62 protein-coding genes (2 of these 62 cut by a window edge) are annotated in these 54,898 nt (G+C 53.8%); 30 read left to right on the forward strand and 32 right to left on the reverse strand.

All coding sequences use genetic code 11. The annotated features are described in order from the left end of the window. From TLL_RS03905 to TLL_RS03925, 5 genes are all read right to left on the reverse strand, one after another. Window positions 1-192 carry the 5' end (the start) of a CTP synthase gene (locus TLL_RS03905; protein ID WP_011056613.1) on the reverse strand. The gene continues 1,440 nt to the left of window position 1, outside the view, so the window shows 192 of its 1,632 coding nt (coding positions 1-192); it begins with the start codon at window positions 190-192; its stop codon lies off the left edge, out of view. Window positions 193-271: 79 nt separating this feature from the next. Then, a complete protein-coding gene (locus tag TLL_RS03910; protein WP_011056614.1) occupies window positions 272-616 on the reverse strand; it encodes an ArsR/SmtB family transcription factor in 345 nt (114 codons plus the stop codon). A 123-nt stretch (window positions 617-739) separates the two neighbouring features. After that, on the reverse strand, window positions 740-2,425 hold the full coding sequence (locus TLL_RS03915; RefSeq protein WP_011056615.1) for a B12-binding domain-containing radical SAM protein: 1,686 nt from the start codon (window positions 2,423-2,425) through the stop codon (window positions 740-742). A gap of 70 nt (window positions 2,426-2,495) precedes the next feature. Further along, window positions 2,496-3,281, reverse strand: coding sequence for a 3',5'-cyclic-AMP phosphodiesterase (gene cpdA, locus TLL_RS03920; protein WP_011056616.1), 786 nt, complete (start codon window positions 3,279-3,281; stop codon window positions 2,496-2,498). Between the two features lie 43 nt (window positions 3,282-3,324). Then, window positions 3,325-4,266 (reverse strand): DMT family transporter, encoded by a 942-nt coding sequence (locus TLL_RS03925; RefSeq protein ID WP_164921119.1) that lies wholly within the window; start codon window positions 4,264-4,266, stop codon window positions 3,325-3,327. Window positions 4,267-4,510: 244 nt separating this feature from the next. Here TLL_RS03925 and TLL_RS03930 point away from each other — a divergent pair, with 244 nt between their 5' ends. From TLL_RS03930 to TLL_RS03955, 6 genes are all read left to right on the forward strand, one after another. Continuing rightward, the gene (locus tag TLL_RS03930; RefSeq protein ID WP_164920756.1) at window positions 4,511-4,798 is read left to right on the forward strand and encodes a hypothetical protein; all 288 of its coding nucleotides are present in this window, start codon (window positions 4,511-4,513) and stop codon (window positions 4,796-4,798) included. Between the two features lie 41 nt (window positions 4,799-4,839). Beyond that, a protein-coding gene (locus tag TLL_RS13495) for an IS5-like element ISTel4 family transposase (RefSeq protein ID WP_315862510.1) occupies window positions 4,840-5,606 on the forward strand; the annotation gives its coding sequence in 2 pieces (ribosomal slippage) (window positions 4,840-5,191 and window positions 5,191-5,606; 768 coding nt in all). 168 nt (window positions 5,607-5,774) lie between these two features. Further along, the gene (locus TLL_RS03940; protein ID WP_164920757.1) at window positions 5,775-7,274 is read left to right on the forward strand and encodes a hypothetical protein; all 1,500 of its coding nucleotides are present in this window, start codon (window positions 5,775-5,777) and stop codon (window positions 7,272-7,274) included. Between the two features lie 53 nt (window positions 7,275-7,327). Next, window positions 7,328-9,136, forward strand: coding sequence for a proline--tRNA ligase (locus tag TLL_RS03945; RefSeq protein WP_011056620.1), 1,809 nt, complete (start codon window positions 7,328-7,330; stop codon window positions 9,134-9,136). Next, window positions 9,133-9,762 (forward strand): class I SAM-dependent methyltransferase, encoded by a 630-nt coding sequence (locus TLL_RS03950; RefSeq protein ID WP_011056621.1) that lies wholly within the window; start codon window positions 9,133-9,135, stop codon window positions 9,760-9,762. Before TLL_RS03945 ends, TLL_RS03950 begins: the two co-directional genes overlap by 4 nt. Continuing rightward, entirely contained in the window at window positions 9,762-10,334 is a 573-nt protein-coding gene (locus TLL_RS03955) for a hypothetical protein (RefSeq protein WP_011056622.1), read from the forward strand. Before TLL_RS03950 ends, TLL_RS03955 begins: the two co-directional genes overlap by 1 nt. On the opposite strand, the gene murA is transcribed toward TLL_RS03955, so the two are convergent. Then, a complete protein-coding gene (gene murA, locus TLL_RS03960) occupies window positions 10,290-11,609 on the reverse strand; it encodes a UDP-N-acetylglucosamine 1-carboxyvinyltransferase (protein ID WP_011056623.1) in 1,320 nt (439 codons plus the stop codon). The two genes, TLL_RS03955 and murA, sit on opposite strands and share 45 nt — an antisense overlap. 112 nt (window positions 11,610-11,721) lie before the next feature. Here murA and TLL_RS03965 point away from each other — a divergent pair, with 112 nt between their 5' ends. The 4 genes from TLL_RS03965 to aroB all read left to right on the forward strand — a co-directional run bounded on the left by TLL_RS03965 (window position 11,722) and on the right by aroB (window position 17,391). After that, window positions 11,722-12,153, forward strand: coding sequence for a hypothetical protein (locus tag TLL_RS03965; protein WP_011056624.1), 432 nt, complete (start codon window positions 11,722-11,724; stop codon window positions 12,151-12,153). A 163-nt stretch (window positions 12,154-12,316) separates the two neighbouring features. Next, window positions 12,317-14,917, forward strand: a complete 2,601-nt coding sequence (locus tag TLL_RS03970; protein WP_011056625.1) for a glycogen/starch/alpha-glucan phosphorylase — start codon at window positions 12,317-12,319, stop codon at window positions 14,915-14,917. A 55-nt stretch (window positions 14,918-14,972) separates the two neighbouring features. Beyond that, window positions 14,973-16,238 carry an AmpG family muropeptide MFS transporter gene (locus TLL_RS03975; RefSeq protein WP_011056626.1) on the forward strand — a complete coding sequence of 422 codons (1,266 nt, stop codon included), beginning with the start codon at window positions 14,973-14,975 and terminating at the stop codon, window positions 16,236-16,238. 46 nt (window positions 16,239-16,284) lie between these two features. Beyond that, window positions 16,285-17,391: a 3-dehydroquinate synthase gene (aroB, locus tag TLL_RS03980; protein ID WP_011056627.1), complete on the forward strand. Its 1,107-nt coding sequence runs from the start codon at window positions 16,285-16,287 to the stop codon at window positions 17,389-17,391. On the opposite strand, the gene TLL_RS03985 is transcribed toward aroB, so the two are convergent. Continuing rightward, entirely contained in the window at window positions 17,388-17,621 is a 234-nt protein-coding gene (locus TLL_RS03985) for a DUF7219 family protein (RefSeq protein WP_011056628.1), read from the reverse strand. The genes aroB and TLL_RS03985 overlap by 4 nt on opposite strands. 271 nt (window positions 17,622-17,892) lie before the next feature. Here TLL_RS03985 and TLL_RS03990 point away from each other — a divergent pair, with 271 nt between their 5' ends. Next, window positions 17,893-18,327 (forward strand): hypothetical protein, encoded by a 435-nt coding sequence (locus TLL_RS03990; protein WP_011056629.1) that lies wholly within the window; start codon window positions 17,893-17,895, stop codon window positions 18,325-18,327. Here TLL_RS03990 and nusB read toward each other — a convergent pair. The 9 genes from nusB to TLL_RS04035 all read right to left on the reverse strand — a co-directional run bounded on the left by nusB (window position 18,306) and on the right by TLL_RS04035 (window position 26,906). Continuing rightward, window positions 18,306-18,944: a transcription antitermination factor NusB gene (gene nusB, locus TLL_RS03995; RefSeq protein ID WP_011056630.1), complete on the reverse strand. Its 639-nt coding sequence runs from the start codon at window positions 18,942-18,944 to the stop codon at window positions 18,306-18,308. The genes TLL_RS03990 and nusB overlap by 22 nt on opposite strands. Window positions 18,945-18,967: 23 nt before the next feature. After that, window positions 18,968-19,648: a DUF502 domain-containing protein gene (locus TLL_RS04000; RefSeq protein ID WP_011056631.1), complete on the reverse strand. Its 681-nt coding sequence runs from the start codon at window positions 19,646-19,648 to the stop codon at window positions 18,968-18,970. A 33-nt stretch (window positions 19,649-19,681) separates the two neighbouring features. Beyond that, entirely contained in the window at window positions 19,682-20,791 is a 1,110-nt protein-coding gene (locus TLL_RS04005; protein WP_011056632.1) for a tetratricopeptide repeat protein, read from the reverse strand. A 41-nt stretch (window positions 20,792-20,832) separates the two neighbouring features. Further along, window positions 20,833-21,954 (reverse strand): molecular chaperone DnaJ, encoded by a 1,122-nt coding sequence (gene dnaJ, locus TLL_RS04010; protein WP_164920758.1) that lies wholly within the window; start codon window positions 21,952-21,954, stop codon window positions 20,833-20,835. A gap of 17 nt (window positions 21,955-21,971) precedes the next feature. Beyond that, complete coding sequence (gene dnaK, locus TLL_RS04015) at window positions 21,972-23,927, reverse strand: molecular chaperone DnaK (RefSeq protein WP_011056634.1); 1,956 nt, start codon at window positions 23,925-23,927, stop codon at window positions 21,972-21,974. Window positions 23,928-24,090: 163 nt separating this feature from the next. After that, a complete protein-coding gene (locus TLL_RS04020; RefSeq protein WP_011056635.1) occupies window positions 24,091-24,630 on the reverse strand; it encodes a DUF2854 domain-containing protein in 540 nt (179 codons plus the stop codon). A 13-nt stretch (window positions 24,631-24,643) separates the two neighbouring features. Further along, window positions 24,644-25,135: a YajQ family cyclic di-GMP-binding protein gene (locus TLL_RS04025; protein WP_011056636.1), complete on the reverse strand. Its 492-nt coding sequence runs from the start codon at window positions 25,133-25,135 to the stop codon at window positions 24,644-24,646. A gap of 2 nt (window positions 25,136-25,137) precedes the next feature. Beyond that, window positions 25,138-26,424 (reverse strand): ABC transporter substrate-binding protein, encoded by a 1,287-nt coding sequence (locus TLL_RS04030; protein WP_011056637.1) that lies wholly within the window; start codon window positions 26,422-26,424, stop codon window positions 25,138-25,140. Between the two features lie 140 nt (window positions 26,425-26,564). Next, complete coding sequence (locus TLL_RS04035) at window positions 26,565-26,906, reverse strand: hypothetical protein (protein WP_193329016.1); 342 nt, start codon at window positions 26,904-26,906, stop codon at window positions 26,565-26,567. A 302-nt stretch (window positions 26,907-27,208) separates the two neighbouring features. Here TLL_RS04035 and petB point away from each other — a divergent pair, with 302 nt between their 5' ends. After that, entirely contained in the window at window positions 27,209-27,856 is a 648-nt protein-coding gene (gene petB, locus TLL_RS04040) for a cytochrome b6 (protein WP_011056639.1), read from the forward strand. A gap of 105 nt (window positions 27,857-27,961) precedes the next feature. Beyond that, window positions 27,962-28,447, forward strand: coding sequence for a cytochrome b6-f complex subunit IV (petD, locus tag TLL_RS04045; protein WP_011056640.1), 486 nt, complete (start codon window positions 27,962-27,964; stop codon window positions 28,445-28,447). A 55-nt stretch (window positions 28,448-28,502) separates the two neighbouring features. Here the strand turns inward: petD and TLL_RS04050 are convergent, their stop codons facing one another. Both TLL_RS04050 and TLL_RS04055 read right to left on the reverse strand, forming a co-directional pair. Further along, entirely contained in the window at window positions 28,503-29,033 is a 531-nt protein-coding gene (locus tag TLL_RS04050) for an NYN domain-containing protein (RefSeq protein WP_011056641.1), read from the reverse strand. Window positions 29,034-29,421: 388 nt separating this feature from the next. Then, window positions 29,422-29,895 carry a hypothetical protein gene (locus TLL_RS04055; protein ID WP_011056642.1) on the reverse strand — a complete coding sequence of 158 codons (474 nt, stop codon included), beginning with the start codon at window positions 29,893-29,895 and terminating at the stop codon, window positions 29,422-29,424. Window positions 29,896-30,079: 184 nt separating this feature from the next. Between TLL_RS04055 and TLL_RS04060 the strand changes: the two genes are divergently transcribed. From TLL_RS04060 to TLL_RS04090, 7 genes are all read left to right on the forward strand, one after another. Next, window positions 30,080-31,531: a RecQ family ATP-dependent DNA helicase gene (locus TLL_RS04060; RefSeq protein WP_011056643.1), complete on the forward strand. Its 1,452-nt coding sequence runs from the start codon at window positions 30,080-30,082 to the stop codon at window positions 31,529-31,531. A gap of 120 nt (window positions 31,532-31,651) precedes the next feature. Continuing rightward, a complete protein-coding gene (locus TLL_RS04065; protein ID WP_011056644.1) occupies window positions 31,652-32,038 on the forward strand; it encodes a hypothetical protein in 387 nt (128 codons plus the stop codon). 60 nt (window positions 32,039-32,098) lie between these two features. Next, on the forward strand, window positions 32,099-32,350 hold the full coding sequence (locus TLL_RS04070) for an FxLYD domain-containing protein (RefSeq protein WP_164920759.1): 252 nt from the start codon (window positions 32,099-32,101) through the stop codon (window positions 32,348-32,350). A 10-nt stretch (window positions 32,351-32,360) separates the two neighbouring features. After that, window positions 32,361-33,185, forward strand: a complete 825-nt coding sequence (locus tag TLL_RS04075) for an HAD family hydrolase (RefSeq protein WP_011056646.1) — start codon at window positions 32,361-32,363, stop codon at window positions 33,183-33,185. Window positions 33,186-33,247: 62 nt separating this feature from the next. Continuing rightward, the gene (locus tag TLL_RS04080) at window positions 33,248-33,529 is read left to right on the forward strand and encodes a hypothetical protein (RefSeq protein ID WP_011056647.1); all 282 of its coding nucleotides are present in this window, start codon (window positions 33,248-33,250) and stop codon (window positions 33,527-33,529) included. Window positions 33,530-33,679: 150 nt separating this feature from the next. After that, the gene (locus TLL_RS04085; RefSeq protein WP_011056648.1) at window positions 33,680-34,246 is read left to right on the forward strand and encodes a DUF2808 domain-containing protein; all 567 of its coding nucleotides are present in this window, start codon (window positions 33,680-33,682) and stop codon (window positions 34,244-34,246) included. 168 nt (window positions 34,247-34,414) lie between these two features. Continuing rightward, window positions 34,415-35,044: a lysophospholipid acyltransferase family protein gene (locus TLL_RS04090; protein ID WP_231833823.1), complete on the forward strand. Its 630-nt coding sequence runs from the start codon at window positions 34,415-34,417 to the stop codon at window positions 35,042-35,044. Between the two features lie 19 nt (window positions 35,045-35,063). Here TLL_RS04090 and TLL_RS04095 read toward each other — a convergent pair whose 3' ends face one another. Continuing rightward, complete coding sequence (locus tag TLL_RS04095; protein WP_011056650.1) at window positions 35,064-36,437, reverse strand: glycerol acyltransferase; 1,374 nt, start codon at window positions 36,435-36,437, stop codon at window positions 35,064-35,066. 24 nt (window positions 36,438-36,461) lie between these two features. Further along, entirely contained in the window at window positions 36,462-37,361 is a 900-nt protein-coding gene (gene hslO / locus TLL_RS04100) for an Hsp33 family molecular chaperone HslO (protein WP_011056651.1), read from the reverse strand. 212 nt (window positions 37,362-37,573) lie between these two features. Here hslO and mazG point away from each other — a divergent pair, with 212 nt between their 5' ends. Next, window positions 37,574-38,659 carry a nucleoside triphosphate pyrophosphohydrolase gene (mazG, locus tag TLL_RS04105; protein ID WP_011056652.1) on the forward strand — a complete coding sequence of 362 codons (1,086 nt, stop codon included), beginning with the start codon at window positions 37,574-37,576 and terminating at the stop codon, window positions 38,657-38,659. Here mazG and TLL_RS04110 read toward each other — a convergent pair. The 3 genes from TLL_RS04110 to trxA are packed head-to-tail and all read right to left on the reverse strand — an operon-like array spanning window position 38,656 to window position 40,970. After that, window positions 38,656-40,404: an ABC transporter substrate-binding protein gene (locus tag TLL_RS04110; RefSeq protein WP_011056653.1), complete on the reverse strand. Its 1,749-nt coding sequence runs from the start codon at window positions 40,402-40,404 to the stop codon at window positions 38,656-38,658. The two genes, mazG and TLL_RS04110, sit on opposite strands and share 4 nt — an antisense overlap. Next, on the reverse strand, window positions 40,404-40,625 hold the full coding sequence (gene thiS, locus TLL_RS04115; RefSeq protein WP_011056654.1) for a sulfur carrier protein ThiS: 222 nt from the start codon (window positions 40,623-40,625) through the stop codon (window positions 40,404-40,406). Before thiS ends, TLL_RS04110 begins: the two co-directional genes overlap by 1 nt. Before the next feature lie 21 nt (window positions 40,626-40,646). After that, window positions 40,647-40,970, reverse strand: coding sequence for a thioredoxin (gene trxA / locus TLL_RS04120; protein WP_011056655.1), 324 nt, complete (start codon window positions 40,968-40,970; stop codon window positions 40,647-40,649). 215 nt (window positions 40,971-41,185) lie between these two features. Between trxA and psaX the strand changes: the two genes are divergently transcribed. Then, the gene (gene psaX / locus TLL_RS04125; protein ID WP_081711791.1) at window positions 41,186-41,296 is read left to right on the forward strand and encodes a photosystem I protein PsaX; all 111 of its coding nucleotides are present in this window, start codon (window positions 41,186-41,188) and stop codon (window positions 41,294-41,296) included. A gap of 59 nt (window positions 41,297-41,355) precedes the next feature. Here the strand turns inward: psaX and TLL_RS04130 are convergent, their stop codons facing one another. Both TLL_RS04130 and TLL_RS04135 read right to left on the reverse strand, forming a co-directional pair. After that, window positions 41,356-41,724: a YccF domain-containing protein gene (locus TLL_RS04130; RefSeq protein ID WP_011056657.1), complete on the reverse strand. Its 369-nt coding sequence runs from the start codon at window positions 41,722-41,724 to the stop codon at window positions 41,356-41,358. 100 nt (window positions 41,725-41,824) lie between these two features. Next, entirely contained in the window at window positions 41,825-42,208 is a 384-nt protein-coding gene (locus tag TLL_RS04135) for a hypothetical protein (RefSeq protein ID WP_011056658.1), read from the reverse strand. A gap of 68 nt (window positions 42,209-42,276) precedes the next feature. Between TLL_RS04135 and TLL_RS04140 the strand changes: the two genes are divergently transcribed. Next, complete coding sequence (locus TLL_RS04140) at window positions 42,277-44,097, forward strand: HMA2 domain-containing protein (protein WP_011056659.1); 1,821 nt, start codon at window positions 42,277-42,279, stop codon at window positions 44,095-44,097. An 18-nt stretch (window positions 44,098-44,115) separates the two neighbouring features. Here TLL_RS04140 and TLL_RS04145 read toward each other — a convergent pair whose 3' ends face one another. After that, window positions 44,116-44,292 carry a hypothetical protein gene (locus TLL_RS04145; protein WP_011056660.1) on the reverse strand — a complete coding sequence of 59 codons (177 nt, stop codon included), beginning with the start codon at window positions 44,290-44,292 and terminating at the stop codon, window positions 44,116-44,118. 397 nt (window positions 44,293-44,689) lie between these two features. On the opposite strand from TLL_RS04145, the gene TLL_RS04150 reads away from it, so the two are divergent. Continuing rightward, complete coding sequence (locus TLL_RS04150) at window positions 44,690-45,853, forward strand: homospermidine biosynthesis protein (protein WP_164920761.1); 1,164 nt, start codon at window positions 44,690-44,692, stop codon at window positions 45,851-45,853. On the opposite strand, the gene TLL_RS04155 is transcribed toward TLL_RS04150, so the two are convergent. Both TLL_RS04155 and TLL_RS04160 read right to left on the reverse strand, forming a co-directional pair. Next, window positions 45,850-46,596 carry a metal ABC transporter ATP-binding protein gene (locus tag TLL_RS04155; RefSeq protein WP_011056662.1) on the reverse strand — a complete coding sequence of 249 codons (747 nt, stop codon included), beginning with the start codon at window positions 46,594-46,596 and terminating at the stop codon, window positions 45,850-45,852. The two genes, TLL_RS04150 and TLL_RS04155, sit on opposite strands and share 4 nt — an antisense overlap. Continuing rightward, entirely contained in the window at window positions 46,593-47,531 is a 939-nt protein-coding gene (locus TLL_RS04160; RefSeq protein ID WP_164921125.1) for a metal ABC transporter substrate-binding protein, read from the reverse strand. The genes TLL_RS04155 and TLL_RS04160 overlap by 4 nt, the downstream gene beginning before the upstream one ends. Window positions 47,532-47,602: 71 nt before the next feature. On the opposite strand from TLL_RS04160, the gene TLL_RS04165 reads away from it, so the two are divergent. The 4 genes from TLL_RS04165 to TLL_RS04180 are packed head-to-tail and all read left to right on the forward strand — an operon-like array spanning window position 47,603 to window position 50,506. After that, a complete protein-coding gene (locus TLL_RS04165) occupies window positions 47,603-48,781 on the forward strand; it encodes a peptidylprolyl isomerase (RefSeq protein WP_011056664.1) in 1,179 nt (392 codons plus the stop codon). Window positions 48,782-48,819: 38 nt separating this feature from the next. Next, complete coding sequence (locus tag TLL_RS04170) at window positions 48,820-49,281, forward strand: pentapeptide repeat-containing protein (RefSeq protein WP_011056665.1); 462 nt, start codon at window positions 48,820-48,822, stop codon at window positions 49,279-49,281. A gap of 3 nt (window positions 49,282-49,284) precedes the next feature. Next, entirely contained in the window at window positions 49,285-49,437 is a 153-nt protein-coding gene (locus tag TLL_RS04175; RefSeq protein WP_164920762.1) for a hypothetical protein, read from the forward strand. Next, window positions 49,430-50,506: an Era-like GTP-binding protein gene (locus tag TLL_RS04180; protein ID WP_011056666.1), complete on the forward strand. Its 1,077-nt coding sequence runs from the start codon at window positions 49,430-49,432 to the stop codon at window positions 50,504-50,506. The genes TLL_RS04175 and TLL_RS04180 overlap by 8 nt, the downstream gene beginning before the upstream one ends. Here the strand turns inward: TLL_RS04180 and dcd are convergent. The 4 genes from dcd to petN form a co-directional block, all read right to left on the reverse strand. Then, complete coding sequence (gene dcd / locus TLL_RS04185; protein ID WP_011056667.1) at window positions 50,473-51,054, reverse strand: dCTP deaminase; 582 nt, start codon at window positions 51,052-51,054, stop codon at window positions 50,473-50,475. The genes TLL_RS04180 and dcd overlap by 34 nt on opposite strands. A 471-nt stretch (window positions 51,055-51,525) precedes the next feature. Continuing rightward, complete coding sequence (argS, locus tag TLL_RS04190; RefSeq protein WP_011056669.1) at window positions 51,526-53,280, reverse strand: arginine--tRNA ligase; 1,755 nt, start codon at window positions 53,278-53,280, stop codon at window positions 51,526-51,528. Then, on the reverse strand, window positions 53,280-53,435 hold the full coding sequence (locus TLL_RS12625) for a hypothetical protein (RefSeq protein WP_011056670.1): 156 nt from the start codon (window positions 53,433-53,435) through the stop codon (window positions 53,280-53,282). Before TLL_RS12625 ends, argS begins: the two co-directional genes overlap by 1 nt. Window positions 53,436-53,452: 17 nt before the next feature. Then, the gene (petN, locus tag TLL_RS04195; RefSeq protein ID WP_011056671.1) at window positions 53,453-53,542 is read right to left on the reverse strand and encodes a cytochrome b6-f complex subunit PetN; all 90 of its coding nucleotides are present in this window, start codon (window positions 53,540-53,542) and stop codon (window positions 53,453-53,455) included. 88 nt (window positions 53,543-53,630) lie between these two features. On the opposite strand from petN, the gene TLL_RS04200 reads away from it, so the two are divergent. Together TLL_RS04200 and TLL_RS04205 are read left to right on the forward strand one after the other, a co-directional pair. Further along, window positions 53,631-54,110, forward strand: coding sequence for an ankyrin repeat domain-containing protein (locus tag TLL_RS04200; RefSeq protein WP_011056672.1), 480 nt, complete (start codon window positions 53,631-53,633; stop codon window positions 54,108-54,110). Further along, a protein-coding gene (locus TLL_RS04205) for a cyclic nucleotide-binding domain-containing protein (protein WP_011056673.1) crosses the window boundary here: on the forward strand, window positions 54,107-54,898 show its 5' end (the start). Its footprint extends 993 nt past the window's final position; the window shows 792 of its 1,785 coding nt (coding positions 1-792); it begins with the start codon at window positions 54,107-54,109; its stop codon lies off the right edge, out of view. Before TLL_RS04200 ends, TLL_RS04205 begins: the two co-directional genes overlap by 4 nt.

Here is a 54,898-nt window from a genome sequence, read left to right on the forward strand (position 1 = left end):
ATCGTCGGTCACAAACACTTCCCCGTGCTGGAAGGGACTCATCGTGCCCGGATCGACATTGATGTAGGGATCAAGCTTGAGAATAGACACAGAATACTGCCGCGATTTCAGCAGCCGTCCCAGACTGGCGGCAACAATTCCCTTACCAATACTGGAGACAACACCGCCGGTCACAAAAACATATTTCGTCATTGTTGAATGCTAGGGCTGAGCCGCAGAGGACATACTCATCAAGACCTACGAACTATTCTCGCATATTGCGGCAGGGCGCCTAGGAGAAATTATTCACCAATTCCTTGACGACTTGGGATTGCTCCTCAATACGCTGCCTCAGCCGCTGACAGACCAAATCACACAGCGGAAAAATGGTGGGGTCAGCAATTTCGTAATAGACAGTAACCCCTTGGGGCTGTCGGTGCACCAGGCCAGCCTGGGCAAGGGTTTTCAAGTGCTTTGAGACATTGGCCTGCCCCAACCCAGTCTCTTGAATAATCTCCGAGACATTGCGCCGCCCTTGTTTGAGGGCACAGAGCACTTGCAGGCGACTTGGTTCCGACAGCACTTTAAAATACTCGGCAACGTGGGTGAGCAACTCAGGGGAAGGGAGGTCAGCCATAGGGGATATCGCACATTGGGCACATGGATGAATATAATTTTAATTTAGGCTAGGAATTTTATCATATAGCTGTAAAGTAAATAAAGTACTTCACCCTAGGGAGGGGGCATTCTGCGAGAAGCCTTAACGCAGTTTGACTGGCAACTTGATGGCAGGTTTGGGGGAGCTAGGTGTTGTGTTTTTTGGGCGTAGCCGTTGGGCATAGAAGGAGGCTGCTTCATCACCGCGGGCACATTCTTGGGCAAAGTTAATTAGATGATGCCCCACCACACCCACGTGGATCACTTGTTCAATTTGGCCTTTTTTCAGGGCAGGCCATGCCAGTTTCCAGAACGTCTTGCGGTAGCTCCCCCAAAGCCCCACGTGCCAGAGGAGATTTTTCATAATCCGCAGTCCCCGCAGGATATTTTCACGGCTGAGGCGAGCTGGACTATTGGGCACCGCAATGCGGTTGGGATAGGTGTGTTCCATTTGATAGGCAAACCGCTGGTAGAGAAACTCCGGTTCATAGGCAGTCGTGATAGTGCGGCGCCACATTTCTACCACTTCTTCGTAGGGCATGAGGAACTCAACATTGGACTCGCGGTTTTCGTCGTGGTTGAGGCGGCCTTCCGCTTCCAAGCGACGCCAGAGGGGAGTACGGGGTAGGGCGTGCAGCAGGTTAATCGTTAAGGTGGGGATGTGGGAAGCGCGAATAAACTCAAGGATGCGATCGCCGGTTTGTGGAGTATCCGTATCAAAGCCAATAATGATGCCAGAAACCACTTCCATGCCGTAACTATTGAGGGTTTGCACCGCCTGTAAAATTGGCATACTCAGGTTTTGATCCTTATGGATAGCATGGAGGGCTTCAGGTTCTGGCGTTTCAATGCCACAGAAAATCGTACAGAAATAGGCTTCCCGCATCATTTCTAGAAGTTTTGGGCTTTGGGCAATATTCAGTGTTGCTTCGCAGGCAAATTGCAGCGGGTAGCCATTGGCTTTTTGCCAGTCAATGAGGTGCGGCAGCAGTTCCATCACGGCGCGCCGATTGCCAATGAAGTTATCATCCACAAAATAGACTGCCCCCGGATTCCCTGAGGCCAGCATTGTGTCCAATTCCTTGAGGATCTGCTGCGGCGTTTTCAAACGCGGATTGCGGCCATAGAGTTCGGGAATATCGCAAAACTCACAGCGAAAGGGACAGCCACTGGAAAACTGAATACTGCCGAGGAAATAGTTTTCCATGCGCACATGCTGGTAGGCCGGCACAGGAAATTCACTGAGGGGCAATCGAGCAGTGGTTGCAAAAATGAGTTGCTGGGGTGGACGCTGGCTACCGTATTCATCAAAGTAGGCAATCATCTTGTCCGTGGCATCCCCCAGTTCCCCTAGGTGGAGAATATCCACATCGGGATAGTATTCCGGACAACTGGAGACCGAGGGCCCGCCAAGGGCAGTGAGTTTACCGTGACGATGGGCAATTTCGTTGATTTCTAAAATTTGTGGCCGCTGAATGTGCATGCCACTGGTAATGACAATATCAGCCCAAGCGTAGTCAGCATCGGTTGCTGGGCGTACATTTTCATCAATCAGGCGCACCTCCCAAGATTCTGGAAGATAGGCGGCCACCAATAAAATTCCTTGGGGTGGCATAAAGGCGCGTACCGTGCCCATGAGAGGGTAGGCGTGGTGAAACGTACCAAAGGAGCGGCTGTAGCGGGGAAAAATGCAGAGGATGCGCCGATGGTTACGGGGGGTATAGGGGACTCGACCACTGGTCATCTCGGGAACCAGTTTTATCTCATCGCTGCTCCGACGGAGGTTCATCGCCCACCACTCCTACCTACAGGCACTTTTCAATTAGGTATAGCCTACAAATGCGGCTATCGCCTAGGTTTTAGTACCCTTTGGCACTAAAGTCCAGTGTTAGGGGAATTTCTACCCGCTCAATGTGGGTTTTAAATGTGCCATTGGGGTATAGCGATAGATGACGAAAACCGGGACCAACGGGTTCAAGGGAAAATTCAGGGGCACGGGGCAAAAACTGGATACAGGTGGAGGGACAGCCGAGATACATTACCCCTTGCCGCTCAGTCATCAATTCTTGATGGATGTGACCAAAGAGAACGAGCTTCACCTGCGGGTGGGAATCTAACACGGCAAAAAGGTCCTCAGGGTTTTGTAGGCGGCTACTATCGAGCCAAGGAGCACCGGTCTCAAAGGGGGGATGGTGCAGGGCAATGAAGGTGGGGCGATCGCCCGTGTGACTCAAGGTGGCCTCTAGCCAGCTAAGGGTCTCAGGACTCAATTCACCATGAACTTTGCCCTCCACTTGAGAACTGAGGAGCAGGCCTTGCCAAGTCCCAAGATGGATTTGGCGATCGCCCCGTAGCGGCGGACGCTCAAGGGCCGGCACCATTGCCCTCGGCTCATCATGGTTGCCAGGAATCCAATATACGGGACAGCTAAAGTCTCTGAAAGCAGTGGCTAAACGTTCGTAGGTAGGGGTAATGGGTTCCTGTGCTAAGTCTCCCGTTAGGAGCACGGCATTGGGACTATGGCGACGAGTTGCCTCTAAAACAGCGGCTAGGGATTGAGCCGTAGGCAGGCCAAGGAGTCTGCCTTCATCGGTGGCAAATAAATGCAGATCGGATAACTGGATGAGGTAAACGGGTTCATTCATAAACTCGCTGAGGTCTGGGAACGCTGTAACTCGAATGCTGAGGCTACTTCATCTCATCAACCACCTTAACGCTGACAGACGTTGCCGACTCCCGCAAGCGGGTGGGTAAGGGGAGTTGTTGCCACCACTGCCCAAGCACTTGCCGCTGATTAATGATGTAAATGCTAACGAGCGTCAGACCCACTCCTAATAACTGAACCTGACTCAGGGTTTCCCCCAAGAACCAATGCCCAAAGGTGAGAGCAAATACTGGGGTGAGAAATGTTAGGGCACTGAGACTGGTGAGATTTCCCTTGGCAGCGAAATAGAAAAAGACACCGTAGGACAGCGCACTGCCAAAGAGAGTCGCATAGCCAAGGTTGAGGACATCCGACCACTGTAGGGCCGCCCAAGGCGCTGGGGTATTTAAGCTCGGCCAAATCAACAGCGGCAACCCGCCCAAGACCATGTGCCAGCCGGTCGCCACAACGGGATCCGCGTAGCGTGCTAAGGGACGCATGAGAATCGTCCCCACTGCCATCGAGAGGGCAGCCAATAGCATCCACAGCTCGCCCCGCTGCCACCACTGTCCCCAAGGAATACCTTGCCATGCGCTGGGTTGATGGAGCAAAGGCAATAGATCATCACCTAGACCAATGGCACTAATGCCCCCTAGGCCAAGCAAGAGCCCCAGCCAACCCCAACCGCCAACTCGCTCTTGATACAGCCAGCGGGACAACAGGGCTACCGCCAGGGGTTGGGAGTCAATCATCACAGAGCCAAGACCTGCGCCCGTTTTGGATAGGCCAGTGGCCAGAAGCCCCTGAAATAAAAAGCCATCCACAAGGGCAAAAAGACTAATCCATCCCCAGGCTCCCAAGGTATTGGGTTGGGGCTTACCGAGGGCGATCGCCACCCCTAAAACCAGTAGGCCTGCGGGCACAAGGCGCACACCGGCAATCCACAGCGGCGAGGTATGGGGCATAACCTCCTTCATGGCCACCATGGCAGTTCCCCAAAAGAAAAAGGGGGAGATTAAAATCAAGCGTTGCCAGAGTGCAGTCACAGGCGTTGCCAAACCAGAAGAATGTTAAGGATTATTGCGATTCGTATCCTTAAATTATAGTCCTGTCGTCGGAAACGGCAACTTCAGGAGGGAATTGCCAAGTTGATTTGCTATAACAAGTTCTAATGACCTTCCTGGCATCTTAGGGAAATTTCAGGCCGTGGGTGAGGAGCCGCAGCAGGAGATGAAAGCACTCGAGGTTTGGCAACGCTGGTTCCGGCGGGTTCCTAAGCCAGCGGAGCTAGCGATCGCCCCCGTGGGCACAACAGCCCCTGAATCTAAGCCCTCCCGCTGGCAAGTTTATCGTCAACGACTCATGGCATATGCATATGAGGGGTGGCCTTGGCTCATCCCTTTTTTTATCTCCGGGGCAACGCTCATGGCGGCCGGTACTTGGCTATTGCTGTTACCCCCCCTGCCCGATTGTCGTCACCCATTGTTGATCCTAGATAGTGCCGTCACGAGTTTATGAGATACTGAGCGTGTGTCTGGACTGTATTATAGGACCGTGCCATGAGGACACCTGACTACCGTCGCCACGATATTTCCGACCGGGTTTGGGAGCGGTTGGAACCGCATCTACCTGGACGCCGAGGGAGCTGGGGGGGTGTGGCGAAAGACAACCGGCAGTTCATCAATGCGGTGTTCTGGATACTGCGCACCGGCGCCCCTTGGCGGGATTTACCCCCGGAGTACGGAGATTGGAAGAACGTGCATCGAAGGTTCTGCCGCTGGCGAGACAAAGGCGTGTGGGAAAAGGTCCTTGAGCAGTTGATCGACGAGCCCGATTACGAATGGTTGATCATCGATGCTACTCATGTCAAAGTCCACCCTCATGCCACAGGGGCCAAAGGCGGCAACCAAGACATGGGCCGTACAAAAGGGGGCTCAATACCAAGATACATCTGGCCGTGGATGCGCATGGTATGCCGCTGCGAATGGTTATCACAGCAGGTACCACTGCGGATTGTCGCCAAGCTGCAACCTTGATCGAAGGAATCGATGCAAAGTACCTGTTGGCGGACAAAGGCTACGACAGTGATGCCCTCATCGCCCAAGCCAAAGAGCATGGGATGCAGCCTGTCATCCCTTCGCGCAGACATCGCAGACAGCGACGTGAATGCGACAAGCAGTTGTATCGGCTTCGTCATCTGGTTGAGAATGCTTTTTTGCATCTCAAGCGTTGGCGAGGTATTGCCACGCGATACGCCAAAAATACGGCTTCTTTCCTTGCTGCTGTGCACATCCGTTGTATCGCCATTTGGGCATCAATCTCGTGACGACAGTATCTAAGGGATGGCGATCGCCTCTACTGTGCCGATCAAGCAGCGCTCCACGGCAACTTACCCTCTCTCGCGCAAGCGATTGAAACCGTCAGTCAGTGGCCAGAAGATCACCCCCTGTTTCCTCAAGCTAAGCGGCGCCTGGATGAGTGGTCAGCTGTCCTATTGGTCATCGCCCGCCAACAGTTGAGCCAAGGCAATATCAAACTGGCAACGCTGCTCCTGAAAAAAATCCCCATCACTGCAGCAAGCTACTCCCAAGCCCAAGAGCTACTAAGCGCAACGAATGTGGGAGACGGTGGAAACTTGTTGGCGACGGCTGAGGCGGCACTGCGCCACCAGGATTGGGGATTGGCTTTGCTGCAAGTAAAACTCATGAACCAGCTGGGTACCGACTACTGGCGCGAACAGGCACAAAAGCTCTCGGTGCGCATCTCCCAAGAACAGGATGCGTGGGTACAACTGGTGCAGGCACGGGATTTGGCGGCTTGGTTAACGGCCAATGAACTGGCGGCGGCGGTTATGCTGGCTCTGAAAATTCCCCCAGAGGCGGTTGTCTATTCCCAAGCCCAGGCGGATATTCGCCGTTGGATTCCGGAAGTGTTTGCCTATGCTGAGGAACGCTTAACGGCCGGCGATCGCGAGGGTGCCTTAGCCCTCATTGAAAAAATTGCCCCGGCTCTCGATGTTTCCTACCACGATCGCCCAATCGTCATCCTCGGTCAGGCCAAAGCCCTTGCGGCGAAGGGAACGGTTCTAGGTTACTGGGAGGCGATCGCCCGCGCGCGGCAGATTCCGATCACAGATCCCTTCTATGAATCGGCTCAGGCCTACCTCAACACATGGCAGCAACGGTTGCGTAACCAGCAGCACCTCCAGTGGGCGACATGGCTTGCCAATACCCGTCTGCGCTGGGGGTATGCCTTGGCCATTGCCCAAGCTCGGCAAGTGCCCCTTGGTCAGCCGGAACGGGCTCAAGCCCAAGGTTTGATTGCCCTTTGGCAGCGGGATCTGGGCACGATTGACGAGCGGCCTCTGCTCCATGCAGCGATCGCCCTCGCAGAACGGAAACAGTACCAAGCTGCCCTAGGGGTTCTACAATCTTTCCCCCGCAATGCGGTGCTGGCTTCTGTGGTGGCCAACTATCGCGACCAGTGGCAGGCAAAACTCGAAGAAATTCAGGATCGTCCTATTCTGGATCGAGCGATTCGCTTGGCACGGCAAGGCAAACTGGAGGAGGCCATTCGAACCGCTGAGCAAATTGGTCGCGATCGCGCCCTCTCCCCCGAAGCCCTCAATCGCATTTGGCAATGGGACTATGAACTCAGCCTGCGCCAACGTCAACAGGCAGCCCCCACCCCCGCCTGGTGGGACAGCCCCCCCACTACCTCTGAAAGGACTGCTGAACCAGTCACTGAGCCAGAATCAGCTTCCCCGGCAACACCCACAGCAGAGGCCACCACCCCTGGGGTATCTCCCCCAGCAACACCCACACCAGAGGCCACTACCCCTGGAGTATCTCCCCCACCCACCCCTGAGACCACCATTGCCCCTGCCAGTCCTTCACCAACCCCTGAAGCTACTGTTGTCCCTACGCCGACACCTGTTCAATCTCCACCTGTTCAATCTCCACCAGCGGAACCGGAACCAACGGCTACCCCCTAGGGATCGCTGGTCATCGTAAAATAGAGGCTCTGTGCAGTATCGATAGCCCAGGTATGCGCCTCTCCCAAATGCTCTTTGTCACGCTCCGCGATGAGCCAGCGGAAGCAGAAATTCCCAGCCACAAATTATTGCTGCGGGCGGGATATATTCGGCGGATTGCCAGTGGCATCTATAGCTATCTGCCTTTGATGTGGCGAGTCTTGCAAAAAGTGAGCGCGATTGTTCGTGAAGAAATGAACCGCAGTGGTGCTTTGGAATGTTTGCTGCCGCAATTACAACCCGCTGAACTATGGCAAGAATCGGGACGTTGGGATACCTATACCAAAGCTGAGGGGATTATGTTTTCCCTCACCGATCGCGCTCAGCGGCAGTTAGGACTCGGGCCCACCCATGAGGAGGTGATCACTGCCCTTGCCAAGGACTTGATTCGCTCCTATCGGCAGTTGCCCGTGCACCTGTACCAAATTCAAACGAAATTCCGTGATGAAATTCGCCCGCGATTTGGCCTGATGCGGGGACGGGAATTCATTATGAAGGACGGCTACTCCTTCCATGCTGATGTGGCCAGCCTGAAGGAAACCTACCAGGTGATGTACGACACCTATAGCCGTATTCTTCAGCGCTGTGGCCTGACGTTTCGAGCTGTGGAGGCGGATTCGGGGGCGATCGGCGGCTCGGGTTCCCATGAGTTTATGGTACTGGCTGCCGCCGGCGAAGATGAGGTGCTCTATACGGCTGACGGCCAATATGCCGCCAATGTGGAAAAGGCCGTCTCGCTCCCCCCTGACGCGGTGCCAACAACCTACAAAACGGTGGCCACCCTAGATACCCCCAATGCAGCGACGATTGATGCCCTGGTTGAGCAGTTGCAGTGCCATCCTACGCAAATTGTCAAAAATGTCCTCTATCGAGCGGTCTTCGATAATGGGCGAGTGGGGCTTGTGCTGGTGAGTATTCGCGGCGATCAAGAGGTAAACAGCGTTAAGCTGCACAACACCCTCACTTCCCTTGCGCCCAACTACGGGGCAACGAAACTGCTGGATCTGCGGCTGGCAGATGCCCATACAGCCCAAGAGTGGGCAGCCACCCCCATTCCCTTTGGTTACATTGGCCCTGATTTAGAAGATGCCGTTATTAAAGCCGATTCCCAAATCATTCCCCAGTGGATTCGCATTGCCGATCGCACCGTGGTGGAGTTAAAGCGATTTATTACCGGAGCCAATCGCGATCAACAGCATCGGGTGGGGGTGAACTGGGGCAAATCCTGTCCCCTGCCCGCAATTATTGCCGATGTTCGCAAAGCCCAGGCGGGCGATCGCGCCTGCCATGATCCAACCCAGCACCTAGAAGCGGCACGGGGCATTGAAATTGGCCATATTTTCCAGTTGGGCACCAAGTATTCTGAGGCAATGAAGGCCACCTATACCAATGAGCAGGGGGAAGAGGTCCCTCTGGTGATGGGTTGCTATGGCATCGGCATTTCCCGCTTGGCCCAGGCGGCGGTGGAGCAGCACCACGACGCCCAAGGGATTGTCTGGCCGCTGGCGATCGCCCCCTACCAGGTGATCATTGTTGTACCCAACATTGGGGATGCGCAGCAAATGCAGGCGGCCACTGACCTTTACGAGCAGCTTCAGGCGGCAGGGATTGAGGTGCTCCTCGACGATCGCGATGAACGGGCAGGAGTGAAATTCAAAGATGCCGATTTGATTGGCATTCCCTATCGGCTGGTGACCGGACGCGCGATCGCCAATGGTGAAGTGGAACTCATCATCCGGGCAACGGGGGCGAAATCCACCCTCCCCTTAACCGAGGTTGTTCGTTATCTTCAAAAGGAGATTGCTCAGCAGTTAGCCCCATGATTCTCAATCCCCAACAGCGCACGAAATTGGATAGCCGTAGGGACGATCTCTTTTATGCGGCACCGCGCTTTGTTACCCATGTGGATGATTTCTTTCTGGCCCGCCTCACGGATCTCTACCGCCAATACTTGCAGCCACAGATGCGGGTCTTGGACCTAATGAGTAGTTGGGTGTCCCATCTACCCCCAGAACTCTCCTTTCAGGAAGTCGTGGGGCATGGGATGAATGCGGCGGAGCTAGCCCGCAACCCCCGGCTAGATCGTTATTTTGTTCAGAATCTCAATGAAGAGTTGGCCTTGCCCCTAGAGGATGCCAGTTTTAATGCCGTGTTGATGGCAGTGTCGGTGCAGTACCTCCAATATCCGGAGGCAACTTTTACGGAAATTGCCCGCATCCTTAAGCCCCAAGGGGTGGTTATTGTCAGCTTCTCAAATCGAATGTTTTTTGAAAAAGCGATTCAGGCGTGGCGGGAGGGTAGCGAGGGCGATCGCGTGCAGTTGGTGCAAACCTATATCAACAGTACTCCTTCCCTCAAGGTGATTGCAACGCATCTGCCCCGCCTTTGGCCTTGGCGGGGATTTACCGATCCCTTCTATGCTGTCGTTGGTCAAAAGCAAGCCGTGTAATGGTCAGAGGTGGGGTCTATGAGCAGTTTCGCGGTGCCCTCCTTGGCCTCCTATGGGGGATCGCTAAAGAGAATGTCAATCTAGGGCAGACATTGCCCCACCAATGGTTAGCCGGCAACCAAGGGGAGTGGCCAGTTCAGCTACCACAGTTGTTGGCATCATGGGATCAACCCTTGGTTTTAGTCCCCGAAGGAGTGCAGGAGATTCAAACTCTGCTCCATGAGTACCTAGAAGCCGCTTGGGTACCTGTGCCTTTGCCTGTACCCCCCGAGAGGGGGGACATCCTCCGCTATGCCTTGGCGATCGCCCCTTGGGACTTAGAACTGGCCCATCAAATTGTCAGCAAACACCAACCCAGTGCCGCTTTGCTCTTAAGCTGTCTTTTTGGTGCCTATTGGGGGGCACTGGCCCTACCCCTCGGTGCTTGGGAGTATTGGACGCCCACCGTGGCTGCAGTTCTCAGGAATGTGATGGCGCAATGGACAGGGGGGATGGGAAACGAGATCGCAATTGCCCCCAAGGCTGGATTACAACACTGGAGAAGGAACGGCACTGGGAACATAGCGCTCTAGCTGTGCACCCAAACCTTGCAATTTGGCTTCAATTTGCCAGTAGCCCCGATCTAAGTGCTGCAAGCCATAGACGTGGGTTTCCCCGTGGGCAGCGAGTCCAGCAACAACTAAAGCCGCTGTGGCGCGCAAATCCGTACCGGTTACCGGCGCACCGGAAAGATGGGGCACCCCGCGAATGGCAGCGTGATTCCCCTTGACGCGAATATCGGCACCCATGCGATTCAGCTCAGCCACATGGCCAAAGCGATTTTCAAACACGGTTTCACTGACTAAACTATTTCCCTCACTAATAGCCAGCAACGTCATCATCAGCGCCTGCATATCCGTGGGAAAGCCAGGGTAGGGGAGCGTTTCAATGTCGGTGGCACGATAGCGCTGGGCAGGGGTGAAGCAGACACGGGTGGGATCGGGAAATTCAATCTTCGCTCCCATCTCTGCCAGTTTGGCAACCACAGGCGTCAGGTGGCTAGGAATCACGGGTGCCAAAGTAATTGCCGAGCGGGTGACCGCCGCCGCCAAGAGAAATGTACCCGCTTCGATGCGATCGGGGATGATTTCGTATTCAGTACCGTGGAGGCGATCAACCCCGACAATCGTGATCGAATTGGTGCCGGCGCCATAGATTTTTGCCCCCATGGCGATACAGAAGTTGGCCAAATCCACCACTTCCGGTTCTTGGGCCGCATTTTCAATCGTGGTTTCCCCCTCGGCAAGGGTGGCGGCCATCATTAATGTTTCAGTGGCACCGACGCTGGGATAGTCCAAGTAAATCCGGGTGCCTTTAAGTTTGGTGGCACGGGCGGTGACAACACCGTGATCAATGGTGACTTCGGCCCCCATTGCCTGCAAACCGCGCACATGCAGTTCCACTGGACGGGCACCAATAGCGCACCCCCCTGGCAAGGGAACGCGGGCAACACCCAAGCGTGCCACCAAAGGGCCAATGGCAAAAAAACTTGCCCGCAGTTGGCTGACTAGGGCATAGGGGGGATCATTGGTATTTAATGCTGTGGCATCAATAGCGATCGCCTCACTGCCAAGGCGTTGTACCTTGACCCCCAATGCCTGTAAAATTTCCCCCAGGCGACGAATATCTGCTAGATCAGGCACGGCACGGAGAATCGTTGTATCCGCTGCTAGGAGTGCCCCCGCCATCAAGACGAGTGCTGAATTCTTGGCTCCGCTAATCCTCACCTCACCCGATAACCGATAGCCCCCCTGAATCTTGAGGTGTGCCTGCTCTGTGGTCAGCGGCGGTGTGGTCAAGGCTAGCATAGTTCACTCTCACAGCCAAAAGAATTCCAAGCGATTATATCCTATCAGTGCGAATTTTATGCAAAGATCAACAGAGGAAAGATAGTTATTGTGCAAGTCATTTCATTTTTTGATGGAACCCCAAAATCTCAGCGATTTACTGCGGCAAGAGGTAGCTAAACAGAGTCAAGCCCCCAGCAAGCGGAGTCGCCACCAGCCCACCAAGGCAGAACTAGAGCAAGAACTGGCCACCCTCAAGGCAGCCTTAGCAGCTGTAGAAGCTGAGAAAATGGCTCAGAGCGCCCAGATAGAACAACTGCAAAAGGAATTGCAAAGGTGGCGCGATCGCGCCCAAGGGCTCGACAGCGAGCTTCAGGAACTCCAAACCCGCCATCAGGCGCTAGTAGCCGAATTTGAAGAGGCCAAGGCAGTCATTCGCCAACTCACTGCCCCTCGGCCCTACCGTTTTGAGGATGTGGGATTTAAGCCCCTTGTCAATGAAATTCCTACCCCCAATCCCAATGCCTCTCCCCTTGGGGATGCGGAAATTGGCTGGTTCGACTAGGGATGGTCCAAGCCCTGGGGAGCCTCTTTGAGAATATTAAAAAAATGTAAAGGCAGATAAATCAATTATTAAAATTCCCGCAGTGGTAATTTAATGTACATTTCACAAATCTGTATTAGCCTTAAGTTAAGTTATTGCCGATTCCTGCAGAGCCACAGTTTTCATGAATAATCCCGCCACTCCTGACGGTTATCCTGTTCATTCAGTTTCCCAGACCAACCCTGCTGCCAAGGATGAACACTGCGATTTGTATATCGAGAGCGATCGCACAGGGATGACAGTGCAAACCCTGAAGCGCGCCTTTGTGGATAATCTCCACTACATCCAGGGCAAGGATGCCATGTTTGCTACGCCCTATGATTACTTCATGGCCCTGGCCTACACGGTGCGCGATCGCCTGCTGCATCGGCGGATTAAAACCGCCCAAACCTATTTTGAGCAGGATGCAAAGGTGGTCTATTACCTATCGGCAGAGTTTCTCATTGGTCGCTTGCTCCTGAACAACCTAATTAACGTCGGCCTCTACGAGCAAACAAAGCAGGCAATGGCCGACTTTGGCCTTGACCTCAACGAACTGATGGATCGTGAACCAGAGCCGGGGCTAGGCAATGGCGGTCTAGGACGCTTAGCGGCTTGTTTCCTCGACTCTCTGGCTACTCTTGAAATCCCCGCTGTCGGCTATGGCATTCGCTATGAGTTTGGTATTTTCGAGCAAATTATCACCAATGGCTGGCAGCACGAGGTCCCCGACAACTGGTTGCGCTTTGGTAACCCCTGGGAAATTGCCCGTCCTGATTACAACGTTGAAGTGAAGTTTGGCGGTCATACCGAAGCCTACACTGATGCCCAAGGGCACTACCGCGTCCGTTGGATCCCCAGCACCACCGTTTTTGGCACGCCCTACGATACGCCCATTCCCGGCTATGGCAAAAATACGGTAAATACGCTCCGTCTCTGGAGTGCTCGTGCAGCCCAAGACTTCAACCTTCAGGTGTTTAACGCCGGGGACTACACCCAAGCAGTTTCTGAAAAAACCTTTAGTGAGAACATCTCGAAGGTCCTCTACCCCAACGACAACACCCCCCAGGGCAAAGAATTGCGGCTGCGGCAACAGTATTTCTTTGTCTCCTGTTCGTTGCAGGACATTATCCGCCTCTACTTGCGCCGGCACACCAGCTTTGATGCCTTCCCCGACAAGGTGGCCATTCAGCTCAACGATACTCACCCCGCCATTGGTGTGGCTGAACTGATGCGACTGCTGGTGGATGAGTACCAACTGGGGTGGGAAAAAGCGTGGGACATCACCCAGCGCACCTTTGCCTATACCAACCACACGCTGCTGGCGGAGGCCCTTGAACGCTGGTCGGTAGATCTCTTTGGTCAACTGCTACCGCGCCACTTAGAAATCATTTACGAGATTAACTACCGCTTTCTGAATGAGATTCGCCTGCGTTACCCTGGCAATACCGCGCGGTTGGCACGGATGTCCCTGATTGAGGAAAGTTATCCCAAGCAGGTGCGTATGGCGCATTTGGCCTGTGTTGGCAGCCATACGGTCAATGGTGTGGCGGAACTCCATACAGAACTGATCAAGGAGGAACTCCTACGGGACTTCTATGAGATGTATCCCCACAAATTCCAGAACAAAACCAATGGCATTACCCCTCGCCGTTGGCTGCTGATGAGTAATCCCCCCTTGGCCAGTCTGATTACCGAAACGCTGAAGAGCGATCGCTGGATTACCCACCTAGAAGACCTGCGCGGCCTAGAACCCTACGCAACCGATCCCGCCTTTCAGGCGAAGTGGCAGCAAGTCAAACAAGCCAACAAAGAGCGCTTAGCGGAGTACATCTGGCGCAACAACCAAATTGAGGTGGATCCCTACTCCCTCTTTGACATTCAAGTGAAGCGCATCCACGAGTACAAACGGCAGCATTTGGCCGTGCTCCACATCATTACGCTCTACGAACAAATTAAGGCCAACCCCAACATTGATCTTCAACCGCGTACATTTATTTTTGGTGGCAAGGCGGCTCCCGGCTACTTCATGGCCAAGATGATCATCAAGCTGATCAATTCTGTGGCCGACATGGTCAACCACGACAGCGATGTGAATGGTCGCCTCAAAGTGGTGTTCCTCAGCAACTACTCAGTCTCCCTTGGTGAAATGGTCTATCCTGCCGCTGATCTCTCGGAGCAGATCTCCACCGCTGGCAAAGAGGCCTCTGGCACTGGGAATATGAAGTTTGCTCTCAATGGCGCCCTGACGATTGGAACGCTAGACGGTGCAAATGTGGAAATCCGCCAAGAGGTGGGGGCAGAGAACTTCTTCCTCTTTGGTTTGACAGCGCAAGAGGTGATGAGCCTGAAAGCGGAAGGCTACAACCCCCACGAGTACTACAACAGCAACCCAATGCTCAAGAAGGTCATTGACAGCCTGATTTCCGACTACTTCAATCCGCGGGAGCCAGGGCTATTTGAACCCATTGTTAATTCCCTGCTCAATGAGGATCAATATATGCTCTTGGCGGACTACCAATCCTACGTGGACTGTCAACAACGGGTCGCCCAAGCCTTCCGCGATAAGAGCCACTGGACCCAGATGTCTATTCTCAATGTGGCGCGCATGGGCAAATTCTCCAGCGATCGCACCATTGCTGAGTACTGCAAGGACATCTGGCATGTTGAACCTGTTCCTGTTTCCTTGGACACTTGTCGGCCTGCGTTTCGCCCCAGTCGCATCAGTCAAGCCAGTGGTCTTTAGGTGAGTGTCTTTTTGCTCTACACTAGGGCAAGTCTCAAGCTGGGGAACAAAATGAATGGCAGGAATCGCTGCAGCCCTACGGGTTTTTCAAAGTCGCAAAATGGCGGCACTGCTCTTGTTGGGCTTTTCGTCAGGGTTGCCCCTGTTTCTCACCAGCCGAACACTGCAAGCATGGATGACCGTTGAAGGCATTGACTTGACGGCCATTGGCCTCTTTAGCCTTGTGGGGTTGCCCTACTCCCTGAAGTTTCTCTGGTCACCCTTGCTGGATCGCTATAGGATGCCCTTTTTGGGACGGCGGCGGGGCTGGTTACTGCTGATTCAGCTGCTCCTGTTGGGGGCGATCGCCCTGATGGCGGTGCAGGATCCCAGTAGGAGCCTGCGGCTGTTGGCGATCAATGCCCTCGCCATTGCCTTCCTAAGCGCCAGTCAAGATATTGCCGTGGATGCCTACCGTGCCGATGTCCTCGCGCCCCCTGAAATGGGAGCAGGTGCGGGTATTTATGTCCTTGGCTATCGCATAGCGCTTTTGGTCACAGGTTCCCTAGCCTTGATCCTTGCGGATCAACTGCCCTGGCCAGTGGTTTACGCCCTGATGGCGCTGCTAATGGGGGTGGGTATGGTCACTACCCTCTGGGCACCGGAACCAGAGGTGCAGCCCCCGGCTCCGCCGTCATTGGCGCAAGCAGTCATTCGGCCCTTCCTTGATTTTTTCCAGCGCTACGGCTGGGGCACGGGGCTGATTATTTTGCTCTTTATCTGCCTCTATCGCTTGGGGGATGCCCTCACGGGCAACATGATGACCCCTTTCCTGTTGCAGCAGGGCTTTAGCCAAACCCAAATTGGGGCCGTACAGGGGGGTGTAGGACTGATGGCCACCATCGTTGGCGCCCTTGCTGGGGGAGCGGCCATCAGTCAAATTGGTATTCACCGTGCTCTGTGGATTATGGGGGGATTGCAAGCGTCTAGCAATCTCTCCTATTTTGTTTTGGCCAATGCCGGTGCCAATCCAACAGTGATGGTGGCTGCCATTAGTATTGATAACTTCTGTGCCGGGCTGGCGATCGCTGCTCTGACGGCTCTGTTAATGAGTCTTTGCAACCCCCAATTTAGTGCAACCCAGTATGCGCTGCTCTCCAGTCTCTTTGCTTTTAGTCGGGATATCCTGGCGGCCCCTGCGGGTAAAGTGGCAGAAATGATGGGGTGGCCACTCTTTTTTCTCTTTACAATTGGCGCTGCCTTACCAGCTCTGCTACTTTTGCCGTTTTTTGCTCCTTGGCAAGCGAGGCCCGCCTTTCCCCGTCCCGGCAGTGATGATTGAAAATACTGGATGTGACTTGATGTCGATGCCCCTAGCAAATCCTCCAATGACGACGCTGATTCCCGTTCCCCTTGGTGAGCACTCCTATCGGATCGCCATTGGTGCCAACACCCGGCGGCAGTTGCCCGCTCTTTTGGCCGCATATACCCCCTTGACCCCGAAAGCACCCGCCCTCATTGTCTCTAATCCACAAATTTGGCGGCACTACGGCACGGATGTGCAAGGGGCATTAACGCAAGCCGGCTGGCAGGTGACCCCCTGCATCCTACCGGCGGGGGAACGCTACAAAACCCTCAGAACTGTTGAAAAGATTTATGATGCTGCCCTGAGTCAGCGTTTAGAGCGGGGTTCCACCCTCTTTGCCCTTGGCGGTGGCGTCATTGGCGACATGACTGGCTTTGCAGCAGCGACCTGGCTGCGGGGAATTGCGGTGGTTCAGATTCCCACCAGTCTGTTGGCGATGGTGGATGCGGCCATTGGTGGGAAAACAGGGGTGAACCATCCCCAGGGCAAAAATCTTATTGGCGCCTTTCATCAACCCCGTCTTGTGGTCATTGATCCTGATGTTTTGGCAACCCTGCCCCCGAGAGAATTTCGTGCTGGCATGGCAGAGGTGATTAAGTACGGCGTCATTTGGGATGCTGAGCTATTTCATTTGTTGAGTCAGTTGCCGCGCTTGGATTGCATGGGTGCTTTGCCCTCTGAGCAGTTCATCCAAGTCCTGCGGCGTTCCTGCCAAGCAAAGGTGGATGTGGTTAGCAAGGATGAGCGGGAAGCGGGGCTGCGTGCCATTTTGAATTATGGGCATACGATTGGCCATGCCCTTGAAAGTATAGGCAACTATCGTCTTTTGAACCACGGTGAGGCGGTGGCCATTGGTATGATTGCCGCTGGGGAACTAGCGGTGGCGCTGGGGTATTGGTCAGCAGAAGCTGCCGCTGCCCAACGGGCACTGATTCTCAAAGCAAAGCTGCCCACAACGATCCCCCCCCACTTTGATGTGGAGGGACTGCTGGCACTCCTACAGCACGACAAGAAGGTTCAGGCGCAAAATGTACGGTTTATTCTCCCCACCGCCATTGGCCATGGGCAAATTTGCGATCAGGTACCGGCAGAACTGATTCGAGAGACGCTCCATCGCCTGCAGGCCTAGCTAGAGGGTGGAGTGTCTAGCAAACTTTTTTTGCTGGCTTTTAATTCTTTCCAGAGATTTTTAATTTGCTTATAGGCGTCCTGAGGGGAGAGTTTGCCACTGTTTTCGAGGCTGGCAATGTAGCTCACTCGGGTTGCAAATTCCTGCAGGTTGGCATCAAATAAAAAGTTTTCGGGTGTAAACTCACCATAGTAACGGTGGTGGGGGTGTAAAAATTCGTATTTATTCATTGCTTACCTATCCTTTGCGCGCAGGAATTAACCTAGGATTAACCTATTTTTAACCCTAGCTTAACTAATTTTCCCTGGGATTAGTGTAACTGCCGTAACAAAACTGTGAACTCCCTGGGGGGGTAAAAGGGGCTTTGTTAACAAATATTAGCAAAAAGTTAAGCATTATTAACTTTGATTGATTAAATAAAGGAGACTTATCACACTACATAAGGGAAGTGTGATCCCTCGCGATCGCCAGATAAAATGCTGTGATTTAGGAAATGGATAGATGATGCACGGACTCTCCTTGGCGCCCCGTTATCGCTTAGATGATGTTGATCCTTGGCTCTTAGGAATTGATCCCAGCCGTCATTATTGGCTGCAAGTCAATGGAGATCCCGAGCAGCGGGTGGCCATTCCGGGAGTCTGCGTCCAGAGCATCTCTGAGCTGCGGGAGATCATGGCGGCGGTGCGATCGCTCCAGCCGGGGCAGCAGTTGCAAATTCAGCGGGCGGCTACCTGCTTAGAAATTCACTGTGTCGCTGAAAATCTGCTGGCGATCGCCCACGCGGTTGACGGTGCTCCCGTTTGGCATCTTTTTGATCGCGAAACCCTCGAAAGTTTAGTGATGAGTGCCCATCCCCACTGGCAATGCCGGCTTGAGGACGTGGAGTTGGGGCGGCAGCAATTGTGGCGGTCCTTTCAGTTACCGGTGGCTGCCTGAGCCGGGTCAAGGGCTTCGCTAATCCGCCGCAGCACGCCATTGATAAAACGGTGGCTGCCCTCATCGCTATAGCGTTTGGCCAATTCAATGGCCTCGTTAATCGCCACCTGCTTGGCAACCTCAAGGTAGCGCATTTCCACTACAGCAATTTCAATAATGGCACGATCTAGCTGCGTCAGCCGCTCCAGTTGCCAATCCACCATTGAGCGATTGACCAGTTCTTCAATCTCGTTTTGGTATCGCTGTAAACAGCGCAGGAGGGCGATCGCGTAGGCCTGAACTTCCTCCTGATGGGCAAAGTAGAGGATCTCAGGTAAATCCAGAGCAGCGCCTATTTTATTCAAACCCTTTTCCGCCCGCTGCAGGGCATCCTGAAGCACCATCTGTGCCTTTTCCAGGTGGGGCAACTGGAATTCACTGTGGCGGAGTAGTCGTTGACTTTCACTGAGTTCGGTGCCGGCCTGTTCGAGGGTATCGCGCACATCACTCGCCAAGGTGCGTACCGCCATCAGGATCAAACTGCGGCAGTCGCTTTCATCCAGCAGTTTCGGTTGGCGTAACACTTGAGCCGCACTCAGCAAAGCCAATTCACGAGCAACACGACGAGCAGTAATCATGGGTTAATCCTCAAAAAAAGTTCCTAGGGCACCGGAGCAGTGGCAGGGGTCAACGCCGAAGTTGGAACCGCTCCTGGGGTGACAATCCCTGCAAAAATAATTCGCTTAAAGGTGTCCTCGATCGCAATATCCAAATCTCGCACATCCGGGTCACTGGCCATCCCATACCAACCTGTGGTGGGGTTGGGGGAGGAGGGGAGCCATAGACTTAACATAGGATCAGAAAAGACCGTTGGCAACGAACCATTTGTGCCAGTGACAAAGGCCGCGGCCCACACACCCGGACGCGGGTATTCTACGAGCACCAGACGGTGAAAGCAATCGCGCGAGTCCCGCAGAATTGTCTCCAGGAGTTGTTGCAGCACTTTATGAATCGTGTGGTAAATTGTGCCCGCCAGGGAAATGCGCTGGAAAATGCTCTCACCAGTGTTCAACAGCCACTGGCCAAAGATATTGCGGACCATTAAGGCAATGCGCAAAACCCCTGTTAAGGGCACAACAATCCCCACGGCTACATTGAGCAAATCCACCAGCAGGGAGTGCCAAGTTTTGAAAGCGTTCACCTGCTTAGGAAGACGGGTCAGGAGAGCCAAGACCCAACGGGAAACAGAAATCGATAGCCAAATCCTCGTTGCTAGCGGGATCACCACCAGCAGACCGGCAATGAGATCGTTTTTAATTGCTTGTTGGCATCGGTGCAGCACAGATACTCGCAGGAGCAGACTTCTGTTTCTAGCTTAGCGGTTGCTGCCACTGCGGGCACGGTGGAAGGCCAAACTGCTGTAGAGCATGAAGGCGGCATCCCACGGACTGTCCTCCCGGCGAAAGAGGTTAAGGTGGGGGGGGATTTTACTCAGAAGTTCTGTAAAGTCTAAGGCGGTTTCTGCAAAGCTGGTGAAGTCTTGCCAGACGGGGCGATCGCCACAGTGCTGCTGCCAAAGACTCGATAACTGCCGCCACTTCGCCCATGAGGTACTTTGATCCAAATCCAACTCGCTCTGGATCACCTCTGTCACTTGGCTCAGGGGAATCCCTTGGTGAAACTGGTAACCGCCGCGATAAAAGCGCAGGATTTGATTTTGCTCCAACAGATGAAGATCACAGCACTGGGCATGATCCTGAATCTGTTCTTTGCGGGTGACTTTCCCTTGGCGATCGCGATCGCATACCTGCTCAAAAATCGGTAGCAACCCCTCAACTCGCTGGCTCACCTGTGACCAACTAAACGTAAACTCCACTGGCTCTGATGATAGAGAAGCCGTACATACCACACGCGGCCTTGGCTCTAAGGCTGCAAAATAACGCACCTGCAAGACGGGTGTGGCTGTCAGGGCCTCAAAAGGGACACAAAAGAGGGTAAACCCCTGCTGCTTTAGTTCTTGACAATAAACGCTGAGTTCCCCAAAGTTGCCCGTGCGGATCAAACGCCAGCCCCGCGACGGGATCAAAAGGCGCGCCGTGTAGGGGTCAATCTTGAACAGGGTGGCTAAAAGGCGGGCAAGAATCACCCGCTGCTCTGCGGCAGCCACCCCCTCGAGGATCAAAACGCCCTGCTGCTCTAGGCCCACCACGGCATGGGTTTCTAAAATGGCCTGCTGCCGCTGCTGTTGGCGAATTTGCTCAATTTTTTCGAGGCCGCGCCGTGCCATTTGCATCAGCTTGGGGCCACAGTTTAGCCGCAGTAATTGGCGAAAGTCTGACTCAGCCTCCTCTAGCCGCTTTGTCTTGAGATAGAGTTGGCCTCGGCACAGGAGGACCCCAGGCTCCTCAGGAGGCAAGGTGGCCAGCAATTGCTCTGCCTGCTGGAAATTTCCCTGATCCAAGGCTGTCAAAACCTCAGTCAGCATGGCAGCACCCCGACATTATTTTCTATTTTAGGCAACACTCCCTAACCACCAAATAGACTGCCGAGGAAGCCCTCTAAACCGCCTTTGCCCAGACGCTCGCCACGAATTTTTGCCAATTTCTCCAGCAGCTCACGCTCCTCATGGGTGATATGGGTGGGAATTTCGACATCAACGGTAATTAGGTGATCGCCCCGCGCCACGGGATTGCCCACCCGCGGAACACCGCGACCTTCTAGAACTAACACGGTGCCGGGTTGGGTACCCGCGGGAATTTTCAGTTCTGCTTCTCCATCCACCGTGCTGACGGAAATCCGACAGCCAAGAATTGCTTGCAGGTAGCTAATTTTAATCCGCGACAGGATGTTGTTGCCTTCGCGCTGAAACTCAGGATCAGGTTGAACAAAAAGGTAGACATAGAGATCGCCGGGAGGCCCTCCCCGCAAACCGGCATCCCCTTCACCTGAGACCCGCAGCCGTGTGCCGTTGTCCACCCCAGCAGGAATCGTAATTTTTAGCTTTTTGCTGACTTGGATATGGCCTTGGCCGCCACAGGACTCACAGCGGTCTTCAATCACCACACCGGAACCGCCACAGGTTGGACAGGTGGTTAGCTGGGTAAAACTGCCAAAGGGAGTTCGTGCCGATCGCCGCACTTGACCAACACCACCACAGGTACTACAGGTAACTGGTCGTGTGCCGGGTTTTGCCCCTGTGCCTTGACAGGTCTTACAGGTTTCCAAATGGTTAATGCGAATTTCCTTCTCACCACCAAAAACGGCTTCGCGAAATTCCAGTTTTAGGTCATAGCGCAGATCCTCACCTCGAGTGGGTCCCTGCTGCCGCCGACTGCTAGTGGTAAAACCCCCAAAGAAGGTTTCAAAAATATCGGCGAAGCCACCCATATCGCCAATACCAAAGTCACTAAAGCCAGCCGCTCCCACCCCACTAACGCCGGCTTCCCCAAAGCGATCGTAGTTGGCTCGCGCTTGGGGATCCGAGAGCACCTCGTAGGCGCGGTTGATTTCCTTGAACTTTTCCTCAGCGCCCGGTTCTTTGTTGACGTCGGGGTGATACTTGCGAGCCAAGCGCCGATAGGCTCGTTTTAATTCTTCAGCATCCGCAGACCGTGAGACACCTAGGATCTCATAGAAATCACGAGCCATAGCCACCGTTACCTAAATTAATCAACCGCTTCATAATCTGAAACAACTGTTTCTTCATTATCGCTGATTATTGTGGCCTCGCTATCTAAAACTTGAGTCGCTTGGGAACTCATCGTCGCCCTCCCCATTGTCGGGGTGGAGGTCATCATTGAACCACCTGCCGTCTGTTGATAGACCACGCTCCCCAAGGTCACCAAGGCCTGCTGCAGGGCTTCCATGCGCTTGCGAATTTCATCGGGGGTAATGTTATCATCCACCATTGCTGCCTGCATACTCTGAACCACTGGCTCAATGCGTGCCCGCAGCTCCGGGCTCAAGGTAATGCCATGATTTTTAATCGTTGACTCATAGCTGTAGAGCAGGGCATCAGCTTGGTTGCGCAGTTCGGCAATCTCTTTCTTGATTTGGTCTACTTGGGCATAAATTTGTGCCTCTTGGCGCATGCGCTCGATCTCCATGCTACTGAGGCCACCGCGATTGGTGATGCGCACACTTTGTTGGCGGCCCGTGGCGCGATCGACGGCAGACACACTCAAGATGCCGTTGGCATCAATATCAAACGTCACATCAATTTGCGGCACCCCCCGAGGGGCGGGGGCAATCCCCGTAAGTTCAAAGCAGGCCAGTTGTTTATTGTCCTTGGCAATGGGGCGCTCCCCTTGATAGACGGCAATTTCAACCACCGTTTGGCCATCGCTAGCGGTGGAAAAGGTTTGAGTTTTGCTCGTGGGCAAGGTAGTGTTGCGTTCGATAATTTTTGTAAAGACACCGCCTAGGGTTTCCAACCCCAAAGAGAGGGGTGTGACATCCAGCAGCAGGAGGTCTTTAACGGTCGTTTCTTTGCCAAGAATTCCCCCTTGAATGGCTGCACCGATGGCAACCGCTTCATCGGGATTAACAGAGCGATCGGGATTTTTGCCACAGAATTGCTTCACAAGCTCCTGAATAGCGGGAATACGGGTAGAACCACCGACGAGTAACACGCGGTCAATCTCCTCAACCGTCAAACCCGCATCGGCGATCGCCTGCTGCATGGGTTCAAGGGTTGCCTGCACCAAGTGGGCGCAGAGTTCCTCAAATTTACTGCGGGTCAGTTCCATTTCAAGGTGCTTAGGCCCCGTTTCATCCGCGGTAATGAAGGGCAGGTTAATGGAAGTGCTCAGGGTGCCCGATAACTCCACTTTCGCTTTTTCGGCAGCTTCGCGGAGGCGTTGCAGTGCCATTTTGTCCTTGGACAGATCGATGCCCTCCTGCTCCTTGAAGCAGGCCAAGAGCCAATCAACAATACATTCGTCAAAGTTGTCGCCCCCTAGGTGATTGTTGCCGGCTGTGGAGCGCACCTCAAAGACCCCATCCCCGAGTTGCAGAATCGAGACATCAAAAGTGCCCCCGCCCAAGTCAAAAACTAAAATGGTCTGATCTTGATCCTGTTTGTCAATGCCATAGGCCAAGGAGGCGGCGGTGGGTTCGTTGATAATCCGCAGCACCTCAAGGCCGGCGATCGCCCCCGCATCTTTGGTCGCCTGTCGCTGCGCATCACTAAAGTAGGCTGGTACAGTAATTACGGCTTGGGTCACGGGTTCCCCTAGATAGGCTTCTGCATCCTGCTTCAGCTTTTGCAGGACCATGGCGGAAATTTCTTGGGGGGTGTAGGTGCGATCGCGAATCTGCACATCCACCATGCCATCGCGACCCGGCACACAGGCATAAGGAACACGGGCACGCTCTTGAGCCGTTTCCTCCCAGCGACGACCAATAAACCGCTTGATACTAAAAATGGTGTTTTCGGCATTGGTGATGGCTTGCCGCTTAGCCAGTTGACCCACCAGCCGTTCGCCCGACTTGCCAAAGGCAACAATACTAGGGGTGGTGCGCCCGCCCTCTGCATTGGGAATCACGACAGGATTCCCCCCCTCTAAGACTGCCACACAACTATTTGTGGTTCCCAGGTCGATGCCAATGATTTTACCCATACCCGTAATCGCTGTTTCCCAAAATGCGTTTCAGGAGAAGACTTCTTGCAAAAAGTCTGACTCTTTTAGGATGCCGCAATGCTGATGCTATCGTAACACCTGAATTCAGGGCAAAACTGTTTACCAGTAATCTTAGTCAACTGGAACAGGATTGACCAGAGCCTTACTCGCGAATCAGCGCCACTGCCACACGGCCATGGCCCTCATCGGTAATGGTGACCCGAATATTGGGGCCAAAGAAGGTCTGCATCTTCGCTTGCTTCGATTGCCACACCTCAAGGGGAACCGCCGGCGAGTCAAATTCCAAAATTAATGTATAGGCACCATCGGTGAGCCTCTCGGCGATCGCCACCAGGACAGGACGCTCGGCAGCCGAAGGACTCAGGCCTAAACTAGCCAAGGTGCTATCGAGATGTGCTTCTTGACCATAACGATAGCGAGTAACATCCTGACGGATTTGAGTTTGGGTCGGTGTTGCTTGGCTACGGCCAGCGATCGCCTCCGGCGTTGGGACTTCACGATAGGGCACTGGCTTGAGTTCTGCCGCCTTTAAGGCCAATCCTGCCAACAATAGGGGCACACCATAGAAAAAACCAGCCAGATTCAAGGTGGCATTCCCCGCAGCATAGGCCACCACCCCCACCACCGTCAGCAGTACACCGACAGTTAGCCCCAACGTTCCCAACGATACAGACCCCAACATGCCCCTTCAACCACTAGCGGTAATTGGTAAATTGTAATGGGACGGGATAATCTTGCGTTTTCAGGCGTTGGATCACCGCTTGTAGGTCATCCTTTGACTTGGCACTGACCCGCACCACATCCCCTTGGATCGAGGCCTGCACCTTCTTAAATTCATTGCGGATGAGCTTGCTAATTTCCTTGGCTAGCTCTGAAGGGATACCGCGGCGCAATTTAATCAACTGTTTAACCCGCTGGCCCCCCGCTGCCTCCACAGGCCCATAGTCAAAAATTTTCAGAGACAACTGCCGCTTCGCTGCCTTCTGCTGCAGAATTGTTTGCACTGAATTGAGTGTAAACTCACTATCGGTGTGAATCGTCAGTCCCTCTTTTGTCAGTTCAAGGGCAGTCTGGGTATCCTTAAGGTCATAGCGGGCTTTGATCTCTCGCCCAGTCTGATCCACCGCATTGACCAGCTCTTGCCAGTCAAAATCGCTCACAATATCAAAGGAAAACGTGCTTGCCATGCCTAGGGTTTTTGGGGACTCACTTGACCAATTACCTTTAATTTACCGTCATCGGTGACCTGCCAAATGTCATAGACCCCCACAACATCCCCATTTTCATCAATATCCACATTGCCACTGGCGCCTTGGTAGTTAATTTCTTTGCCTTGCCGCAGTAAAGCCAGCGCGGCGCATACATCATCCACTGCTTCCCCCGGTGGATTGGCCACATCGCGCAATTTGTTGCGAATTCCTTCACCAGTATTTTGTCCGGAGGCCTGTGCAGCCAATACAAGGAGCGCGGCGGCATCCCAAGCCTGAGCACCAAAGGCAGGGAGATCACCACCTTTTTTCGCTCTCCAGAGTTTTTGGAGTTCAGCCAGGGCTGCACCATCGGCGCCGGGTACAGTGCCCTTAGCACCAGCAATGATGTATTTGCCGTCGGGGGTGCGTCCCACTTGCTCTGGGAAACTTTCAGACTTCACACCGTCGGTGAGGAGAATCGCCACATTTTGAGTTAGACCTTGCTCAAAAGCGGATTTCAGGAGTAAGCTGCCCGTTTCCGGATACAGAATGGCCACCACAGCATCAGGTTTGCCGCCAAAGGCAGCAGCGGCCTCTGTCGTGAAGGTAGTCGCTCGCTCATCATAACGGGTCGGACGGTCTTCATTGATCACTGTTCCCCCTAGGGCTTTGAAGGCACGGGTAAATTCCTGCTCAAAGCTGCGGCCGTAGTCGTTGTTGATGACAACTGTAGCAACCCTTTGATAGCCTTGCTGTTGGGCCAGTTGGGCAAGGGCTTGGGCTTGGTAGTTATCAGGGGGAGCGGTGCGTGCCCAATATCCCTTAAAGTCCCCTTTCTTGGCCCGTTCCGTAAGGAGGGTACTGGTACTGCCGGGGGAAATCAACATCACCTGACCGCGGGTGGCAATATCGGCTGCGGCATTGGAGACACTGCTGCCAAAGGAGCCAACCACCCCTGCAACGCGGTCAATCTCGACCAATTTGGTCATCGCTTCAGCACCAGAGGCGGGATTCGATTGATCATCGGCGGCAATGAGCGTGACCGGCTCGCCGTTCACCCCACCACAGGCATTCACTGTTTCCACCAACAGGGGCACGACCTCAGCAATGGGGGTGCCCACGGAGGCTAAGTCACCGGTTGAGGGCAATAATGAGCCAATGCGCAGCCCTTTTCCCGTTGGGGCGGTGGTAGTCGTGTCCGCCCCGCAGGCACCAATGGTAAAGAGGAGGAGCAGCCCTGCAAAAATCTTGGCGGCTGCCCATCCGCTTGACGGCTGTTGACCCATAGCTGTGCACCCTCACAATTTGCCAGAATCCTACTGCAACTGGGGAAATCTTGCAATGCGCAAAGAGGATACCCTAGGCAAAAAAGGGCATTTTCACATCAACAGCCCCTTGGCAGCCAATGCTCTGTGGATGAGTGCGCTTAGGTAGAGGGACGCACTTGCCGCGCCATATTCAAGAAGGCAGCCATATTGGCTCCCGGACGACGACGGGCAAAACGGGTGTAGGGCACACTGGGAGTAACAGGGGTCGGTGTGGGTTCTACTGGAGCTGCGGCAACGGGTTGAGCGGGTTGAGGAGCAGGCGCAGCTTCAGCGGTTGGGGCCGCTTCTGCTGCTTTAGTGGTGGTTGGCGGTGCAGCAGGGGCAGCCTTGCTCTCATCTAATTCAATGTAAAATTCGCCCTTTTTGCCCAAGCCAAAGAGCTTAGCGATCGCCCCAAATAGGCCAAAGAGAGCCCCAAACAGTTTCTTCAACAGATTCATTTCAAAGCCTCCCAAGCGGTCGTTATCGCTGCAGGTAGTAGAGGATACAGCTCCAAGACGTCCTGAAGCTGTTGAGACTTTATTATCGGACGGTAGGTGGCACCAATCAACCTGAAAGAGCCTGGGCATTCCTTACTTTTATAAAGTGGGACACATCAGGGGAAAGCCAGCCTCTAGGTTTTCACAGTTTTCAGGGTGTGCTACCCCTGGGAAAAGGGCTGTAACTGAATGTGGAAAGTCTGAGGGGGCTTATGTTACATTTTTCAAAGTAAAGCAGCGGTTTCGCAGGACTAATCACTCTTATGAACAAAGTTTACGACTGGTTTGAGGAACGCCTCGAAATTCAGGCGATCGCTGACGATATCACCAGCAAATATGTGCCGCCCCACGTAAACATTTTTTACTGTCTTGGTGGCATTACCCTCACCTGTTTTCTGATCCAATTTGCCACCGGCTTTGCCATGACGTTTTACTACAAACCTACGGTGGCTGAAGCCTTTGCTTCTGTGCAGTACATCATGAATGAGGTCAACTTTGGCTGGTTGATCCGCTCCATTCACAAGTGGTCCGCCAGCATGATGGTCTTGATGATGATTCTGCACGTTTTCCGTGTCTATCTTACCGGTGGCTTCAAGAAACCCCGCGAACTCACTTGGGTGACGGGTGTGGTTTTGGCGGTGATTACCGTCAGCTTTGGTGTCACGGGCTACTCCCTGCCTTGGGACCAAGTGGGCTATTGGGCGGTCAAAATCGTTTCCGGTATCCCTGCGGCGATTCCCGTGGTCGGTGACCAACTGGTGGAACTGATGCGTGGTGGTGAAAGTGTCGGTCAAGCGACCCTCACTCGCTTCTATAGCTTGCACACCTTTGTGCTCCCTTGGTCAATCGCCGTCTTTATGCTGATGCACTTCCTGATGATTCGTAAGCAGGGCATTTCGGGTCCCCTGTAAGCCAAGCATCAAGAAATGTAACAGAGCCTGCCATTTTCGGCGGTTCCTCTTGTTATGCTCCAAGTAATCTCCCCCTTGCTGACCCTCTAGGAGAACGATTGATTTATGGCAAAAGTTTTGAAAAAGCCTGATTTAACGAATCCGGCTCTGCGGGCAAAACTGAAAAAAGGCATGGGCCACAACTACTATGGCGAACCTGCTTGGCCCAATGACCTGCTTTACATCTTCCCTGTGGTGATTATGGGCACGATCGCCCTTGTTATCGGTCTGGCGGTGATGGATCCTGCCATGGTGGGCGAACCAGCAGATCCCTTTGCCACCCCCTTGGAAATTTTGCCAGAGTGGTACCTCTATCCCACCTTCCAGATTTTCCGGGTGGTACCCAACAAGCTGCTGGGTGTGCTCATGAATGCCTCGATTCCCTTGGGCTTGATGCTGATTCCTTTCATCGAAAGTGTCAATAAGTTCCAGAATCCCTTTCGTCGTCCTGTGGCCATGACGGTCTTCCTCTTTGGCACACTGGTCACCCTGTGGCTGGGTATTGGTGCTGCTTTCCCCTTGGATAAGTCGCTCACCCTTGGCCTATTCTAACCATCTTAGAAACGACTCTATGGCCTGCGCATCTGGCGATCGCCGGGTGCGCTGTTTAGTTTGAATGTTGCAGGTCAATTTTTTCAATAAAGGGGCGAATTTCATTGAGATCAATGTAGCGATCGGTGGCATTGCGCAGTTCACGGGCAATCATTCCTTCGGTGGAAACCACTGTAATATGGGTGTTTTTGGAACGCAGTAACTCGATTGCTCGCTCAAAATCACCATCGCCGCTAAAGAGAACCACGCGATCGTACTGACCAACGGTGTTGAACATATCAATCACAATTTCAATGTCTAAATTGGCTTTTTGGTAGTACTTGCCAAGGCTTTCATCGTAGTACTCTTTCAACAGTTTTGTGCGCACGGTGTAGCCAAGGTTAATGAGCGCATCGCGAAACGAACGCTGATCCTGCATATCCTTAAGGCCGGTGTACCAAAAGGCATTCACCAGTACAATCTTGGGATCACGGGTGAAGAATTCAAGGACACGACGGGGATCGAAAAACCAGCCGTTTTTCTGCTGGGCATAGAACATGTTATTTCCATCGATAAAAATTGAGAGCCGTTCTTGAGCAGGAAGCATAATTAGGGAGAACCTATGGATCAGTGATGGATGTGTAATAGGAGAACAGTTGATAGAAGCTTGAATAGGCGATGGGTTTTATAGATTCTCTGAGGAGGGAGCTTAACAGGATTCAAAAGAGAAGGAGCTCGCCCCTCAGCAGATAACAGGGTAAACCGAAAGAGAGGATAAGTTCTAGGATTGCTAGTAATCAGAAAAATAAAAGTTAGCCAATGGTTTAGTGGGAACACTTTTAAGAAAGAGAAAATATTTTTAATGCTTTTTTAATCACTGGAATCTATTTTAATGGAACTCCATAGGAGATGCCACACTTTTTCCTTGGCGATCGCCCCTGAAAAGCCGAAAAAGGGGGCAATGCCCCCAATCGTTAACGTTTTCCCACCAATTTTCAATACAGGGCACGTACGGGTGGAGCGGGCATAGCTGCGGGGCGCGGTGGCGGGGCAAAGAAGGGGGGTTGCGAGGGTGGTAGCGGCGACTCCACCCTCAAATTACAGGGAAAGGGCGTACCATACATCGAAGTACAGAAGGGGCTATCGAGATCACGGGTGCGGACAGGAGGTTGATTGCTTTGCTGATACCATGCGTCCTCAGAAAGATAGTTGATTCGCCGGGCCCGCTTGGTGATATCGTTATCGCGATAGCTAGGAGCACCAAACGCAAAAGCGGCATCGCCAGCGATCGATTCATCCTCCCAGTACCTTTGGCTGTCATCAATGCGTTCCAAGGCTTGGGGCAAGGTGGGCTGAGTGACCGGAAATTGTTGCGGATCAATGGGTTGGCGGCGGTTTTGGGCAGTTGCCGGAGCGACCACCGCTGCCAACATGGCCACACAGACCAGCGGCACAAATTTTATGCCCATAGGTTTATCTCCATAAGCGTTTTACACTTCGGCAACAGTGATAGGCCTAAAGGGTGTTAGGTATCCTAGGATTTCTTGCTTAAAATTATTCTAAATTGACTTCTCCTGCTGCCTCTAGAGGACTGTGCCGCTTTTTGCAGCGCTGACAATTCCTAAAAATAATCTCAGGGGTTAGGCCAGTGCAATGCCAGACGCGGATTTAAAGCCGATACAGGCTGCCCTACAGCAATACTGGGGCTATTCTGAGTTGCGATCGCCCCAAGCAGAGGTGATGAGGGCACTCCTGCAACGACGGGACGCCCTAGTGGTGCTGCCCACAGGAGCGGGCAAAAGTCTCTGTTTTCAGTTGCCAGCCGTGCTTCAAGGGGGATTGACGCTGGTGGTCTCGCCGCTGCTCGCCCTCATGGAAAATCAGATCACCGAATTGCGGCAACGGGGGCTTGCGGCCGCCGCCTATCACAGTGAACTGCCCAGCAGTCAACGCCGCCAAATTCTCTCGCAGCTAAGGGACTACCGTTTGCTGTATGTTTCGCCGGAGTCCTTATTTTCTAACCCTCTTTGGCAATCCCTCTGTTCAGCGCAGGTGCAACTCAATGGCTTGATTGTGGATGAAGCCCATTGCCTTGTGCAGTGGGGCGATCGCTTTCGACCGGCTTATCGTCGCTTGGGAACGGTGCGCCCTGCCCTTCGCCAATGTAAACCTCAGCAGTCACCACTGGCGATCGCTGCTTTTACCGCCACTGCCGATCCCCATGCCCAACGCACCCTCATTGAGGTTTTAGGTCTAGAGCAGCCGGTGCAGATCATCCACAGTCCCTACCGTGCCAATCTCCATTTGGCTGTACGTTCTGTGTGGAGTCGCGGGTATCGCCGCCATTGTCTCCAGCAATTTCTCAAGCAGCAGGGGAGAACCTGCGGATTGATCTATGCCCGCACCCGCCACGACTGTGAAACCATTGCCACTTGGCTGCAGGAGCAGGGACACCGCACCAGCCCTTACCATGGCGGACTACCGGCAGCACAGCGGCGCCAAATTGAGCGTGATTGGTTGCAGGACAAACTGCCTTTTGTGGTCTGTACCAATGCCTTTGGTATGGGAGTCAATAAACCCGATGTGCGTTGGATTTGCCACTACCAGCCGCCCCTGCAACTCAGTGAATATCTCCAAGAGGTGGGACGCGCTGGGCGAGATGGCGAAGCGGCACAGGCCCTGGTTTTGGTGAGCGATCGCTGGGGCTTGGATCGCGAAGATCAACAGCGTTGGTCTTTTTTTCAGCACCAAAGTCAAGACACCTACAATCGCGCCATGGCACTTCAGACGCAGCTGCCCCTCCAGGGTAATCTGCAGCAACTGCGGCAACACTTTCCTGAAGTGGAATTGACCCTGGCATTACTGCATCAACAGGGGGCCCTCCGCTGGCAAGATCCCTTTCACTATTGCCGTCAACCCTTGGCACAGGTGCCACCCCCACCCAAAGACCCTCAAGAACAGTTGATGCAAAAGTTCCTCTATCACCGGGGCTGCCGCTGGCAGTTTCTCCTCCAAGCCTTTGGTTTTGCCACTGAGGCAAGGGGATTCCACTGTGGCCATTGCGATCGCTGTCGGCCGCCGCACCGCTCCCGCAAAATACCGTAAATTGCCAGCGCTGTATCACTGGAATATTGGGTACACTGGCACATAGAACGGTCGCTTTACCATTGGTAGGCAAAAGTTTCTCAGCAGTCATTCTGTTGCCGCAAGGTAGGGGTTGCAGGCATGGGGCTACTACAAGTTGAGGAAATTCGCGAAGCACTTCAAGATGTGCTTTCAGAACACGCCCTTGTTGTGCAAGTTAATCAGTTTCGCAACCAATTAAACATTATTTTGAACAAGCCCCCCGGCACCGTTGCCCATTATTCTGCCCTAGCGGATTTTCTCAAGTCGCGCTTGGGACAGTTTCATCTCAATGATATTGACCGCATTAAAATAATTGGCCGCATACAGGGTTCGCCTAAACCCGATTGGGAAGAGGTCATTGATCTACGTCCCCCCAACCCAGCCCTAGCTGCCCCTGTGTATGCTTCTTCTGCCCCGTGGGTGGTGGCGATCGCTGCTGGCTTTGTCAGTTTACTGGTGATCTTTAGCTATCACCTTGGTCAGTAGCAGCAACAGCAACGGCTGTAGCCGTTGATCGAAGGTTCCTTTGGTCAAAAGGGCGTCGTGATGACGGACTTTAAGTGGCACATTGAGGGTGGTACAGGGTTTATTGTCGGGGTTCTTAAAAACTACAGTAAAGGGTATTTTCGCTTAGTTCAGGCGGACTTTGAACTCTTTGACCAAGGCGGTCAGCAAGTTGGGACAGTGGCGGTACAGGTTTATGGTCTTGGCCCTGAGGAAACATGGCAATTCCGTGAACTGATAGCCAATCATCAGGCAGTGCGAGCACGGCTGGTAAAATTACAGTCATTCAATTAAGGTTTTTCTAATGTTTAGGTTTCCCCAGCAGGGAGCGACACCGCTTGCTATGGCACACCTTAAAGCCCTGATCTTTGATGTCGATGGCACCTTAGCAGATACGGAGCGGGATGGCCATCGTATCGCCTTCAACAAGGCCTTTGCCGCCGCTGGTCTAGATTGGGAATGGGACATTCCCCTCTATGGTCAACTCCTGGCGGTGGCTGGGGGCAAGGAGCGGATCCGGTATTACCTTGAGTGCTTTCGTCCCGATTGGCCACGTCCCCAAAATTTGGATGCTCTGATTGCCGATTTACACAAGGCCAAGACCCGCTATTATACCGAGCTATTGGCGGCAGGGGCTATTCCCCTGCGGCCGGGGGTGAAACGGCTCCTCACTGAAGCCCGGGAAGCAGGATTACGTTTGGCGATCGCCACCACGACCACCCCTGCCAATGTCACCGCACTCCTTGAAAATGCCCTCGCTCCTGATGGCGTCAGTTGGTTTGAGATAATTGCTGCCGGGGATGTAGTTCCAGCCAAGAAACCCGCGCCCGACATTTACTTCTACACGCTTGAAAAGATGCGCCTCTCACCCCAAGAGTGCCTTGCCTTTGAGGATTCCGCCAATGGGATTCAGGCGGCCACTGCCAGTCACCTAGCGACCATTATCACGATTACCGACTACACCAAGGATCATGATTTTCGTGATGCAGCGCTGGTCTTGGATTGCTTAGGGGAACCGGACTACCCCTTTCAGGTTCTGCGCGGTGAGGTGGGTTGGACAACCTATGTGGATGTCCCCCTATTGCGATCGCTGCACCAGCAGTGGACAAGCACGTTGAGTCAGGGATAATTTTCTGGCCGCAGCGTTTTACATTGAATATGACCCCCTTAGTCTGAGGATCAAGGAACATAATGTACACGATTGATTTAATTCTGCGTCATGTCCCCATGCCCGTCAGCATTGAACGCAAGGAAAGTGCAGCAGCGATGGCAGTCTATCAGCAAATTCAGCAGGCCATGGCCAGTGGTACTCCAACTTTCCTCGAACTGACGTGCGATCGCCAAGTGGGCAAGAAGTTAACGGTGCTCACCTCAGAAATTGTCGCCGTGCAAATGGCGGATAAGGATGCCCCCTCCAGTACTATCAGTCGTGGGGGATTCTTTGCTCAATTAGTGCAGCAAACCAGCAACTGAGGGAAAATGCCTCAATAAAGTTGAGTTTTTCTTGGCAATGCTGATTCTTTGCCGTTAGGATACTAAGCAGACCGATCCGTAGGGGAACGTGAAGCAAATCCTCCCCGTCTGAAAGTCAGGTATCTCTGGTGTGTCGTAATAGGGTTGTCTATGGTGCAGCGTTTCCTGCCGGTTCTGATTTTGTTGGGGTGTAGTTTTGGTCTTGCGACCCCTGCCCTTGTGCGTGCCCAAGCCAATCAGGGCTTTACGTTTACTTGGGGTGAGGGGCCGAGTGGCCGACAGCAGTTGCAATACCACTTAGATAACGGCACCCCCGGTTTTATGGGCGATCGCTATTGGCTGCGGCTGGGTCAGCAGAAAGTGGCCATCAATCGCATTAACATTACCTATCCCGACTACTACAACGGTATTATTGATCCCAAAGGCATTGAGGTGCGCATCGGTGGCGATCGCGGCAATCGCTTCTTCCAATTTCGCCGTGACCCCGGCACCAAAATTCAATTGGCGGAAGTCTCCGTTGATCGCGATAACCGCGTGATTGATATTGTGCCGGCTGAGGTGATTCCCGCCGGAACACCGGTGCAAGTTATTCTCAATAATGTGCGCAACCCTAACAATGGCGGCATGTACTATTTCAATGCCCGCATTGGCTCCCCTGGAGATATTCCCCTCATGCGCTACGTTGGCACCTGGATTCTCAGCATTGCCAATAACTAAAACCCGTCAAACTCGAGCATTGGTGAGCGGGTTAGCCATTTCTAACTATTGCGGGGCGATCGCCCTAGACTAGTTTTTTGTCTATTATTGCCGGTTCACTCTTTACACCAGATGCCAGATTCCGTTAGGTCTTCATTCCCCTCCATTTCTCCTCTGCTCACGCCTCTGATGTACCGCCTCGTGGGGGACGTTGTCCTGCGGCGCTATTTTCGTACCCTTGAGGTGCAAGGGCAGGAGCGGGTGCCCCAAAGGGGTCCAGTGATCTTGGCCCCCACCCACCGTTCCCGCTGGGATGCGCTGATTATTCCCTATGTCACTGGGCGGCGGGTGAGTGGGCGCGACCTCTACTACATGGTGTCCCACGATGAGATGTTGGGACTACAGGGCTGGGTGATTGCTCAGTGTGGCGGTTTTCCCGTCAATACCCAAGCGCCTTCGGTGAGTGCGTTGCGTACGGGTGTGGAACTGCTCCGGCAGGGGCAAGCCTTGGTGGTGTTCCCTGAGGGGAATATCTTTCGCGATCGCCAGATTCATCCCCTCAAGCCGGGGTTGGCTCGCTTAGCCCTTCAGGCGGCCCAGCGCTGTGAACAAGCAATCCAGATTCTGCCAATTTTACTCGATTATGCCCAGCCCTACCCACAGTGGGGAAGTGCGGTCAAGGTAATCATTGGGGCTCCCTTGAGTACCGACAATTACGATGCCAGCCGGCCAAAAAGTGCTGCCCAACAACTGACCAGTGATCTCTTTAGAAGACTTCAGCAGCTCCAAGGGGGGCGATCGCCCCTGTGTTTTGCTTAGACCTCAAACTTCCATCCCCCTAAGCGTCCGTAGGCACAATTAAGGCTTCAAATTGTTGGCGAAGCTGCTCAGTCACTTCCTTGACGGCTTGCCGTGCCCCTTGGCGATCGCGCCGGTACAGAGGCCAATAGCTCTCTAAATTGAGAGGGTCGCCGACACTGAGGCGCACCTGCCGCAAACCCACCAAACGATTGAGATTCGAGCTTTTTCCCTCTAGCCAATCAAATGTGCGCCAGAGAATCAGCGCGACATCTGCAAAGCGATGAATCGTGAATTTCTCACGGATATAGCTACCCGTAATTGAGGTAAATCGCTCCGCAAGACGCATATGACGCAATCGCACATTGGCTTCCTCGGCCAACCAATCGGCTAGGCAGCGCTCTACGGCCGAAAGTTGTGCCAAATCACTGCGAAACATCCGTTCCCAAGCAGCCTGTTCAATGCGTCGGCAGCGACTCACAAAATCGGCACTGGGCTTCAGACCAAAGTAGGACTCTGCCACCACAAGGGCGCTGTTGAGGAGGCGCTGAATTCGCGCTGCCAATTTAGCATTGGCAGAGTCAAAGGGGGGCAGTTCGGGAAAATCTTGACCATAGGAGGTGGCATAAAAAGCCTCCAGGCGATCCAAGAGGTGGATCGCTAAATTCAGCAGGCGGCGGTAGAGGTCGTCTGGCTGGGTACTGTGAGAATCTGTAGGGCACCCAAGGCGGTTCTCCAGTTGTGCCATCAGCCTTGCCATGCGCTCCCAAGAGGGCTGACTGAGGCTGTACTGAATGCCAATGGGAAGAATGACCACGGGGAGCGATCGCCCCGCCTTGGCTAAATCTTCTAGACACCAAAATCCCAGTTGGGCCACCCCCGGCTCCAAAGGTGCGACCAGTTCGTTGTGCTCATTCGTTGCTCCCTCCGGCGCTGCCGCTAGGGGAAATCGTCCTCCGAGAAGTAGCTCCCGCGCTGAGCGCAGGGCTTGGCTATCGAGCTTACCGCGCATGATGGAAATCCCCCCCAACCGTGAAAAGAGCCAACCAATCTGCGCCCCTGCCCAGAGGGGAATCCCGCGATCGTAGAGAAAATAGCCATTTGTCGGCGGACGCAAGGGAATGCCCAGCCGCCGTGCTGTTTGCGGCAGTAAATGCCACATCAAATAGCCCATCACCAACGGATCATCCGTACAGGGATGGCGAAAGGCAATGAGGAGCCGGACCTGTCCCTGCTGAAACTGCTGGTAATAACGGGCAAGGGTCTCCACATTCACCCCTTCAACCCGCTGTAGCCCAAGACCATAGCGAATGTAGAGGGGCAGGAGTCTTGCTACTGTCCACCAGACGGGGTAGCTAAACCGCTGGGGGAGAAAATGCAACGGCGGTTGGGCAGTTGTCACTACACTGGACATTAGGCAAGCTCCTCAGGGCAATGGCTAAACTGAGGCAGTGGCCAACTCCGCAATTAACTGCTCTAACATCGGTTGATCGGCCCAATAGACAGCATTACAAAACTGACAGGTGGCTTCTGCCTTTGCCTCTGTGGCTAGGATATCTCTTAATTCTGCCTCCCCTAGGAGCTTGAGTGCCGCTAACATCCGTTCATGGGAACAGCCACAGTGGAAGCGCACCATTTGCCGTTGGGGCAAGATTTGTAAATCCATATCCCCTAAGAGTTCCTGAAAGATATCTGGCAGTGTCCGCCCTGCCTGTAGCAGTGGTGTAAAGCCCTTAAGATTGGCCACCCGTTGTTCAAGGGTCGCGATCAGGTGTTCATCATTGGCCGCTTTGGGTAGCACCTGTAACATCAACCCACCGGCGGCAGTCACCCCGGACTCTTCGACAAAAACACCCAACATCAGGGCGGAGGGGGTTTGCTCTGAGGTGGCGAGGTAGTAGGTGATGTCTTCTGCAATTTCGCCGGAGACTAGCTCCACCGTGCTGGAATAGGGGTAGCCGTAGCCAAGATCGTGGATGACGTAGAGATATCCCTGATGGCCCACCGCTGCCCCCACATCGAGTTTGCCCTTGGCATTGGGGGGCAGTTCAACACTGGGGTACTGCACATAGCCGCGAACTGTGCCATCGGCACCAGCATCGGCAAAAATGGTTCCTAGGGGACCGTTGCCCTGAATGCGCACATTCACCCGTGCTTGGGGCTGTTTGAAACTGGAGGCAAGGATTAAGCCTGCGGCCATGGTTCGTCCCAAGGCCGCTGTGGCCACGTAGGACAGTTGGTGACGTTTGCGGGCTTCATCAGTGAGTTGAGTGGTAATCACACCTACGGCCCGGATGCCTTCGGCAGCGGCAGTTGCTCGCAACAGAAAATCGGCCATGTTCAACCTACGAAATGTTTTGTTACATTTAGTGTGACATACTCCCACCGCTGACCAGGGCACAATGGGGCAAAAAACCATCAATCCTGCCTTTGGTGACCGATCCAGTACAGCCAGCCAGGGCTTAAGACTGGGAAGACCCCTAGCACTGGGGCTAGAAAATTGGCGATGATAGGCAAGCAATAGTCATTCAGCGTCCAGTCATTCCGCCTATGGCCATGCCCCTCACTGTCTTGCCTGCCACAACTGTTTTGACAGAAGCGACTCAATTGCCCCAGGGCGGCTTGATTACGGAGATTCCGACGCTGGCGATCGCCCACCGTTTGGCCCAGCAGTTGCGCCGCCATTGGCCCCTAGAGACCCCCTTAACGCTGATTGATGCGCAATACCAGAGTATCCCCCTGACCCTTGGGGAATTGGCCGAGCTCACCGATGCCAACTGTCCTTTACAGCTCTATGTGCCGCCCCCCTTGCCAGAGGCCTTGACGCAATTTCAACGCCTGATGGATGTGGTTCGAGAGCTGCGCCATCCGGAGCGTGGCTGTCCTTGGGATTTGCAGCAAACCCCAACCAGTCTCATTCCCTATGTCCTTGAGGAAGCCTATGAAGTGGTACATGCCCTGCAGGAGGGAGATGCGGGGGCGATCGCCGAAGAATTGGGAGACCTGTTGCTTCAAGTTGTTCTCCAGAGCCAACTTGCCCAAGAAGCCGGCCAATTTACCCTTGCTCAAGTCATTCAAAGGATTACCGATAAACTCATCCGCCGCCATCCCCACGTCTTTGGTGAAGTGGCACTCACCACTGCTCAAGAGGTGCGCGACCAATGGGAGCAAATCAAAGCGGCTGAAAAAGGCACCGAACTCCCCCTGAGTCAAACGCTGCAACGTTACGCACGCACCCTCCCACCCCTGATGGCCGGCATGAAAATTGGTGAGCGAGCCAGTCGCGCTGGCCTCGATTGGCCGACGATTAGTGGTGCATGGGAGAAATTTTACGAGGAACTGGCGGAGTTTCAGGAGGCCCTTCTGCAAGGGAATGCTGAGCAACAGGCAGCGGAATTAGGAGACCTGCTCTTCAGTGTGATTAACCTTGCCCGCTGGTGCCAACTGGATCCTGTTAATGCCCTGCAACAAACCTACCAACGCTTTATTCAACGCTTGGCCTGTATTGAGGCAGTCATCGATCGCCCCCTTGAGACGTACACCCTAGAAGAACTAGAAGCCCTCTGGCAACAGGCCAAAGTACAGTTAGCCACCGACAGCGAGGCAACCCCTATGGAGACTGAGGAAGAGGCCTAGTCCGCTGCGGCCCTTGCCACCTTCAGTTCATCGAGATTCCACAGGGGGCCCCCCAGCGCCGTGGGCTTGGCGCCAATGACATGATTGCGAAAAGCTGTAAGGGAGAGGGGATTCACGAGGTAAATAAAGGGGAGATATTCCTGAGCTAGTCGTTGGGCTTCCGCATAAATTTGCTGCCGTCGTTCCAGATTGAGCTCCTGGGCACCTTGGACATACAGGTCACTGATGCGCTGCTCCCAGTCAGCGACGACTCGACCCGTAATGGGTGGTTGATTCGGTGACGGTTGCTGATTGAATGTATGCAAAAGGCCATCCACACGCCAGATATTGGCACCGCTATTGGGTTCATTGCCCCCCCCAGTAAAGCCGAGGATATGGGCTTCCCACTCTAGGGAATTGGAGAGACGATCCACGAGGGTACCAAAGGCCAAAAATTGCAGATCCACCTGCATGCCGATCGCCCCTAGGTCCTGCTGAACTTGCGTCGCTATCGCCTCACGGATCTTGTTGCCCGCATTCGTGATCAGTGAAAAGCGGACGCGGTTCCCCTTGGCGTCAAAGAGGCGACCTTGCTCGTCGTAGCGGAAGCCTGCCTCTTGGAGTAATGCCTTGGCTTTGGCCACATTGTAACTGTAGGTGGGCAGTCCCTGCTCCGGCGAGAAGTAAAAGGGACTGTGTACGGGAATCGTTGAATGTTGGGGCGCTCCTAGGCCTTGGTAGAGGTTGTTAATCATCCGCTGGCGATCGAGGGCATAGGCCACTGCCTGACGGAACCGCACATCATTAAACCAGTCGGACTTCACGGGATCCACCAGCGGCTTGCCATTGCGGCGACCGCGATTGAGATTAAAGCAAATAAAGAGGGTGTTGGGACTGGGCCCACTATTGTAGATGGTGAACTGGCCACGCTTTTCCTCTCGTTTCAAAAGGGCAAACATTTCAGGGGTGACGGCCAATAAATCCAGACTACCAGAGCGAAATTGCAGCATGGCTGTGTCAGTGGATTCAACAATTTGCCAAATAAAGCGTTCTAGATGGGGCAGGGGCGATCGCCAGTAGAAGGGATTGCGCCGAAAAATCAACCGCTGGCTATTCACATAGCGATCCATGACAAAAGGGCCATTGCCGACAATTTGCCGGGGGTCGGTGTCTGTGCCCCACATGGACAGGAACTTCAACCGCCCTTGGCTATCCCGTTCCCGTACTGCTTCCTGCAGCCGGTGGGCAGGCAAAATTGGTAATCCCGTATTGCGTAAAAAAGGGGCAAAGGGTTCAGGCAGCTTAAACGTTACTTGGCGATCGCCTTGGGCAGTCACTTCCGGCAGCAACCCCTTCTGGCCGATGCGGAGAATATCGCGGCTACTGGTGGGAATCTCAGGATTGAAATAGATCTCATTGTAGGTGAAAACCACATCCTTACTGGTGAGGGGCACGCCATCCGACCATTTCAGATTTGGCCTGAGTTGAAAGACAATCTCCAGGGTCTCAGGCTTCATTTCCCAAGACTCAGCAAGGGCAGGCTCCAGTTCACCCGTGAAGCCATTTTCTTGAACTAACCCTGTGTAGAGATAGCCAAAAACATTGGGGGATTCTTGGCTCAGAGCATAGTTAAAGGTTTTCGGGTCTGAGGTGACGGCGGTCACCAACTGATTGCCACGGGGCATCACCAGGCCCCCACAGCTTCCAAGGCCAAGGGTGCACAGATAAACCAGCAGCGCAATCAGAGGCCATCGCCACCAGCGCATCAGCCGCCACCGACAATCGTCACAATTTCCAAGCGATCGCCCCCCTGGACATAGGTTGTTTCCCAAAACTGCCGGTGCAAAATTTCACCATTGTATTCAATGGCAACCAGGCGGGGGTGAATGTTGAGCAGGTTACAGAGTTCTGGAATCGAGAGCGATCGCTTTAAGGTGTGAGGAGTGCCATTGACATGAATGACGATCGCTGGCTCAGCAGGAACCATGGCTGTAGGGGTAAATTTGACCTACAGGAACTGTGCAAGAGTGGCCTCAATTTTGGTTTTTGGCACTGCGCCGACCAAAATATCCACCTTTTGGCCGCCCTTAAAAATCATCAGCGTCGGGATACTGCGAATGCCAAAATCAGTCGCCACCTTAGAGTTTTCGTCAGTATTGACCTTGACGACCTTGACTCTGCCCTGATACTCATTGGCGATTTCATCAACAACGGGTGCCACCATGCGGCACGGCCCACACCAAGGTGCCCAGAAATCCACTAACACAGGAATATCGCTATTTAATACTTCTTCTTCAAAGGTGGCATCTGTAACCGACAATGCACTGGACATAGGCAGAACCCTTATAGCGAATCAGCAACCTTAAAAATATACTCTAGCAACCTTTAGGCTAACCTTGGGCTTTGGACTATTTTTTTAATTTTCCGGACCCTAGGTAGTCTAGCTCACAACTAGGTTTGATTTGCAGTATATCACGTCCCCCTCCGCATACAGGAGACTATCGGCATATAATAAAGTTGCCGTTTCCTATCAAGAGGATGTCAACTATGGCAACAAAATCTGCAAAACCCACCTACGCTTTCCGTACCTTCTGGGCTGTGCTCCTGTTAGCCATTAACTTCTTGGTTGCCGCCTACTATTTTGGCATCCTCAAGTAGGACTTGAGACTAAAGGATTGCGGGGGCACCCTAGCCCCCAATGATTCACTTATTCACACTCATCTCAACTGGCGGCCAAAGGGCAGTAATCCTAAAATCATTAGTTTGAAGTGCTGCTGCGCAAAGGGCAGGCCAATAATGGTCACCGCCAAGATCAATCCCCAAAAGAGATGATTCAGGGCAATGCCCCAGCCTACGACCAAAAGCCACAGGATATTAAAAATCATCGTTAGAGTGCTGTTGGCATCGGGCGCCTCAACAACTTGCTTGCCAAAGGGGAGTAGGGCACTCCAACCCAATTGAATGGCCTTAATCCCAAAGGGGATGCCAATGATTGTTAGGCACAGCGTCACACCGCCAAGCATATAGCCAATGCCCGTGAGGAAGCCGCCAAAGATCAACCAAATGATATTGCCAAGAAGACTCATGAGCCGCTACTCCAAACATTGCTTAGGCCCACTCTAGCAGTCACCTGCTGCTATTTTGGTAGCGTAATGGGGCATCCGGGGGACGAGAGTCGTCTCCTAACTACTTGTTGGGAATTGTGCTGGTGTTGCCATCCCGCAGTGCTAAATAGCTCCGTGACATGATTTCAATACCTGCTTCATTGCAGGCCTCTTGGAGGTTTTGAGGTAATTTAGAGAGGCTATAGTGCAGCTCCTTCCAGTTACGGGTGTAAACATTAAGCCCATAGGCAATGGGGTAGTCATTGACGGCAATGCAGAGTTCACGAAACAGAGGTGGCAATTCGTTGTAGTCGGGGAGATGGGTTGAAGAACACCCGGCAAAGCAAACACAACAACTGTTTTGCCATTGATACAGATCAGGGGTGGTCCCATTGACCCATTGATCGCCTTTGTGGGTGCGAAAGGTCACTTCCGAAATACGTTGGCCTTCACAGTTGGGTAGCATGGTGGCATCCTCTACATACTGTGGCTTTCTAAGGCGTAGTCATTATGGCTTTGTTTTGTTAAGTTGTTATGGAACAGCAAATTGTTCATGCCACAACAGGGCGGGTACGCTTTCGAGTGCCGCGTGTGCAACGGGATCCTGCCTATGGAGAGTTATTGGTGCAGTTGCTGGAATCTTTGGCGATTGTTGAGCAGGTGCGTCTCAATCGGCAGGCGGCGACAGTGGTGGTCCAGTATCAGCCCCATTTGCTCGATGAGGCGGCGGTCTATGAACGTTTGAATCAGTGTTTTGAACAGGCAATGGTGGCCATGCCGCAGCCCTTCCCGGACAGTGCGGCTCCTGCGGATGCGATCGCCCTTGAAGACTACCAAGCGCAGGTAGAGGCGGATGCTCGCCTTGAAACCGATTGGGAACGCTTGGGGCTGCCCTTAGTGGCCTTGGGGCTCTCACTCCTCAGTGGGCCCTTGGAATTGCCCTTGGCGGTTGTCGGGACTACGGTCTTAGCCAGTGCTTGGCCTTGGTTCCAGCGGGTGGGGCATCAGATCAGTCAGGGGCATCCCCCCAATGTGGATCTGCTCGATAGCCTCTGGATGGTCCTGCATACCATCAATGGCCAGTTCTTAGCGCCTGCATTGAAGACCACCTTGGCTGGGGCCCGGGCAGACGTGCGCGATCGCCAGCGACGACAACAGTTGCATCGATATCCCAGTGTCTTGATGGCTCACTGTGAATACCTGACGGTGGAACGTCAAGGCCACTCCCTCACGATTGAACGTCAGGAGTTGCAAGCGGCGGATCTGCTGTGGTTGCGGCCAGGGGATCTGGTGCCGGCGGATGGCGTCGTTGTTGCCGGATTGGCAGAAGTCGAGCCTGCCCATTTTGAAGCCTCTCGAGAAGTGTGGGTTTGCCGCCCCGGCGATGCCCTTTATGCAGGCTCTCAAATTCTCACAGGACAGGTGCAACTGTGGGTGATCCGCAGCGGTTGGCAAACGCGCCTTGGTTTAATAACGCATCTGCTGCACACTGAACCGGTCTATGACAGTGCCCTTGCCCACCAACAGGGGGAATTTGCCCGCCATGCGGTGCTGCCAACACTTGCCCTGAGTGGTGCCCTCTGGCTAGGGACAACCGGTGTCTATGGACCGGCAATCGCCCCCCTACAATTGGACTTTGGCAGTGGTGTGCAACTGTCCCTGCGGACGGTGATGCTCTCGGCGCAGGTATTCGCCGTGCAACAGGGGGTGTATCTACCCACTGCTGGTACTTTAGAGCAACTGGCACAACTGGAGAGCTTGGTGATTGATGCGCGCGCAGGTCTTCCCCAGCCTCAACAGGCACAAATTCTGATTCAACAACTGCGACAGCTCGGCCTTCATATCTATCTGCTTCAAGATCAAGGTAGGCCCCTTGGGGGTACCACAGAGGTCACGCGCGATCGCCTCCCTGATCTTCAGGCCTATCTCGTCAGTCAGCGGCGGCGGGTCGGCTGGATCAGCTTTGGTGAAACCTGCTCCTGTCCTGAACCCACATGGTTACCGATTCGCTGGCAGCCCCCTACCTTTGACCCCAATGCCAAGGGGGTTGTTCTTTTAGAGGGCGACTGGTCTGCCCTTGGCCGCGGCATTGCCATTGCCCGCGATGCCCTAGAGCGAACCTATCAAAATGTGGCCTTGATTGCTCTGCCAAATTTAGCGGTTACCTTTGGCGGCATGTTTTTTGGCTTGCATCCTGTGGTCAATGTTGTCACCAACAACGCCACTGCCTTTATTGCTGAGTTTTGGCATGGAAACTCAACCCAGTTTCGTACCGCCCTATTGCCCAGGGTGTCAACGACTCTCCCCCTGCAACCCCTACCCCTAGAATTTCCTCAACTGGCGGTGGCTTCATAGGGGGAAGGCATCCAGGGGTTAATAGCGCTGCTTCAAAAATGTGAGAACTGACCAAAGCCCCGTCAACCAACTGGCCAGGGCGAGGGTTAGGAAAATTCCCCCCGGCAGCATCGTCAGCCAACCGATTCCTCTTAAGGTGTAGAGAATGAGGAAGATGCTAAAACAAGCAGCAAAAGCATAATAGGCAAGGCGCACGGCAAATTGGGTAATGAAGTGCTATAGTGATCTCGTAATGTAAGGGCATGGGACTTGTCAACAGTGAAACAATTGACGTTGATGGGCTATCCCAACATCGCAGCTTGGTATCTCGAAATGGGGTTGCGCCAACGGCGAGCAGCCATCCCTGCACTGTCGGTTGTGGATAATTGCGAAGGACCGAGTATGAGCTGATCGGCCTGCAACTGGAGGTTCACACCGTTGTGAACTGGGTCGATCAGAAGTGTTGAGTGTGTTCACCACGATTACTGCACTTCAAGTTTTTAACAACTGAAGCCAATGAACACCCCTCAGCGGGCTCAATAGTGCTGCGGTTAGGAATGTTCCTGCCTAAGTGGCTGTGCCTGCTGTGGAATTCCCTTGGGAGGAACAACCGATGTCTGCATTTGCTACCCCCATTACCCCCGCACCCATTCCTGATAACATCAGCTTAACAGAACTGATTGACAAATACTTCACCGCCTATAACTCAGCACGGCTACGGGAAATTTGCCAACTGTTGAGTCAACGGGTGTTTAAGCCAGAGGTGACGGTTGGCCTGAGCCTTTCAGGGGCGATGACCCCCACGGGGTTGGGGATCTCAGCCTTGGCGCCTCTCGTGCGGGCTGGCTTTGTCGATTACATTATTAGCACGGGGGCAAACCTCTACCACGATATTCACTATGCCCTGGGCATGGATCTCTATGCGGCACATCCTTTTGTCGATGATGTGCAATTGCGCAAAGAAAGCAAAATTCGCATTTATGACATCATCTTTGACTACGATGTGCTCCTGGAAACCGATGCCTTTTTGCGGCAGGTGCTGCGCAGTGAAACGTTCCAACGCCGCATGGGTACAGCTGAGTTTCACTATCACTTGGGGCACTACGTGCGCGAACTGGAGGTGCAGCGGGGACAGCCCCATTCCTGTTTGTTGGCCACAGCCTATGAGTGCGGTGTGCCCATTTACACCTCCTCGCCGGGAGATAGCTCCATTGGCATGAATGTGGCGGCGATCGCCCTCGAAGGGTCAAAACTGATCATTGACCCCGCCATTGATGTCAATGAAACCGCAGCCATTGCCTACTTTGCCCGCGAAGCCGCTGGGGGCAAGGGCAAAAGTGCTGCCTTGATTATTGGTGGGGGGAGCCCGAAAAACTTCCTGCTGCAAACTCAGCCGCAAATCCACGAAGTCTTGGGGCTCGAGGAACGGGGGCACGATTACTTTATTCAGATTACCGATGCCCGTCCGGATACCGGTGGCCTGTCGGGTGCCGTGCCCAGTGAAGCGGTCAGTTGGGGCAAAGTGGATCCCCAAGGGTTGCGCGATACCGTTGTTTGCTACACCGATAGCACGATTGCCCTGCCCATTCTCACCGCCTACTGCCTCAATCGCTGTCAACCCCGTCCTCTGAAACGGCTCTACGATCGCCGCGGCGAAATGGTCGAACGCCTCCAGCAGCTCTACCTGCAAGCCCAACTTCAGCACAAGGTGAAGGAGCTGCCCACTGAAGCCCCTGTTGCCACCTATCCCTGTGGTACGCCGATTCGTCGCCCTTAGTCACAGCGCCGGGGGATCCGCAGGGATCCCTCGAAGGCGCGTGCTAGATTTTCTGGCGTAAATACCTCACTGGTGCGGCCATAGGCTAGGATGCTGCGGTTCACCAGCACCACCTGATCACAGAAGGTGGTTATCGAGGAGAGATCGTGGGTGGAGATGAGAATCGTGTGCCCTTTCTCCCGCTCCGCCATGAGCAGATCAATCATCAGTTTCTCCGTTTTCACATCCACACCCGCAAAGGGTTCATCCAAGAGCAACACCTGTGCTTCTTGGGCAAAGGCCCGCGCAAGAAACATCCGTTTCTTTTGTCCGCCGGAGAGTTCGCCAATTTGGCGCTGCCGCAAGGGCCAGAGGTCCACCTGCTCTAGGCTTTCCCGTACCCGCTGGCGATCGCTCCCCCTCGGTTGGCGCAGCCAGTTCATCCTGCTGTAGCGCCCCATCATCACCACATCCCAGACCCGCAGCGGAAATTGCCAATCCACATCTTCGCTTTGGGGCACATAGGCCACAAGGGACTGCCGTTGTACCTGCTGGCGGGGGAGTCCATGAATGCGCACCTGACCTCGGATGGGCTTGACAAATCCCATGATGGCCTTGAAAAGGGTGGATTTACCGGCACCATTCATGCCCACAACCCCACAGATCGTGCCGGCGGGCAGTTGCAGCGTTGCCCCATGGAGGGCGAGATGGCGATGATAGGCCACCGTTACATCTTGTAAGTCAATGGCAGGGCTAGAAGTCATGGGGCTGTCCTCCCGCTGAGACCACGGATCAGGGTGTTGATGTTGGACTTGAGTAGGTCAAGGTAAGTGGGGGCATTCCCCGCAGGGGGCGATAGGGAGTCCACATAGAAAATGCCAGCAAAGGTAGCGCCCGACTCCCGTGCCACCTGTTGTTGGGGATTTGCATTGACGGTACTTTCGCAAAAGACGGCGGGAATCTGTTGCCGTCGCACAATGTCAATCACCCGCGCAATTTGGCGGGGCGTCCCCTCCTGATCGGCATTCAGTGGCCAGAGATAGACCTCTGTAAGGTCATACTCTCGCGCGAGGTAAGAGAAGGCACCTTCACAGGTGACAATGTAGCGTTTGTGGGCAGGAAGGGGAGCAAGGGCTTGACGTAGCTCTTGATCAAGGGCGCGAATTTGGGCTTGATAGGCTTTGGCGTTGGCGGCATAGATCTTGGCACCAGCAGGATCGAGGTTTGTGAGGGCTTTACGAATGTTTTCAACATAAATCAGGGCATTTTGGGGCGACATCCAAGCATGGGGGTTGGCTTGTCCTCGGTAGGTACCCTCTTGAATGGGAATGGGGGTAATCCCCTCTGTGAGGGTGACCTTGGGCACATTCGGTAAGCTCTTGTAGAAGCGATCGCCCCAATGTTCGAGGCCAAGACCATTTTCTAAAATGAGGACGGCTTCCTGGCCCCGCACCAAGTCACTGGGGGTAAATTCATAGCTGTGAACTTCAGCTCCCGGTTTAATCAGTGACTCTACCCGCAGGCGATCGCCCGCCACCTGCTGCGCCATATCGGCCAGGACGGTAAACGTGGTCAGCACTAAGGGGCGTTCATCTCTAGGGGTTGGGCTGGAGTGCGTTTCTTGGCGATTCTCCGCGGCTGGGACTGCACACCCACCCAGCAAGAGAATTCCTACCAGTAACCAACTCAGACCACGCATGGTGGGCACTCTTTCATAATCCTTTCATAATTCTCAGCCTAACACAGGATGCCGAGGAAAATGAAAGAAAAATGAAAAGCTCCCCCTTGGAGGGCGATCGCCTCGTCCGATACACTGAGGGGAGACAGTCATGGGAAGAAACGGTGAAACGACGCAAACGCTGGCTCGCTGTTTTGGTGATACTCCTTTGCTGCTGGGGGACCTTCCTGTTGCCGCCGCTGGCGATCGCCCTGCCTGTTGCACCGCCATTAATTGCTGCCCTGCCCCAAGGGAATGCCATTACTGATCCCAAAGCTCTGCTCCGCTGGGCCTTACCTATTGACAATCCAACGGTGCGAGAACTGCAAAAGGATCTGGAACAAATCTCTTTTTGGGTGCGGGGCAAACAGTGGTCAAAAATTGTCAGCAACATCAGCAAGGCGAAAACCATTATCCGCGATCGCACCGCTGACCTCCTCCAAAGTATCCCTGCCGAGAAACAGGAGGCAGCCAAAACCCTCTTGGCAGAGTTAGAGACCTCCCTCGATACGCTTCAGGAAGCCGCCAAAGCCAAAGATCGCAGCCAACTCTTACCCGCTAAAGCCGCTGCCCTCGACAAAGTGGGGGAGTTGGAGGCCATGATGGTGCAAAACTTTAGCTACACCCCTCCCAAAGGCTATGAGCACTTGCCGCGATTGTTGGGTCGTGCCACTGTGGAGATGGAAACTACTAAAGGCAAGCTCACGATTGTTGTCGATGGCTATAGTGCCCCCCTAACCGCTGGCAACTTTGTGGACTTGGTCCAACGCCACTTCTACGATGGCCTCCCCTTTACCCGGGCTGAGGAATCCTATGTGCTGCAGGCAGGGGATCCACCGGGACCAGAGGTTGGCTTCATTGATCCAAAAACCAACCAATACCGCGCTATTCCCCTTGAAATTTTGGTTGAGGGGGATAAGTATCCCCTCTATGGCATCACCCTTGAGGATGCAGGGCGTTACCTAGAACATCCTGTGCTGCCCTTTTCCGCCTATGGTACCGTTGCCTTAGCACGTCCCAACGATGATCCCAATGGCGGCTCGTCACAATTTTTCTTTTTACTCTTTGAACCTGAACTCACACCCGCCGGGCTAAACCTCTTGGATGGTCGCTATGCTGTCTTTGGTTACGTGGTCGAGGGAGAAGAAACCCTGCGGCAACTGCGCCAAGGGGATAAGATTCTCTCCGCTAAGGTGGTGGATGGCCTTGAAAATCTGGTACAACCGGCGTAGGTTAGGATGACCAGTATAGACACCGTTGAGAGAGTGCGATGATGGCCAAGGTTGCTCCTGCCCTTTTGCTCCTCCTGATCAGCACTTCTGCTTGGGCCGCCAATCCAGCCCATTTAGAACAACTACGGCGCACGGGCAACTGCCCCAACTGTGATCTCAGCTATGCCCGCTTGCGGGGTCGGAATCTTCAGGGAGCTGATTTGCGGGGGGCAAACCTCAATGCCGCCAATTTGCGCGGCGCCAACCTGAGCGGTGCCAACCTCAGTGGTGCTGTGCTCAATCATGCTGATTTAACGAAAGCCAATCTCACCAATGCCAACCTCACTGGGGCCAGCCTCCTCATCACCCGTTTGGATCAAGCCCTTCTTGGGGGGGCAACGTTAGTGGATGCGATTCTCGGGGGGCGCGATCGCTTGGCACGGGTGCAGACTTTCCGTGATGCCACATTGCCCAATGGTGAAAAAGCCTTCTTTTTAGAAGAGTCCAGCCACCGTCCCTAGTCTATGGAGATTGCGATCGCCAGCTTTATTATTTTGTTTCTCCTTAGCGAAGCCGTATTGTACCTACGGCAGTGGCTGATTCCCTTACCTGTGGTCTTAATTGCTGCTGTTGGTTTAGTGGTGGCCTCCAATTGGTCGCTCTTTCGCCGTGAGTAGCCTCCCCATCCTAGACGCAACGGCTAAATGTCTAGAGGAACTCCTTGTCTGGCATCAGGTACACCATCCCCAATTAAGTGCCCAATGGCAACCCCTCTATGAATTGCGGGATCGACTGCACCAGAGCGCATGGCACATTGTTGTCCTTGGCCAAGTGGGCCGGGGCAAGTCCGCCCTTTTGAATGCCCTCTATGGCGAAGCCATTTTTCCCGTGGGTGCTATTCATGGCACCACCCAATGGCCGCGCACCGTTCGCTGGCACTGTCAAGATCAAATCGTCGATCTCACAGATACCCCCGGGCTGGATGAAGTGGCGGGTAGTGACCGCGAAACCATGACATGGAGTGTCCTTGAGACGGCTGATCTTGTTCTTTTTGTGACCCAAGACAGCCTCACCCCCGTCGAATGCCAAGCTCGCGATCGCCTGCACACCCTTAGGATTCCCCACAAGCTCATTCTCACCAAGGCGGATCTCTACCCACCCATGGCTGAAGGTATCGCCGTGAGCAGCACAACGGGTCAGGGGATTCCAGAACTGCGACAGCTGCTTCAACAGTGGCTACAACAGGAGGCGCCTCAAGCCCGTGCTCTACGAATTCTCCACCAAGCCAGTCAAGTTGAACAGAGCCTCGGGGCAGCGCTGGGTCCTCAAGACACGTCGGCATGGTCTTGGTTAAGCGCCCAGATGGTGGCCAGTCTGCTGCTGCCGGGGGGATTGTTCGATGTGGTGCTGGCCATGATCAGTACCCTTGCCTATATCCGCAAAGCGTGCCAAGCCTACGGTGTGCCTTTTCCCCTGCCGGCCTTTGGGGGTCTGAGTCAGTTTGTCTTGCTGTGGTATGCGGCGATTTATCTCTCCAGTTGGTCAGGCTTCACCTTCGGCAGTGAACTCTGGGGAGTCAATACCAATGTTCTTCTACAGGGGGGAGTGATCTTCTGGGGTTACCAACAGATTCGCCGCCGGCTCGACCCCTATCTTCAGCAGGGCTATCAGTGGGGACACCATGGACCCCAACGACTGTTGCAGCAACTCACTCAAACCCGCGCCAATGTAACGGCCTCCGGCTGATCTTGGTATTTGCCCCGCCGTGTTTCATAACTCACATCACAGGGCTCACCCTCAAAAAAGAGCAACTGCACAACTCCCTCATTGGCATAGATACGGCAGTCGGCACTGGAGGAATTCGAGAATTCCAAGGTCAGATGGCCTCGCCAGCCCGCTTCTGCCGGTGTCAAGTTGGCAATAATCCCCGCCCGTGCATAGGAACTTTTACCAATACAGAGAACTGTGACATTTTCGGGTACCTGTAGCCGTTCTAGGGCGACCCCAAGGCCGTAGGAATGGGCGGGCAAAATAAAAAACATGCCATTGGCATCCTCATGGAGGGGAGCAAATTCTAAATTCGCAGGGTTAAAATTCTTTGGGTCCACCACTGTCCCCGGCACATGGCGAAAGATACGAAACTCCTTGGGGCTGAGGCGAATATCATAACCGTAGGAAGAAAGACCAAAACTAATCACAGGCTGTTCAGCCACCCGCCGCACCAATGTTGGCTCAAAGGGCTGAATCATGCCTTGGGCAGCCATGGCCCGAATCCAAATGTCATTTTTAATCATTGTGCTGCCGCAACTGCACAAACCACCCATGTATATTACAGCCCTTTTCCCATCAATAGAACCCACTTAACACTCAAGGCGCTGCGGTTGGCGCTGCCCCCAGGGATAGCCCAATTCAAACCCAATGAGGGAATTGACAAAGTAGATCCCAGCTACAGTGAACCTTGCCCTATCTGATTCACCGCTGGCCAAAGCCACGGCAATAGAACAAACCCCATGGCAAGACTCACTAGGAAGCCAAGAACCGTACCCCCTGCTATCACCAGCATGATGAACAAGCCACCCAGTTCTAGGCTGTTGGGCAACTGGCGGCGAAATAGCCAAAAGTAAAACTGGATGAGCTAGAGAGGCGGCCATGTCAGCAGGAGGATAACCGCCCCCAAGAGACTGGAGAATAGCCCTCCCATACTTTAGAAAATCCCCTCCCAGAAATGGCGTCAGTCTGTTGTGTCCCAGTGTAACCAGTAGGCGCTAAATGCGATCCAAAACTGGAATCCCCAGGAGGGATAGCCCTAGTTTCAGTGTTTGAGCAGTGAGATAGGCAAGGGTGAGACGGGATTGCTTCGTTGGCTGAGGAGCCGAGAGGATAGGGCAGCGATCGTAGAACTGGTTGAAAAGCTGGCTGAGTTCAAAGAGGTATTGGCAGAGGCGGTTGGGCAATAGCTCCGTGCTAACAAGGTCAAGGGTTTCCTCGAGTTGCACAAGGTGCTTGGCAAGGTGTTGCTCCGTCTCATCCTCTAGCAATAGGGGGCTATCTGGTGAGAGGGTACACCAATCAATGTCGCCGCGCCGTGTGAGGCCTTGGACACGCACATAGGCATAGAGGAGGTAGGGCGCAGTGTTGCCCTGTAAAGAGAGCATCTTGTCGTAGCTAAAGACGTAGTTGCTGTTGCGGTTTTGGCTGAGATCTGCATACTTGACAGCACCGATGCCGATCGCCCGTGCCACAGTATCAATGAATTCAGGGGACTCGGTGCGACCTTCGGTAGCAAGACGCTGCTCTAAATCTGCTCGACTACGGGCGATCGCCTCCGTCAGTAAATCGATGAGGCGAATCGTTTCCCCTGAGCGGGTTTTCAGGCGTTTGCCATCTTCCCCCAGTACCAAGCCAAAGGGGACATGGGTTAATGTTACATGGGGCGGCACCCAACCGGCGCGCTGCGCCACCTGAAACACCTGGGCAAAGTGGGTAGACTGCCCAACATCAGTGACGTAAATTATCCAATCGGCTTGATCTTTGTCAATGCGATAGCGAAGGGCGGCTAAATCCGTGGTTGCGTAGTTGTAGCCCCCATCGGACTTTTGAATAATCAAGGGTTGGGGTTGCCCTTCTTTATTGGTGAAGCCCTCAAGGAAGACCACCTTTGCCCCCTGATCTTCCACCAGTAGGCCGCAAGCAGCCAAGTCTTCAATCACCGCCGGTAAAAAGGGATTGTAGAAGGACTCCCCTCGCTCGGTCAGTTGAATATCCAGCAGATCGTAGATCTTTTGAAACTCGCGGCGGGATTGCTCACACAGAAGCTGCCAAGCACGGCGACTCTGCTCTTCCCCCTGCTGCAGTGCCACCACCTTTGCCCGTGCTTTTTGCTGAAACTCCGGATCGCTGTCAAAGCGTTGTTTGGCTTTTTTGTAAAATGTGACTAAGTCCCCCAAGTCAAGGGCATTGGCGGTAGTCAGAGCGTCAGGATAAACCTCATCCAAGTAGGCAATCAGCATGCCAAATTGGGTACCCCAGTCCCCCACATGGTTGAGCCGCAGGACTGTGTGGCCTTGAAATTCAAGAATGCGGGCAATACAGTCACCAATAATTGTGGAGCGCAGGTGACCCACGTGCATTTCCTTGGCAATGTTGGGGCTGGAAAAATCAACCACCACCCGTCGTGGCTCCCGTGCTGGCGGAATCCCCAAGCGATCGCTCCCGCGAGCAGCCTGCAGAGTGGCGGCCAAAAACTCTGGTTTCAGGCGAAAGTTCAGGAAGCCGGGCCCGGCAATTTCAACGGGTTGACAGAGGTCCTCCACCTCCAGATGTGGCACAACCTCTTGGGCGAGCTCACGGGGCGCTTTGCCCAGTTGCTTGGCGAGGCTGAGGCAAACATTGGATTGATAGTCGCCAAACTTGACTTGACTGGCTGGGACTAACAGGGGCTGGGGATAGGTGTCTAGGGGAAGGGCAGCTTGCAGAGCCCTGCGGAGGCGATCGCCCAAAATCTTTATAGGAGCAACCATTAACGTTTGCGCCCCCGTCGTTGTTCTTTTTGTTCCGCTTGCAGACGCCGGCGATCGCGCCACTCAGCAAAGGTCAGATAGCCAATACCGCCAGTCACGACAATCAGCAGCAACAGGGCCACCAGAGCCAGAAGATCGGCTAATGCAGTGGTCATACCCCCAGCCCTATGCCTTACATGCCGTGGCGACCCCAGACCACAAAGGCGATCGAGAGCGTAAAGACACTGAGAACACCCACCCAACCGAGCGTGATAATATCCATGGCATGCGATCCTGAACTCAATGCAGACCTCATTTTAACCCAGATAGATGATCTTTTCCTTATTAGAATTAGAGGCAGACGACAGGCAATGATGCAGCGGATGACAGCCATTGAAACCGCCATTGAGCAAGGAGACCTGGCCGCGATTCAGGAGGCGATCGCCAACGGCCTTGAAATCCCAGCCGAGGCCTTGGCACTGGCAGCAGAACTGGGTCACATCCAGATTGTGGAGGCCTTGATGGCCGCAGGTGCAGATGTCAACCAAGGGGACAGTGAGGGTTGGACACCATTGATGGCTGCAGCCGGTGGAGGACATACCGCCATTGTGGAGAAACTCCTAGCAGCCGGTGCCAATGTCAATGCTCAAACGGTCTTTGGTCTGACCCCCTTAATGGCCGCAGCGGCGAAGGGACAAACGGCGACGGTTAAACAACTGATTGCCGCCGGTGCAGATCTCAACGCCAAGGACCAGAATTCTTGGACGGCTCTGGTGTGGGCGCTAGACGGGAAACATGCCGACGTGGTGGCAGTCATTAAAGCCGCTCGCGCACACTCTTTGGGACCATGACGAAGTACCTCGGTTTATTTTTAGCAGCAGCCCCTGCGAGCATTCTGATTGCCCAAGTGGCCCGAACTCAACGGCTGTGGGTCGCCTTTATTGAAGCCGTTCAAATTATGGGGATTGTCGCTATTGCGATCCTCGCTGACTGGCTGCTGTTGAACTTGGGAATTCATCAACTGCAACAGCGGCTCCACCAAAAAGCCAGCCAACAATCCCAGCCTTGGCTCTCCCTTGGCGCTAGTCTACTGCGCCTGACACTAAGAATTTTACTTTGGTCATTTGTTTTATCTTGGATTCTGCAATCGGCTCAAAGTCTTTCCCCTTGGCATGAGCGCATCGATAGCACAATTCAGTTTCTTCTCAAGCGGGTGACAGTGGTGTTTAACACCCCCTTTATGGAGTTGGGGCGCACCAAAATTACCCTCAACTTTCTCTTTTTAATTCTCTTTCTATCCTTTGGGGTAATCTTTATCTCCCACTGGGTGAGTGAGTGGCTCAAGAGTCGAATTCTCGTGCAGTTGCGGGTGGATCGCGGTAACCAAGAAACCATCACCCGTGTGGTTAGCTATAGTCTCAGTTTTATTGGCTTTATTGTTGTCCTGCAAACCGCAGGCATTGACCTCAGCTCCCTCACCGTGTTGGCAGGGGTTTTGGGAATCGGTTTTGGTTTTGGTTTGCAAAACCTTGCCAGTAACTTTATTAGTGGTTTAGTGATTTTGCTGGAACACCCAATTAAAGTGGGTGACTTTATCGAAGTGGATGGCCTCCTGGGCACGGTGGAGAAAATCTCAATT

Source organism: Thermosynechococcus vestitus BP-1, assembly GCF_000011345.1.
In the GTDB taxonomy this organism is placed as follows: domain Bacteria; phylum Cyanobacteriota; class Cyanobacteriia; order Thermosynechococcales; family Thermosynechococcaceae; genus Thermosynechococcus; species Thermosynechococcus vestitus.

Bases quoted from the DNA above. Each gene is read 5' to 3' on its own strand.
- TLL_RS03910 (WP_011056614.1), bottom strand. From the start codon at position 616: ATGGCTGACCTCCCTTCCCCTGAGTTGCTCACCCACGTTGCCGAGTAT.
- TLL_RS03915 (WP_011056615.1), bottom strand. From the start codon at position 2,425: ATGAACCTCCGTCGGAGCAGCGATGAGATAAAACTGGTTCCCGAGATG.
- cpdA (WP_011056616.1), bottom strand. From the start codon at position 3,281: ATGAATGAACCCGTTTACCTCATCCAGTTATCCGATCTGCATTTATTT.
- TLL_RS03925 (WP_164921119.1), bottom strand. From the start codon at position 4,266: ATGGTGGCCATGAAGGAGGTTATGCCCCATACCTCGCCGCTGTGGATT.
- TLL_RS03930 (WP_164920756.1), top strand. From the start codon at position 4,511: ATGAAAGCACTCGAGGTTTGGCAACGCTGGTTCCGGCGGGTTCCTAAG.
- TLL_RS03945 (WP_011056620.1), top strand. From the start codon at position 7,328: ATGCGCCTCTCCCAAATGCTCTTTGTCACGCTCCGCGATGAGCCAGCG.
- TLL_RS03950 (WP_011056621.1), top strand. From the start codon at position 9,133: ATGATTCTCAATCCCCAACAGCGCACGAAATTGGATAGCCGTAGGGAC.
- TLL_RS03955 (WP_011056622.1), top strand. From the start codon at position 9,762: ATGGTCAGAGGTGGGGTCTATGAGCAGTTTCGCGGTGCCCTCCTTGGC.
- murA (WP_011056623.1), bottom strand. From the start codon at position 11,609: ATGCTAGCCTTGACCACACCGCCGCTGACCACAGAGCAGGCACACCTC.
- TLL_RS03965 (WP_011056624.1), top strand. From the start codon at position 11,722: ATGGAACCCCAAAATCTCAGCGATTTACTGCGGCAAGAGGTAGCTAAA.
- TLL_RS03970 (WP_011056625.1), top strand. From the start codon at position 12,317: ATGAATAATCCCGCCACTCCTGACGGTTATCCTGTTCATTCAGTTTCC.
- TLL_RS03975 (WP_011056626.1), top strand. From the start codon at position 14,973: ATGGCAGGAATCGCTGCAGCCCTACGGGTTTTTCAAAGTCGCAAAATG.
- aroB (WP_011056627.1), top strand. From the start codon at position 16,285: ATGACGACGCTGATTCCCGTTCCCCTTGGTGAGCACTCCTATCGGATC.
- TLL_RS03985 (WP_011056628.1), bottom strand. From the start codon at position 17,621: ATGAATAAATACGAATTTTTACACCCCCACCACCGTTACTATGGTGAG.
- TLL_RS03990 (WP_011056629.1), top strand. From the start codon at position 17,893: ATGATGCACGGACTCTCCTTGGCGCCCCGTTATCGCTTAGATGATGTT.
- nusB (WP_011056630.1), bottom strand. From the start codon at position 18,944: ATGATTACTGCTCGTCGTGTTGCTCGTGAATTGGCTTTGCTGAGTGCG.
- TLL_RS04005 (WP_011056632.1), bottom strand. From the start codon at position 20,791: ATGCTGACTGAGGTTTTGACAGCCTTGGATCAGGGAAATTTCCAGCAG.
- dnaJ (WP_164920758.1), bottom strand. From the start codon at position 21,954: ATGGCTCGTGATTTCTATGAGATCCTAGGTGTCTCACGGTCTGCGGAT.
- dnaK (WP_011056634.1), bottom strand. From the start codon at position 23,927: ATGGGTAAAATCATTGGCATCGACCTGGGAACCACAAATAGTTGTGTG.
- TLL_RS04020 (WP_011056635.1), bottom strand. From the start codon at position 24,630: ATGTTGGGGTCTGTATCGTTGGGAACGTTGGGGCTAACTGTCGGTGTA.
- TLL_RS04025 (WP_011056636.1), bottom strand. From the start codon at position 25,135: ATGGCAAGCACGTTTTCCTTTGATATTGTGAGCGATTTTGACTGGCAA.
- TLL_RS04030 (WP_011056637.1), bottom strand. From the start codon at position 26,424: ATGGGTCAACAGCCGTCAAGCGGATGGGCAGCCGCCAAGATTTTTGCA.
- TLL_RS04035 (WP_193329016.1), bottom strand. From the start codon at position 26,906: ATGAATCTGTTGAAGAAACTGTTTGGGGCTCTCTTTGGCCTATTTGGG.
- petB (WP_011056639.1), top strand. From the start codon at position 27,209: ATGAACAAAGTTTACGACTGGTTTGAGGAACGCCTCGAAATTCAGGCG.
- petD (WP_011056640.1), top strand. From the start codon at position 27,962: ATGGCAAAAGTTTTGAAAAAGCCTGATTTAACGAATCCGGCTCTGCGG.
- TLL_RS04050 (WP_011056641.1), bottom strand. From the start codon at position 29,033: ATGCTTCCTGCTCAAGAACGGCTCTCAATTTTTATCGATGGAAATAAC.
- TLL_RS04055 (WP_011056642.1), bottom strand. From the start codon at position 29,895: ATGGGCATAAAATTTGTGCCGCTGGTCTGTGTGGCCATGTTGGCAGCG.
- TLL_RS04060 (WP_011056643.1), top strand. From the start codon at position 30,080: ATGCCAGACGCGGATTTAAAGCCGATACAGGCTGCCCTACAGCAATAC.
- TLL_RS04065 (WP_011056644.1), top strand. From the start codon at position 31,652: ATGGGGCTACTACAAGTTGAGGAAATTCGCGAAGCACTTCAAGATGTG.
- TLL_RS04070 (WP_164920759.1), top strand. From the start codon at position 32,099: ATGACGGACTTTAAGTGGCACATTGAGGGTGGTACAGGGTTTATTGTC.
- TLL_RS04075 (WP_011056646.1), top strand. From the start codon at position 32,361: ATGTTTAGGTTTCCCCAGCAGGGAGCGACACCGCTTGCTATGGCACAC.
- TLL_RS04080 (WP_011056647.1), top strand. From the start codon at position 33,248: ATGTACACGATTGATTTAATTCTGCGTCATGTCCCCATGCCCGTCAGC.
- TLL_RS04085 (WP_011056648.1), top strand. From the start codon at position 33,680: ATGGTGCAGCGTTTCCTGCCGGTTCTGATTTTGTTGGGGTGTAGTTTT.
- TLL_RS04090 (WP_231833823.1), top strand. From the start codon at position 34,415: ATGTACCGCCTCGTGGGGGACGTTGTCCTGCGGCGCTATTTTCGTACC.
- TLL_RS04095 (WP_011056650.1), bottom strand. From the start codon at position 36,437: ATGTCCAGTGTAGTGACAACTGCCCAACCGCCGTTGCATTTTCTCCCC.
- hslO (WP_011056651.1), bottom strand. From the start codon at position 37,361: ATGGCCGATTTTCTGTTGCGAGCAACTGCCGCTGCCGAAGGCATCCGG.
- mazG (WP_011056652.1), top strand. From the start codon at position 37,574: ATGGCCATGCCCCTCACTGTCTTGCCTGCCACAACTGTTTTGACAGAA.
- TLL_RS04110 (WP_011056653.1), bottom strand. From the start codon at position 40,404: ATGCGCTGGTGGCGATGGCCTCTGATTGCGCTGCTGGTTTATCTGTGC.
- thiS (WP_011056654.1), bottom strand. From the start codon at position 40,625: ATGGTTCCTGCTGAGCCAGCGATCGTCATTCATGTCAATGGCACTCCT.
- trxA (WP_011056655.1), bottom strand. From the start codon at position 40,970: ATGTCCAGTGCATTGTCGGTTACAGATGCCACCTTTGAAGAAGAAGTA.
- psaX (WP_081711791.1), top strand. From the start codon at position 41,186: ATGGCAACAAAATCTGCAAAACCCACCTACGCTTTCCGTACCTTCTGG.
- TLL_RS04130 (WP_011056657.1), bottom strand. From the start codon at position 41,724: ATGAGTCTTCTTGGCAATATCATTTGGTTGATCTTTGGCGGCTTCCTC.
- TLL_RS04135 (WP_011056658.1), bottom strand. From the start codon at position 42,208: ATGCTACCCAACTGTGAAGGCCAACGTATTTCGGAAGTGACCTTTCGC.
- TLL_RS04140 (WP_011056659.1), top strand. From the start codon at position 42,277: ATGGAACAGCAAATTGTTCATGCCACAACAGGGCGGGTACGCTTTCGA.
- TLL_RS04150 (WP_164920761.1), top strand. From the start codon at position 44,690: ATGTCTGCATTTGCTACCCCCATTACCCCCGCACCCATTCCTGATAAC.
- TLL_RS04155 (WP_011056662.1), bottom strand. From the start codon at position 46,596: ATGACTTCTAGCCCTGCCATTGACTTACAAGATGTAACGGTGGCCTAT.
- TLL_RS04160 (WP_164921125.1), bottom strand. From the start codon at position 47,531: ATGCGTGGTCTGAGTTGGTTACTGGTAGGAATTCTCTTGCTGGGTGGG.
- TLL_RS04165 (WP_011056664.1), top strand. From the start codon at position 47,603: ATGAAAAGCTCCCCCTTGGAGGGCGATCGCCTCGTCCGATACACTGAG.
- TLL_RS04170 (WP_011056665.1), top strand. From the start codon at position 48,820: ATGATGGCCAAGGTTGCTCCTGCCCTTTTGCTCCTCCTGATCAGCACT.
- TLL_RS04175 (WP_164920762.1), top strand. From the start codon at position 49,285: ATGGAGATTGCGATCGCCAGCTTTATTATTTTGTTTCTCCTTAGCGAA.
- dcd (WP_011056667.1), bottom strand. From the start codon at position 51,054: ATGATTAAAAATGACATTTGGATTCGGGCCATGGCTGCCCAAGGCATG.
- argS (WP_011056669.1), bottom strand. From the start codon at position 53,280: ATGGTTGCTCCTATAAAGATTTTGGGCGATCGCCTCCGCAGGGCTCTG.
- TLL_RS12625 (WP_011056670.1), bottom strand. From the start codon at position 53,435: ATGACCACTGCATTAGCCGATCTTCTGGCTCTGGTGGCCCTGTTGCTG.
- petN (WP_011056671.1), bottom strand. From the start codon at position 53,542: ATGGATATTATCACGCTCGGTTGGGTGGGTGTTCTCAGTGTCTTTACG.
- TLL_RS04200 (WP_011056672.1), top strand. From the start codon at position 53,631: ATGATGCAGCGGATGACAGCCATTGAAACCGCCATTGAGCAAGGAGAC.